Raw genomic sequence first — 57,671 nt, 5'->3', positions numbered from 1 at the left:
TCGGCCACGCCCCAGACGGGTTTCTCATAGGCGATCTTGGCCCACTCGCGCATCATGGGGGCAAACAGAGCGTACTTCTCACGGAACGGCTTTAGGCCCTCCGGGTTGATGTGACGCCCACCCAGCGGATAGTTGGTGTAGCCGGTATAGTCGATGCCAAACGGCGCAAAGCCAATCCCGCCACGCCCGAAGACACTGAAAATATAGCGGGCAAATTCGGTATCCGAACCGGTTTCCGGCACGAACAGCGGATTGTTGTGCTTGGTGTAGTGGCTAAGGGCCGCCTCATAATTGGCCGAGTCGCGCTTATAGATATCGGGGGCGATGATATCTATGGCCGGGGCCGCCGCCTGATAGATGTCGATGACATTATGGGTCGGCCCGCCAGAGGAGTAGGTCTCCGGCCCAACCTCAACCAGCGGCTCACGTAAGGCCGCGTTCACAAACATCGGCAGGTCATAGACCTTGCGTCCGGCCGCCGCGATCTCATTGATGTAGCTGGCGATATGCCAGGCGTGGAAATATTCATCGGCGTGTTTACCAAAGACTTGCGACCAAGTCCCGCCCTTTGCGATGCCCTTCTTTTTCAGAAGCGCCGCCGGAACCTGACCGGCGAACACCTTTTCGGCCTTGGGCGAATAGTCGCGCACCGAACCATAGGTGCCGCTCTCGTTCTGCGGCTGGATCATGATGACCGTGTGCTGATCGCCGTCGATCTTTTTCAGGTGCGTCATCAGGGCAACGAAGGCCTTTTTGTCAGCCTCCAGCGTCGTGCGCTCCATCGGCGACAGACAGTAAGACACCGTGCCATCTTTTTTGGTGATGCGCGGGAAGCGTTTATTGTCCAGCTTCACCCAGTCCGGCGTATAGTTGGGCGAGGTATTTTTCCACGTTCCGAACCACAGCAGCACCAGCCGGACATTGTTCGCGCGGGCTTGCTTAACCAGTTCATCGACATAGGAAAAATCGAACTGACCTTCCATGGGCTCGATCTGCTCCCACGCCACCGGAATCTCCAGCGTATTGGCGTGGATGTCCTTTAACGCGGGCCAGACCTTGGGTAGTTGCGACGGATAGTTTGACGAATTATTGGCCTGCGCCCCCAGGATCAGATAGGGTGCGCCATCGACAAACAACGCCGCCTTGCCGTTCTTTTTCTCAATGCGCGGCAGATCTTTTACGGCTTGCGCCAGTGCTGGCATGGCCGACGACACCACTATCAGGCTGGCACAGGCGCCCATCAGAAAACGACGCGTCAGCTTTGCGTGTGCGGATATCATACTGAATTTCCGGTTGCCCGGCTCCCTCTGAAGTCATCATTTGTTTGCCGGGAGTATACGCCAAGCATGCGCCAACGTCATGCGTTGCGCTCTCGGCCGCAAGTGGGATGTCCCTTAACCATCTCTTCCCGATGTTTGCCCTTGCCGCGGTATTATTTATTTGGCACGCGACGAGCTATTTTATCTTACAAATTTATGTATCATCAAAAATTGAAACAGCAAGCCAAAATTGATAGCGCTATCATTGAAAAGCGTGTCCAATAGGGGATGTTGACAAAATTGAGCGGCGGGGGAAGCCTAAACTGTTTCCTGAAAACCCCACAATTTGGGAAAAATTGTGTATTTGCAGTCATTTAGACTGGACAAAATCATCGTTTTTTGCCGATTAAAGGTAGCCGTCCACAATTTCATATATAATGACTCGCGATAAGCGAGCATAAAAAGGCAAGGTAGAGAAACATGCGTACCCAACGTGGCGCCAGCCTCACATACGGTTTGCTTGAGACCCTGGGGCAATCGATCGTGATCGGCGATTTCGACAAGAACGGCTTTCCGACCGAAGCGGAGTTATGCATACGCTTTGGCGCCAGCCGGACCGTCGCGCGCGAAGCCGTGAAAATGCTGACCGCCAAGGGCCTTTTGAGCGCGCGTCCGCGTCAGGGCACCAAGGTAGAGCCGATCGCCCACTGGAATTTGCTCGACCCGGATGTCACCCGCTGGCTGATGGAGCGGCAATATTCCAACAAGATCTATCGCGAATTCACTGAGGTGCGCCTGGCGATCGAGCCCGTGGCCGCAGCCCTTGCCGCCCAGCGCGCCAATAAGGCTGAAATCCGCGCCATCAGGGACGGCCTGAACGGCATGCGTAACGAACTCCACGACCATGATGCGGCCCTTGCCGCCGACATTGATTTCCATGTCGCCATCCTCAAGGCATCAGGCAATCCGTTCTTTCTGCAACTGAGGGCCCTGATCAATACGGCCCTGCGCATTTCTATCGGTCTGACGAACAAGATTGCGGGCCATACCGCCTCCATCCCCGCCCACGAAGCGGTTCTGTTAGCGATTGAAAACGGCGACGCTGTGGGGGCTGAAAAAGCCATGCGGGCAATTCTTCTGGAATCGCTGGAGCTTCTGGCCTCATTCCAGCCCGAAACGGCGCATTAGGCCGTTGCCGCCCAAAAGGAAGCAACGGCCTTCAGCCGGTCGTTAAACCTTCGGTGTTATCCGCACCATGATGACGCCGTGTGAAGCCACCGTGCCGCCGAATGTGCCTTTGACGCCTTTGGTCACCGTCTTGGACCACAGGTCTTTGACATCGGCGCGCAAACCGGCGGGCAGATCGATCTGATCCCAGCTTACGCTCATGGTTTTGGCCTCAGCCCCACGGTTGAACAGCACCACCGCGCGATCGCCGCCCTTTAATGGCCGGGCCCAGATTTCGAGATCGCCCTCTTTCCAGATGCGCCGTGCCTGCTGGCCGAGCGGGTCCTGATCGACCGCGATGACATCCTTATTGGTCAGGATTTTGAGCGTTTCCTCACTCATGGTCGACAGGTCGTTGCCTGAGATCAGCGGAGCCGCCAGCATGGCCCACAGCGAAAAGTGCGCCTCGTATTCCGTCTTGGTCATGCCACCATTGCCGACTTCGAGCATGTCCGGATCGTTCCATTGGTTCGGCCCGGAATGGCTCCACAGATTGACCTGTTTATCCAGAATATTGGTCATCCCGATGGAATAGCCCGACTTGCCTTCCCAGGCGTCAAAGATATCCCCGGTCGTGCGCCACATATGGCCGGGCACCGCTGCCCATTTCGACGGCTCATTATCGCCCCACTCGCAGATCGACAGCAGTATATCCCGCCCCGAAGCCCGCAGCGCCTTGGCCATGATCGTATAGGCGGCTTCAGCATCCATGGAGCCGGTGTAGCACCAGTCGTATTTCAGATAATCAACGCCCCATTCGGCATATTGGCGGGCATCCTGAAACTCATAGCCCCGGCTGCCCGGACGTCCGCCGCAGGTCAGCACCCCCGCATCGGAATAAAGCCCGAACTTTAACCCCTTGGAGTGGACATAATCAGCCAGAGCCTTGATGCCCGACGGAAAGCGCTCAGGATCGGCCAGAATATTACCGTCGGCATCGCGGCTTTTTTGCCAGCAATCGTCGATGACAATATACTTGTACCCCGCGTCCTTCATGCCGGACGACGCCATGGCGTCAGCCTGACGGCGCACCATCGCCTCGTTGATATCGCACTTATACTTGTTCCACGAATTCCAGCCCATCGGCGGGGTCGCCGCCAGATCGGGCTTGGGGGCCTCAAGCTTTAGGGTTTCATGGGCCAATGCTGTTGACGCGCACGATAATGCCCCCAAAAAGGCCAGAGCCTTAAGGGCTGTAGTCAGAAAAGACATAAATCCTCCCACGCGGCGCACACTTTCAGCGCCGGTTTAGATGATCCCTCGGTTATTCAGTTATGCCGGAAATCCGCCCGAAATCGCCGTCCGTTGACCGGCGGCGGCTGTTTATGGACCTAATAAATATGATCAATGCGGTGATGGCAAGTCATAAACCTTTTCTAAGCCCGTCCGGCATATTGTGCGTGACGTAAGGGTCATTGGCGTTTAAACACGCCGCAGGGACAGGCGAAAAGGGTTCGGTGACATTGGCTAAGACGGCGATACTGGTAACGGGCGTAGCGGGCTTTATCGGCTTTCACGTAGCGAGTGCCCTGTTGGCGCGCGGCGAAACCGTGGTCGGCATTGATATCGTCAATGACTATTACGATCCGGAACTTAAACACGCCCGCCTGAATCAGATTAATGATCACCCGGCCTTTCGCTTTGTGAAGATGGATGTGGCTGAGGCGGAGGCCGTCAAAGATCTGGTGCTTGAGGCCGGTATTACCCGCATCATTCACCTCGCCGCTCAAGCCGGGGTGCGCTATTCGATCGAAAACCCGTTTGCCTATCAGCGCTCGAACCTTCAGGGGCACTTAAGCATCCTTGAGGCTTGCCGCGCGGTCGAAGGCTTTGAGCATCTGGTCTATGCCTCATCGTCATCTGTGTACGGCGACCGTCCTCTGGCCGGTGATGGATTCAGCGAAGACGACCGCGTAAATGAGCCCGTCTCGCTCTATGCCGCCACCAAGCGGTCGGGCGAACTGATGAGCACCACCTACAGCCACCTGTACGGTATTCCACAGTCGGGCCTTCGGTTCTTTACGGTCTATGGCCCGTGGGGCCGCCCCGACATGGCCTATTTCAGCTTCTCCGAAAAGATCATGAAGGGCGAGGCTATCGAGGTTTACGGCGAAGGCCACATGCACCGCGACTTCACCTATATTGATGATATCGTCGAAGGCATTATCGGTGTACTCGACCACCCACCTGCCGGTGGCAAAAACGAAATCTACAATATCGGCGCCCACCAGCCGGTCGGCCTGATGGAGATGATTTCCACGCTGGAAACCGCACTTGGCCGTGAGGCCAACAAGATCATGCGCCCGATGCAGCCCGGTGATGTCACCACCACCTATGCCGATGTATCTAAGCTCAAGGCCGTCACCGGTTATGCGCCCTCCACCCCGCTCAAAGACGGACTGGAACGGTTCGCGACCTGGTTCAAGGGTTATAAGGGCTTGAACTAAGCGCATTCTGAAAAGTGTGCAGCGGTTTTCAGATACAAATGCGCGTAAAAAAATCACCGGCACAGGTGATAAAGCACGATCCCGCTGGTGGTGGCGACGTTCAGGCTGTCAAAGCCACCATGCATGGGTATCTGCACACTAATGGCGGTATCAAGTATCTCACGCCTCAGGCCCGGCCCTTCGGCCCCCAGTAAAAATGCCGAGCGTTCTGCGGGCACGATCTGATCCAGCACCTGATCACCCGCCGGGCTTAGGGCATAGGCGGTCAGGCCGTGGGTGTTAAGTACCTCTAGCAAACTCTGCCCCGCGCCCAACCGATAGTGCGGCACTACCAGAGCCCCGCCGACACTGACGCGGATAGCCTTCCGGTAAAATGGATCGCAGCAGGCACTATCCAGAACCACCGCATCAACCCCAAAGGCCGCCGCATTGCGCATCAGCCCGCCCATATTGTCAGTATTGGCGATGGCGCTTAAGGCCATAACCCGCAACCGGCCTGTTTGCGCCAAAATGTCCTCAAGGCTTTGCGGCGGCGCGTATCGCCCCAAGGCCAGATAACCGCGATGGATCGGAAAGCCCGCCACCGCATCCATTACCGCCTGATCGACGATATAGACTGGCGCATCGTCGGGCACGCTTAAGCCTTCAAGCCGCGCGGGTGTGGTAAGGACGCTCACCGTCTCACACAAAGGCGAGGCAAACAGCCGCTCCAGCACCACCTTGCCCTCGGCCATAAACAGGCCCTGCCGCCCGGTCAGGTCACGGTCTTTGACATGGCGATAGGGTTCAAGACGGCTATCATTTGCGGAATTTAGAGGTATAACGGGCATAAGATATTGTGATCACATTTACGTAGCCGCCGGATACTTACAGACATTTTCAGTTGAAAATATCCGCGACCTCTCCATGATCAAGCCATACACACATAAGCTGCGTCCTAAAAGCCCTCTTCAAAGTCATACCCATGAAGTCCAAATCCAAACGTCCCAAAACCGGCTACAATAAGCGCGGCGCCAAAGACATCCGTGAAGCGGCCGATTGGTGCGCCTCCCAGAATATCGAAGAAATCGAATGCATGGTGCCGGACCTTGCCGGCGTCGCCCGCGGCAAGATCATGCCGGTGCGCAAGTTCATTCAGGTCGGCTCCATGAACCTGCCGCTGTCGATTTTCTACCAGACCATCACCGGCGATTTCCCGGACTTAGAGGGCATTGTCGGCACGGTTCAGTCCGATACCGACGTGTTTTTACGGCCTGATTTCAACACCCTAAGCGTCGTGCCATGGGCCAACGATCCAACCGCCCAGATCATCCATGACGCCTTTTTACCCGATGGCCGCCCCGTTGAGGAAAGCCCGCGTCAGGTGCTCAGGCGCGTGCTCAAACTCTATCACGATAAGGGCTGGAAGCCGGTGATTGCGCCGGAGCTTGAGTTCTATCTGGTCGAAAAAAACATCGATCCCGACTATGCGCTCAAACCCCCGACCGGTCGGTCGGGTCGGCCTGAAACCGGTCGTCAGGGCTATTCGATTTCGGCGGTCAATGAATTTGATGCCCTGTTTGAGGACATGTACGAATATTCGGAAAGCCAGGGATTGGAGATCGACACCCTGATCCACGAATCCGGCGTCGCCCAGATGGAAATCAACCTGCGTCACGGCGATCCGCTCGAACTGGCTGATCAGGTGTTCATGTTCAAGCGCACCATCAAGGAAACGGCGCTGGAGCACGATATCTACGCGACTTTCATGGCCAAGCCGATGGCGCTGGAGCCCGGTTCGGCCATGCACATCCACCAGTCGGTTTTGGATGCGCAAACCGGCAACAACCTGTTTTCCGACCCGAAAACCGGTGAGCCAACCGAAGCCTTTTTCCACTTTATTGCCGGTCAGCAGAAATACATGCCGGCGATCACCTCGCTGCTGGCGCCCTATGTCAATTCGTACCGGCGCCTGTCGCGCGGGTCCGGCGCGCCGGTCAACACCCATTGGGGCTATGATAACCGCACCGCAGGCCTGCGCGTGCCGCCGTCCGATGCCGAAAACCGCAGGCTTGAGAACCGGATTCCGTCATCGGACGCTAATCCGTATCTGGCCATCGCCGGCGTGCTGGCGACCGGCTATCTGGGCATGATGGAGGCCAATAAACCGGCCGCTCCCGTCGACACGGATATGAGCGAAGTGCCGTCCGGCGACATGCCCTACAGTCTCATTCAAGCCCTGATCAAGATGGAGCGCTCTGAGCCTGTGGCCGAGATTCTGGGCCAGCAATTCATCACCGCCTATTCGCGCGTCAAACAGCACGAGTACGAGACCTTCATGCGCACCATCAGCCCGTGGGAACGGGAGTTCTTGCTGTTGAGTGTGTAACACCCTTTTCCTCCCTTGCGCAGCGGGGGAGGTGGCATTGAGCGTAGCGAAAATGACGGAGGGGGCATAGGGCTGTACGCCTTAATTGCCCCTCACCCCAACCCTCTCCCCGCAAGCAGGGAGAGGGAGAAGTGTTGAAAATGAAAAACACCGGCCACCCAATAGACTCCTGGTACACTCAAACCGCCGACATACCGGCGGCATTACCAGCCTTGAACGGCGATGTCAGAACCCATGTCTGTATCATCGGCGGGGGCTACACGGGGCTGGGGGCGGCTATCGAGTTACGACGACGCGGCATAGAGTGCGTGCTGCTGGAAGGGGCGCGCATCGGCTCCGGCGCGTCGGGGCGCAATGGCGGGCAGATGCATGTGGGGCAGCGCCTCGATCCGCAGCATCTGGAAAGCCTCTTTGGGGCCGATGATGCCCGCGCTTTCTGGGATATGTCGCAGGCCGCGCTGGCCAGTCTGCACGGCTTGATCGCTGAGTTCAGCATCGACTGCGACCTGAAACAGGGTTTGATCCACGCTTGGCACCGCCCGAAGTTTGCGACGGACGACATCGCCTATGCCGAGTTTGTGCGCACAAACTATGGCTATGACAAAACCCGTATCCTGACCAAATCCGAGGTCGCGACCGAGCTGGGCACCGATGTCTATCACGGCGGCATACTGGATATGGGCGGCGGACACCTGCACCCGCTCAAACTCGCGCTCGGCATGGCCGAGGCCGCCCGCAGTTTGGGCGCGCAGATTTATGAACACAGCCGCGTGACCGCAATCACGCCCAAGGGCGAAGGCTATGAGGTGATGACCGAAACGGGCCGCGTCCTCTGCGATCATGTCCTGCTGTGCGGTAATGGCTATATGCACGGCCTGAGCGATGAGGCCGACGCGAAAGTTCTACCGATCAACAACTTCATCCTGACGACTGAACCGCTGACTGATGCGGCCATATTGCCCAATGATTACGCCGCCGCCGACTCGCGCTTTGTGGTTAACTACTGGCGCAAAACGCCTGATAACCGCCTGCTGTTTGGCGGAGGCGAAAACTATACGCCGTGGTTCCCCAAGGATATCCGCGCCTTTGTGCGCAAAAACATGCTCAAAATTTATCCGCAGCTTGAGGGCGTCAACATCAGCCACGGCTGGGGCGGGACGCTGGCCATCACCCTGACCCGCGCGCCATTCGTGCTTCAGCTTTCTCACAATTTCCTGTGCGCCGCCGGATATTCCGGCCAAGGGGTGGTGCTGGCCCCCTATTTCGGCAAATTGCTCGCACATGCCGTATCGGGGGATGGTCGCGATATCGACCTGCTGAGCCGCCTGCCGGTGCCGCCATTTCCGGGCGGGCGAGCCTTGCGTACCCCCGCCCTCATCGCGGGCCTGAGCTGGTATTCACTTATGGATAAGCTTTAGGGGTAACGTATTTAGTAAAGCGCAGCAGGAATGGTATACTAAACGCATTAGGCCAAGGATGCCTTTATGGTTAATTAACATTTCAGGAACATGGTTGCATATCTTACCACATCGTCTGGTAGCCGGAGGGGGAACCGTGTCCGTAACCGAAGCCGTCAAACCCGTTAGCGTCAACGATATCATCGCCCATACCGCCAAGGCCAAAGCCGTTACCAACGGTAAGGTGCGCGACATCCGCTCGGTCACCAACATGCTTAAGATTCTGGCGCTTAACGCCCTGATCGAAGCCAATCGCGCCGGGGAACTGGGCCGCGGGTTTTCGGTCGTGGCCGATGAAGTGCGCGGCATTTCCACCGAAGTCGAAGGGTTGTCGTCGGCACTGGCCAAAGAGCTGGGCGGTGAGTTCGATACCTTAGAGAGACTGACGCAGGACATGGCCCTGCAATCTCAAGGCGCGCGCCTGACCGATCTGGCGCTGAATGCCATTGAGCTGATTGACCGCAACCTTTATGAGCGCACCTGCGATGTGCGCTGGTGGGCGACCGATGCGGCCATGGTGGACGCCGCCGCCGATCCCGCGGCCGACAAATGCGCCTATGCCTCAAAGCGGCTGGGGGTGATCCTCGATGCCTATACGGTTTATATCGACCTATGGCTGTGTGACCTGAACGGCCAGATTATCGCCTCAGGCCGGCCGGGGCAGTACGGTGTTTCAGGTCAGAATGTCGCCGGTCGTGACTGGTTCCAGCGCGCCCGCGCCCTCCATAGCGGTAATGATTTCGCGGTCGCCGATATCACCACTGAGCCACTGCTGAACGGGGCGCAGATTGCGACCTATGCCACCGGTGTGCGGGCGGGCGGCGAAGCGGACGGCAAGCTTTTGGGAATTTTAGGGGTGCATTTCGACTGGCAGCCGCAGGCGCAGACGATCATGACCGGCATCCGTCTGGGGGATGAGGAGCGAGCCAAAACCCGCGCCCTGCTGGTCGATGCGTCGGGGCTGATTATCGCCGCGTCGGACGGCAAGGGCATCCTGTCCGAGCGGGTGCAGATCAAATCCGATGGCCGCGAGTCGGGCCATTACCGTGATCCTGACGGCACCATCACCGCCTATCACAAAACGCCAGGCTATGAGACCTATGCTGGCCTCGGCTGGCGCGGGGTATTGGTGCAGCGGCCGTAAAAGAACTCACCCTCTTGGAGGGGGAGCTGATTTGAGCATAGCTCATATCAGAGGGGGTAAACGGCACTGACCTAAAGGTTACCCCTCCGTCATCCCGCCGAAGGCGGTCTGCCACCTCCCCATCGCTAGCGCGATAGGGAGGAGATAATGTTGGTAACCTCTGGTCAATCGGTTCTAGGGGCTTGCCCCTAGTTTACCGTCGGTTTCTGAATCACCAGTTCCTCGCCGTCGTAACCGACACTGATGACATCGCCATCGGCCAGTGCGCCGCTGAGGATCGACTTGGCGATATGATCGACCAGTTCCTTCTGGATGACCCGTTTCAGCGGACGTGCACCATAAGCCGGATCATAGCCACGTTCGGCCAAGTGGCTGAGCGCCGCGTCATCAATCACCAGACTCATACCGCGCTCAGACAGGCGCTTTTCGATGCCTTTGAGCTGAATGCGGACAATGGCCGACATGTTGTCCCGACCCAGACGATGGAACAGGATAGTCTCATCGATCCGGTTTAGGAACTCCGGTCGGAAGTGACGACGGACATCGTCCATGACCAGCGGCCGCACGGTTTCAATATCGGTCTCTTCACTCATGCTGACCAGATATTGTGACCCCAGGTTCGACGTCATGACGATCAGGGTGTTGCGGAAATCGACCACACGCCCCTGCCCGTCAGTTAGCCTGCCGTCATCCAGCACTTGCAGCAGGATATTGAACACATCCGGGTGGGCTTTTTCGACCTCATCGAACAGCACGACCTGATAGGGACGACGGCGCACCGCCTCGGTCAAGGCCCCGCCTTCGTCATAACCGACATAGCCCGGAGGGGCGCCGATCATGCGCGATACGGAATGTTTTTCCATATATTCAGACATATCCAGCCGCGTGATGGCCGCCTCATCATCAAACAGGAACTCAGCTAGGGCCTTGTTCAGTTCGGTCTTACCGACGCCGGTTGGCCCCAGAAACAGGAACGAACCGATCGGGCGGTTCGGGTCTTTCAGGCCCGCCCGCGCCCGGCGCACGGCATCAGACACGGCTTCCAGCGCCTCATCCTGACCCACGACCCGCTTACGCAATTCATCTTCCATGCGCAGCAGCTTATCGCGCTCGCCCTCCAGCATCTTATCGACAGGGATGCCGGTCCAGCGCGACACGACTTGCGCGATCTGGGAGGAATCCACGACTTCCGGCGTCAACGGGGCTTCCTGAGAGGTCGCTTCGGCCCGTTCCAACTGCTTTTCCAGCGCGGGGATTTGCCCGTACAGGATCTCCGACGCCTTTTGCAGATCACCGGCGCGCTGAACATTGGCCAGTTCGATGCGCGCCCGATCGAGCGCTTCACGCGCCGTGGCGGCGGCCCCGACCTTATCCTTTTCGGCCTTCCACTTTTGCGTCAGGTCAGCCGATTGCTTCTCAAGATCCGACAGTTCTTCGCTGAGGCGTTCCAGACGGGTTTTCGATCCGGCGTCGGTTTCCTTATTCAGCGCCTCGCGTTCGATCTTAAGCTGCACGACGCGGCGGTCGATTTCGTCCAGTTCTTCGGGCTTGGAATCGACAGCCATTCTAACTCTGGATGCCGCTTCGTCGATCAAATCAATCGCCTTATCCGGCAGGAAACGGTCGGCAATATAGCGGTTGGACAGGGTCGCCGCCGAGACAATCGCGCTGTCGGAAATGCGCACGCCGTGGTGGACTTCGTACTTTTCTTTCAGGCCGCGCAGGATCGAAATCGTGTCCTCAACCGTCGGTTCCGACACAAACACCGGCTGGAACCGACGAGCGAGCGCGGCGTCTTTTTCAACGTGCTTACGGTATTCATCAAGGGTCGTGGCGCCGACACAGTGCAATTCACCGCGCGCCAGAGCCGGCTTGAGCAGGTTTGACGCATCCATCGCGCCGTCCGATTTCCCGGCGCCCACCAGGGTGTGCATTTCGTCAATAAACAACACGATCTGACCTTCGGCTTGCGTCACCTCGTTGAGGACAGCCTTAAGGCGTTCTTCGAACTCACCGCGGTATTTCGCGCCCGCAATCAGCGAACCCATATCGAGCGAAAACAACTTCTTGTCCTTAAGCGATTCCGGCACATCACCATTGATGATGCGCATGGCCAACCCTTCGACAATGGCGGTCTTACCCACCCCAGGCTCACCGATCAGGACAGGGTTGTTCTTGGTGCGGCGCGCCAGAACCTGAATGGTGCGCCGGATTTCTTCGTCGCGGCCAATGACGGGGTCAATCTTGCCGTCAAGCGCGGCTTGGGTCAGGTCGCGGGCATATTTATTAAGCGCATCAAAGCCTTCGTCGGCGGAGGCGGAATTGGCGGGTTTGCCTTTGCGAAAGTTCACTTGCGCCTCCTGTAATTGTTTGGCGGTGACGCCGGCGGCTTTGAGAAGTGGCGCGCTATCATTAAGCCCCGCGATGGCGATCAGCAAACGGTCAGGCGTGACAAAGCTGTCGCCCGCCTTGGCCGCTTCGGATTCGGCGTCGTTAAAGACCTTAGCCGTGTCGTTGTGCATGTAAAGCTGCTGACCACCGCCGGTGACCGAAGGCAGTTTCGTCAGCGCCTGATCGACTGCACCGACAAAGGCCGTGGCATTGCCGCCCGCCAGCTCAATCAGGTGCTTCGACAGGCTGTCTTTGTCGTCCAGCATGGCCTTAAGCAGGTGGGTTGGCGTGAAATATTGATAGCTGTTCGCCTGCGCCAAACCTTGGGCGGCGCGGATAATAGACTGGGTTTTTTCGGTATATTTTTCGATGTTCATGGCATCCCCTCAGAAGGCGGAAATTATGGGCGGCCCTCTACTGAGCAACCGCCGACATGAACCTGATATGGTGTGATATATGGATCACACAAGGGGCAACGCATGCGGAATTTTGTCGCGGCTCATATTAGAACCTCCCCTCTGGGAGGGGAGGAGGGAGGCCCGATCTTCCGGGCCGGAAGGTGGGGTATTTAAACACACAATTGCGCTAATTTACCCCCTCTTTCATTTGATCAGGATCAAATGAAAGCTCCCCCTGCAACAGGGGGAGTTATTTTACGTCACATCACATGGCCGATATCATCGACGCGCACAGTGCCTGCGCGGATGACACGGCAATAGATGCCACAATCGCGATGGCCGTAGTGCTCAAACAACGCCGCCACCAGATCGACATCGCGCGCGGCCGTCTCCGGGTTCACATGGGTCGCCACACAGCGCACGATCGGTTTCAAGACCTCTAACTCCGGCCCGTGATCACCCAGTTTGATCGTCTTGCCCACCCAATCATGATCAACAAATGGCGGCAGCCCCTTCATCCACACATTGGCCCGCAAGCGCAACGGATCAAGATCATGGCCAATCTTCGCGCCTAAATCCTTCAGCGAATTAAGATTGAGCAGCGACACAAACCCCTTGGCCGAATCGGTAAAGCGGTGATGATCCACCCGCGTTTCCAGCAGCTTTAGCGGAAAGCGCACCGGGTCGTAGTCTTCATGGGCGGCCAGCACGTTTTCCACATGGCGCGCCAGTGAGGTACGGGCAGCGGCTTGCGTTAGGTCAAATACCTCAACCGAGCCGTCCTCATCTTCGATGCGAAAGGTCTCAGCGATCTCATCATAGCGGGTTTTTAACCGCGCCACGGCGGCAAAGCGCGCCAGCACGGCAAACTTCATCTTGGACAAAAACTTAGGGTCTTCGGCGGTAAATCCCGACGGCCCGACCTCCAGCGCATACAGCCGGTCAAACGGAAAAAAGCCTTCCTCGACCAAGCTAGCCACCTGTAACGGCTCTGGCGTAAAGCCTTTGATCGGGTGGCGGTACAGACCGGATATGGTGAACATAAAAACCCTTTCTTAGAACTCCCCCTGTTGCAGGGGGAGCTTTTATTTGATGTTCCGCATCAAATAAAAGAGGGGGTAATGACCCCACCTTCCGGCCTGATAAATCAGGCCTCCCCATGACTGACAAACGATTCACTGGATCGTTTGTTGGCGTCAAACCCCTCCTTGAGGGGAGGTTCTATTTATCCCATCTCGTCCTCAAGCATAGCCAGACGCTCGGCCTGATCTTCGGCGATCAGGGCGTTGATCATGCTGGCCATATCGCCTTCCATAAACTGCGGCAGGTTATAGATGGTCAGGTTGATGCGGTGATCGGTGATGCGCCCTTGCGGGTAGTTATAGGTGCGGATGCGCTCTGAGCGATCCCCCGACCCCACCTGGGACTTACGGGCATCAGAACGGGCGGTATCAAGCGCCTGACGCTGCTGATCGTACAGTCGCGCCTTAAGGTTGCGCATGGCAATCGCGCGGTTCATGTGCTGCGACTTTTCCGAAGAGGTCACCACGATCCCCGACGGCATGTGGGTGATGCGCACGGCGGAATCGGTCTTATTGACGTGCTGACCCCCGGAGCCCGACGCGCGGTAGGTGTCGATGCGGATGTCTTTGTCGAGGATTTCGATCTCAACGTCCTGGGCTTCGGGCAGCACCGCTACCGTCGCCGCCGAGGTATGGATGCGGCCTTGCGTTTCGGTGGCCGGGACGCGCTGCACGCGGTGAACACCGGACTCAAACTTCATCTTGCCGAACACGCCGTCGCCGGTGACCGAGGCGATGATTTCCTTGTAGCCGCCGGCGTCGCCCTCACTGATCGAGTCGATTTCAACGCGCCAGCCTTGGGTTACCGCATAGCGGCTATACATGCGAAACAGGTCGCCCGCGAAGATCGCCGCTTCGTCACCGCCGGTGCCCGCTCGGACTTCGAGAATGGCCGAGGCGTTTTCGTCCTTGTCCTTGGGCGCCAGCAGCAAGGCCACGCCGCGTTCCAGTTCCGGCAGGCTGGCTTTCAGTTCCTGCAACTCGTCTTCGGCCAGCGGCGACAATTCTGGGTCTTTGAGGGCGATCAGTTCCTCAAGCTCCGGCACCTGCGAACGGGCTTTCAGCACGCGCTCGACCGCTTCGGCGACCGGCTTAAGCTCGGCATGTTCTTTCGACAGCTTGACGATTTCGGTACCGTCAGTGACCGCACCCATGCGGGCTTCGATCATTTTGAAACGATCAAGCACCTGATCAAGCTTTTGTTGCGGCAGACGGATCACGGGGAACACCTTACAGAATTTGTGACCGCGCCTTTAACACCTAACGGGGGTATGTGTCGATAAAGCTTTGGCGCTTTTCCAGTGCTTCCGCCAAAGCCACCAGCTTCGGCGATGACGCCTGCCACTCGATATGCGTATAGCGGAACTCCAGATAGGTCGCCGCAATCGCCAGCGTGATCGACCCCATATCAAGACCGTGTTGTTCGACCTCATCCAGAGTCGGACATTCAGCTTCGGCCACAGCAAAGCCGCGCAGGAGATTACGCTCCCAGCGCGTCAGCCACATCGGTGAGCGCTCAGATTCAGGTCTGCGATTTTCAAGAACGATCTTAACCGTCATTTCCATCAGGCCATCAGCCAGGGTTTCCAGACGCCGCACCCGCCAATGGGCTTCACCACCCATCGGATAGAGTTTAAGCCCGCTGTCAAAATGCGCGTCCAGCCACTGACAGATCAGGGCGGAGTCGAAGTAATTTACGCCTTCATCGGTTTGCAGGGCCGGGATCTGGGAGATCGGATTAATAGCCAGAAGTTCCGGCGCGTCATCGGTCGCCGCCGTCATAAATTCTTCGACCTGATTGGTCAGACCTTTTTCACGCACCGCGATGCGACACTTGCGAACGAAGGGTGATCCCGTACCGATGATAAGCTTCATGTGTGCGATCCTGAAAATGCGTGGGTTTGCGGCTTAAAGACATCGCAACACCCTGTTCGTCAAGGGATTTCGTCGGCAAACCTGTGGCATCAAATTACGCAAATCAGTGTGATCACGCGACACACAAATCTTAATAAACCCTTAAATTACAATGATTTCCGTTTGCGTTAATTTAACACCTTTCGTGTATCCGTTACCACAGTAGAATGCTTTCTCCTCAAAACGAGGCCTTTGGTGACCAAAGAACGTAGTGAATTTAAACTGATCGCGCCGATGGCGCTGATCGTGCTTGCCGCAGTATGTGCGCTGGTGGGCAGCCTGTGGGTCTGGGCCGAACAAACCGACCGGGCCGCCCGTGTCCGCGAAGAAAATCTGGTGCGCGCCGGCATTCAAAATCTGGTCAACGAAAGTTCAGTCCTGCTTAACCCCATGGCCATATGGGACGAAGCCGTCAGGAACACCGATCACAGTTATAACCACGGATGGGTGCAAAACGTCTACGGCGACTACATGAAGAATATTCTGGGCTTTGAGCTGGCATATCTGCTTGATGATCAGAACACACCGGTGTTTGCCTCACGTAAGGGCAAAGAAATTCCGGCCCGCAGCTATAACGGATTTTCGACCGAAGCCCGCAGTCTTCTCCTGGACGTACGCAAGAATTTTAATCCGCAAACCCGTAAGCTGATCCAAAAAGACGCCACCCGAACCAAGTACGGCAAACTGATCCGCGTCAACGGCCGTGTCTATGCTTTTGGCGCGGCGCTTATCAGCACTGACCGCCGAAGCCAGATCACCCGCAACCAGCCATTCGTTATTATGGGCGGGCGGGAAATTTCTGCTTCCGAACTGACCACCCTGGCCGACAGCTATGCCCTGAGCCATGTGCGCATGCTGCGTCCGGGTCAGACCGCCCTGCCCGGCAGTGCTAATGTCATTTTCAATGACGACGCCGGGAGTCCGCTGCTGCATCTGTCATGGATGCCTGAAACACCGGGCCGTAAGCTTTTTATTGGCGCGCTTGGGCCTGTACTGCTGGTGTCTTTGGGCCTTGGGGCCGTAGCCGTGCTGATGCTGCACCAGTCACAGCGCGCCGCCCGCAGCCTGATTGCCTCAGAGGCCAAGGCCAAGCACATGGCCCTGCATGATGGCCTGACCGGCCTGCCCAATCGCACCCTGTTTGCCGATCGCCTGACCCAGGCGACCGAGCGCGTGCGCCGTCTGGGCGGCAATGTCGCCGTCTTCTGCATCGGGCTTGACCGCTTCAAGGATGTCAACGACACGCTCGGCCATCAGGCGGGGGATGAGCTAATCCGCAACTGCGCCAGCCGGATCTCCTCGATGATCCGTGCCGGTGATACTCTGGCCCGTCTTGGCGGTGATGAATTTGTGATTATCCAGACCGATACCGACGGCCATTCGGCCTCGGCGCTCGCCAAGCGTATTCAGGAAAACCTGACTGGCACGGTGACGCTGGATTCCGGTCAGGTGTTCTGCTCGTGCTCGATCGGTGTGACCCTGATCAGCGATGCCGATGTCGAACCGGCCGAAGCGCTGCGTCAAGCGGACCTTGCGCTCTACCGCGCCAAGGAACTGGGCCGCGGTCAGTACGCCTTCTTCGAGCTTGAGATGGACGCGACCATCAAGCTGCGCAAGATGCTGGAAACGGGCTTGCGCGAAGCCATTCATTGCGAAGAAATCGACGTGGTCTATCAGCCGCAGGTCGATCATTTCGGCACCATTGTCGGCGTCGAAGCGCTGGCCCGCTGGACTCACCGTGAGCGCGGTCCGATCTCACCCGGCTACTTCATTCCGCTGGCCGAAGAGTGCAACCTGATGATCGATCTTGGGGCCGTTATCATGCGCCGCGCCATGATGGATAGTCATCGCTGGCCGGGGCTTAAGGTCGCGGTCAATGTCTCGGCCACCCAGTTGCGCGGGGGCCAGTTTATCCCGCGCCTTAAGGAAATGATGAATGAGACCGGTGTATCGGCCACGCGCATCGAGATTGAAATCACCGAAGGTGTGCTGCTGAACGACGACCATCAGACCCAGATCATCCTTAAGGACCTGCGCAGTATGGGCTTCACCATCGCCCTTGATGATTTCGGCACGGGCTATTCGAGCTTAAGCTATCTCGGCCGCTATCCGGTCGATAAGATCAAGATCGACCGCTCATTCGTCTCGAACCTTGGGGTTGATGCCGAAGCCGATGCGGTCATCCGCGCCATCGTCAAGCTGGCCAAGGCTCTGCACCTGAACATCGTCGCCGAAGGGGTCGAAACCAAGCAGCAGCGTAGTATCCTGAAACAGGCCGGCTGCCCGATCATTCAGGGCTTCCTGTTCTCAAAGCCGGTCAAGGTCGAAGAGATCGATGCCCTGCTGGCTGTTCAGGTCGCACCACCTGTTAAGACACGCATCCAAACCTCGGCGCGCACGACCACGTCAGTGTCGCAGTCAATGGCGATGATGAAGTAAGCCATATCAAAAGTCCTTCGGCTTACGCCTCAGTGTACTTTTGATATGCATTATACTCCCCTGGCTTGCCGGGCGAGGTGGCATTGAGCGACAGCGAAATGACGGAGGGGGGGCCTTGTTAGAGGAACCTTACCTTTGTTTATGGATGTTGATGCCTCAAAGAACCCCCACCACCACATCTCGTTTACTACGTAAACTCGTGCGGTCCCCGGCACCGGCCGCCCGGCTCCCCATTAAAATGGGGAGGTATGAATTAGAGGTCTACATTAAGCTTTCTCGCTAACGACAGAATTTCGCTGCGCAGCGAACTGTATGAACTCGTCATCATGCGGGTGATGGCCTTTGACGCCGCCTCACGGTCGCAGCTTAGGATCATGCGCTTGACCTGACCAATGCCTGCGGGCGGCATCGACAGACGGTTGAACCCCAGCGCAACCAGCACAAAGGCTTCCAGCGGCTTACCGGCCATTTCACCGCAGACTGACACCGGCGTGCCGCTCTCATCCGCCGCCTGACGGATCGACGACAAGGCCCGCAGCATCGGCGGCGACAGCACGTCATAACGCTCGGCCACACGCGGATTGGTGCGGTCGGCGGCAAACAGATACTGCGTCAGGTCATTGGTGCCGACGCTGGCGAAATCGACCATCGGCAGCAGGGCATCCAGATGCCACAGCAGGGACGGACACTCGATCATCACCCCGACCCGCAACACTGACGGCAAAGCCCGCCCGCGCCGCTTGGCCCAGGCCATTTCGACATCGACCCATTCGCGCGCCTGACGGAACTCATCAATCGAGGCGACCATCGGGAACATGATGCGCAACTCGCGGCCACGCGCGGCGATGATCAGAGCGCGTATCTGCATCCTCAGCAAGGCCGGACGATCAAGGCCCATACGCACGGCGCGCCATCCCAGGGCCGGGTTTTCTTCGCGCTCGGTCTCCATATAGGGCAGAATCTTATCCCCACCCAAATCAAGGGTGCGGAAGGTCACCGGCTTATCGACGGCCTCATCCATCACCCGTTCATAAAGTTCGGTTTGGCGCTTGAGACGCGGTAGATCCTCAGAGACCATGAACTGAAATTCGGTACGAAACAGTCCAATGCCCTCAGCCCCTGTTTCGTGCATGATCTCAAGATCAAACTCCAGACCGGCGTTCATCAGCATGGCGACGCTGTGGCCATCCTTAGTAATGGCCGGGACGTTCTTGATCTTGATGAACTCAGCGCGTTTCTGGGCGCGGACATCCATACGGGCGTGGGTGGCACCAATAATGTCGGGACGCGGCCTCAGATACGCTTCGCCGGTTTCGCCATCAACAATAACGGCATCGTTCTGACTGACCCGGTCGCGCAGACCATTGAGCCTGCCCACACACGGGATTTGCAAGGCGCGCGCCACAATAGCCGCGTGGGCAGCGGCCGAGCCTTCTTCCAGCAAGATGCCTTTCAGCTTCTTGCGGTCATATTCCAGCAGGTCCGCCGGGCCCAGATCACGCGCCACCAGAATGGAATTTTCAGGGATTTCGCGCGCCACGGTGCTCTTGCCCGCCAGCACCCGCAACAGCCGATTGGCCAGATCTTCGAGGTCATGCAGGCGTTCGCGCATATAGGCGTCACGGGCTGAGTTCATCCGGGCGCGCTGCTCATTACGGACGCGCTCAACGGCGGCTTCGGCCGTCAGGCCTGAGCGCACCGCCTCGACCAGATTGCGCGTCCAGCCGCGATCATGGGCAAACATGCGGTAGGTTTCGAGCACGTCAAAGGTCGGCCCGGCCAGACCGTGCTGGCCCTCAAACATCTCATCAATCTGTTCGCGCAGCGACGTAATCGCGGTCAGCAGGCGCACCTCTTCGGCCACCGGATCATCTGACAGCAGGTGCTCAGGCGTGACCGGCACCTCGTGCAGTATAACGACCCCAAGGGCGATGCCGTCTGAGAACGCCGCCCCCTTGAGCCGCTCCGGCTTATGGGGCGCAAGCTCAATGTCCTTCAGTTCGTCAAAGACCTGAAGATCGCCCGCCGCCACCATTTCGGCCAGAACCATGGCGATGATCTGAAGATCCTCAACCTCTTCTTCCTGATAGTGGCGCATGGCGCGGTTTTGCACGACCAGGACGCCAATGGTCCGCCCGCCGCGCAGCAGTGGCACCCCTAAGAACGAGTTATAGGGGTCTTCGCCCGTTTCCGGACGGTAGGCAAAGTTTGGATTAGCCGGTGCGTCCGATAAATTAAGCGGGGCACCGGCGCGGGCAACCTCACCGACCAGACCTTCGGTCAAACGCAGGCGGGTATTGTGGACGGCGGCGCGGTTCAGACCTTCGGTGGCGAACAGTTCCAGTTCTTCGGAAGTACGACGCAGATAGATCGAACAGACCTCGGCCACCATCGAATTGGCAATGATGCGCACCACGGCATCAAGTCTGACCTGTGCGGTGGTACCGTCGGCCATGACCTCACGGATCTGGCGCAGCAGCCCTCTTTGGCCCTTGATGGCGAGACCGGATTTCATAGTGACTCTATTCCCTAATCGAAGCCCTGAACGTAACTATTATATTTTTGGCATACCCACACCATAGAAAAACGCCGCAGGTCAAGCCGTGCGGCGTTTTTACACTCACATATCCGTAATGAGCCGAAACTCATCCGCCCATTAGGCTTTACACGCCTATCTTGTCCAGACCGTATGCCGCATGCAGGGCGCGCACGGCCAGCTCGGTATAGGCTTCGTCAATCAGCACCGAAATCTTGATCTCAGAGGTCGAAATCACCTGAATGTTGATGCCCTTATCGGACAGAGCACGGAACATGGTTTCCGCCACGCCGGTGTGCGAGCGCATACCGACGCCGACGATCGAGACCTTGGCGACGTTTTCATCGACTTTCAGCGTATCATAACCCAGTTCGTCCTTGGCCGCGTTCATGATGTCGGCGGCAGCCTGAGCGTCACGTCTGCCGACGGTGAACAACTGGTTGGCATAGTCACCGGAGCGCTTTTCAGACTGAACGATCATGTCGACATTGATGTTGGCCTGCGCCAGCTTTGAGAACACCGCTGCCGACACGCCGACCTTATTTGGCAGGCCCAGAAGGGTGATTTTGGCTTCATCACGGCTGAAGGCCACGCCGGAAATAATATGCTTTTCCACGATTTCGTCCTCGTCGCACACGATGGTGCCCTGATCAATATTTTCGCCCGGCTCCACAAAAGAAGACAACACGCGCACCGGCATACGCTGCCCCATGGCCAGCTCGACCGAGCGGGTCTGAAGCACCTTGGCCCCAAGGGACGCCATTTCCAGCATCTCTTCAAATGAAATCTTTTTGAGGCGGCGGGCCTTGGCTTCGACGCGCGGATCGGTGGTGTAGACCCCGTCGACATCGGTATAGATATCACAGCGAATCGCCTTTACCGCCGCCGCCACAGCCACAGCCGACGTATCCGAACCACCCCGGCCCAGCGTCGTGATGCGACCGGATTCGGTGACACCCTGAAAGCCCGGCACGACCACGATCTGACCGGCATCAAGCGCGGTCTCAAGCTTTGCGGGGGGGATGTCGAGAATACGGGCCTTACCGTGAATGTCGGAGGTAATAATCGGCACCTGCCAGCCCATCATCGAGATGGCGTCATAGCCCATGTTGCGCAGAACCATCGACAGAAGACCTGCGGTCACCTGTTCACCGGAGGCTACGACAACATCATATTCGTCATCGCCTTCTAAGGCCTTACCTGTGGGCTTACCGGCGCCATCGGTCCAGGCGACCAGTTCGTTGGTCTTGCCCGACATGGCCGAGACCACGACGGCGACATTATGACCGGCATCGACCTCTGCCGCGACCAGACGCGCCGCCCGGCGGATGCGCTCCAGATCGGCCATGGACGTGCCGCCGAATTTCATGACTAAGCGAGTCACTGTGATACAAATCCTGACTGTTTGACGTACAAAAGATGCTATGAAGACCTATTCTTAAAGCTTGCCCGTCGCTCAAGGCGGGCATATTTAGCGACATGACGCGCAGCCTGCAAGAGTTGCGCACCGGTTTCGCCCGCGAAATGGACATAAAAAATGGCGCTTACGCGAAAAAATATTCCCGAAACGCAAGCTTTCACGGCCTCTGGCGGTGAAAATTCCGCAAAAGACGTAACGGATGCGACAAATTCACCGGCGAGTGGATTTTCGATCGACGAAGCCGAAGTGGCGCGTTTTTCAGCGCTGGCCGCCAAATGGTGGGACGTTAAGGGCGAGTTTGCGCCTCTGCATAAGTTCAATCCGACCCGCGTGCGCTTTATCCGCGATACCTGCCTGATGCATTTTTCGCATCTTGACGGTGACGATATTCACCCCTTTGACCATATGCGCCTGCTTGATGTCGGCTGCGGCGGCGGGTTGTTGAGTGAACCCATGCGACGGATGGGCTTTGAGGTCACTGGCCTTGATGCGTCGGAAAAAAACATCGGCACGGCTAAGGCCCACGCGACGCAAGACGGGCTTGATATCCGCTATCTGGCGCAGACCGTGGAACAATTGGCGGCGTCGGGCGAACCCCTGTTCGATGTCGTTCTGTGCATGGAAGTGATCGAACACGTTGCCGATCCGCGTGAGTTCCTGAAAACCTGCGCGTCTTTAGTTAAACCCGGCGGGTTGATGTTTGTGGCCACGCTCAACCGGACGACCAAATCCTTCGCTCTCGGGATCGTGGCGGCGGAATACGTGCTGCGCTGGGTGCCGCAAGGGACCCACGACTGGAACAAGTTCTTAAAACCGTCCGAAATCGAGGACTTTCTGTCGGAAACTGACCTGACGCCTGATCCGGCCGTGGGGGTCAGTTATAACCCGATACTTGACCAATGGGCGTTGTCGAACGATATAGCGGTCAACTATATGATGGTGGCGCGGTACTTCTGATGGGCGGGGCTAACGCTTGTTTTTGCCCTACCGCTTCGCTGTTTGAGGGCTCGCGCCTTGAGCCCACGCCCATAGATTTTTGAGTTCCTCCATGACCGAAACAACAACCACCCTCGTCAACGCCTGGAAATCCGCCCAAGCCCGCCTCAAGGCCGCAGGCCTCGATTCCCCAGCCATTGACGCCCGCCTGTTGCTGGAAGCCGCTACCGGCGCCAGCCGCGCTGATATTATCACCGACCCGTATCGTCCGCTGACGGCGGATCAGGTCGCCACCCTCGAAGATTACCTGTCAAAGCGCCTCAAGCGCATGCCTGTGTCGCGGATCTTAGGCCGCAAGGGTTTCTGGAAACTGATGCTCAATATCAATTCTCACGTCCTGTCGCCGCGTCCGGAGACCGAATGTCTGGTTGATCTGATCCTAAAGCGCACCGAAGAGGGGCAATCGTTTCAGGTCGCCGATCTGGGCGTCGGTTCCGGCGCAATTCTGCTTTCGATTCTGGCGGAGCGTCCAGCCGCGCGCGGCCTCGGCACCGACATTTCCGAAGAAGCCTTGGCGGTCGCGCGCGAAAATGCCGCCAATCTGGGTCTTGCGGGACGTGCGGCATTTTTACGCACCTCCTGGGCGGTCGGCATGGCCGATGACAGCTTTGATTTCGTGGCCTCAAACCCGCCCTATATCCGCTCAGAGGTTATCCCCACCCTTGATCCGGAAGTGAAAGAGCACGACCCGATTCTGGCGCTGGACGGCGGACCGGACGGCCTGCAAGCCTATATCGAGCTTATCCCCGACGTTTTCCGCGTCCTTAAAAAAGACGGCATGGCCTATATCGAAATCGGCTATGATCAATCCGAAGCGGTTGAAAAGATTATGAAAGAGGCGGGATTTATCAACGTCCACACCCTGCTCGACCTGTCGACAAACCCGCGCATCGTGATCGGCCAAAAATTCGTACTTTAAAAAATCGCTTGGCGTTTGATTGATTTGCCGCTAATCAAGGGGTGTCTTCCATCCCTTGTTAACGCCTGCGGTGATACGAATAGTCCGTATCACGTAAATTGGGCGAAGCAGGCTGGTCGGGCGCACGACGGGTATTTCATACGGGGCCACCCCGCGCGCACAAACCGACCCAAAAGACATCACCAAATACTATGGTCGTATCCATCCGAATAACCATAAGCATTTGCTGGATTTACGAAAATTTGCCGCCCCAATGCGGGCGAAGCGTATAGAACGGTCGCACACACATGAAAGATTTCAGGGGTATGAAACGGCAACGTGGCCGGAATCGCAATACCACTAAACCCTCTGGTCAGCAGAACAACAACCCCAACCGCGCCTACGAATCCACCGGCCCCGAAGGGGCCAAGGTTCGCGGCAATGCTCAGACCATCTACGAAAAATATCAGCAGCTTGCCCGCGACGCCAATTCGTCCGGCGACCGGGTTCTGGCCGAAAACTACCTGCAGCACGCCGAGCATTATTTCCGCCTGATCCGTCAGATGCAGCCTACCCGTGCCGTCTCGGAATTTGTGGTGCGTGACCCGTTCTCGAACTTCTATGACGTCGAAGAAGACGGCGATGGCGAAAACGAGGGCGGTGACGTTCAGGCCGAAGCGACTGAAACTGAGTCCTATGACACGAATGAGACTACCGCTGAGGGCGATCAGCGCCCACGCCGCGATGATCGCAACAATCGTGACCGTAATGACCGCAACGACAGAGATCGTAACGACCGCAATCGCGACCGTAATGACCGTGACCGCAACCGTGATCGCCCCTATGAGGCGCGTGAGCCCAGAGAACCGCGTGAACCGCGCCCTGAGCGTGGGCCAGATCGTGCCCCAGAACGCGGGCAAGAACGTGCGCCTGAGCGCGTGGGCGCAGATCGTGGCCCAGATAAGGGCCCTGAACGTGACCAATTTGATGCCGACGGCAATCGCCGCGAAACCCGCCGTGAGCGCTATGAGCGCCGCCGCAGTCAGCGCCTGAACGAACAGGAGCAGATTGTCGCCGACCCGCTGGGTGCGCCGCCGGTCATCGCCTCAACCGAGCCCTTCTCGGTGCCCTTAGCGCCAGTGCCTCTGGCGCCGGTCGCGGAACCGGCCTATACGCCGCCGCCCGCCAATGTCGATGCCGACCATCTGCCGGCCTTCCTGCGCGCGCCCCGTACGCCGCGTGAGGTTGAAGCGGTATCTGCGCCTGAGCCAGATGAAGCCCCGGCTGAGGCGGTCAAAAAGCCGCGTGCGCCCCGCCGTAAAAAGGCTGAGGCCGAGCCCACCTCCGAAGAAGCCTAAATACGAAAAAGCCCGGAGACATCTCCGGGCTTTTTTTAATTCAGTTTTGAACTGCCCGCAGGCTTTGGTGACGGTGACGGCATAACGGGCACATCAGCTTGCGGAACCACCGGCTTCATCACCGGCAAAGGGGCTACCGGCACGCCATCCTCGATCAGGGATTTCACATCTTGCGGTGTCGCTTCGCCGTAAATGGGCCGGTCTTTGGAATAGCCCTCATGGATATCGCGGGCCTCCTTGGCAAAGCCCTCACCCACATAATCAAAATTCTTCTCGACGTGCTGGCGCATCTGATAGGCGGCCTCGGCCATAACCCGGTGCGTTTCCGCAACCGGGTCCTTGCCCTTGGTGGTGCGCACACTGGGGGCCATGATGGCTTTTTCAACCTCAGTTGCGCCGCACATCGGACATTCAATCAGTCCGCGCGTCTGCTGATCCTCAAAACCGGAGGAGGACGAAAACCACGCCTCAAACTCATGGGCGTGCGGGCACTTTAGCGCATACCGGATCATGACAGGACAATATCCCGATCGTGCTTAAGCTGCGGCAGGGCCGCGCGCGCCTTGGCCACTTCAGACAGATCAAGCGTGGCAAACAGCACATCCGGACGGTCGTGATCCAGTGATGCGATCACCTCGCCCCACGGCCCAATGACCAGGGAATGTCCCCAGGTCTTACGGCCATCTTCGTGGGCCCCACCTTGGGCCGGAGCCAGCACAAACGCGCCGGTTTCAATCGCCCGCGCCCGCAGCAGCACTTTCCAGTGGGCCTTGCCCGTCGGCACGGTAAAAGCCGCGGGCGTGGTGATCACCAACGCCCCGGCCTTGGCCAGCACGCGGAACAGATAGGCAAAACGCACATCATAGCAGATGCTCATGCCGAGTTTGACGCCCGCGACCTCCGTCACCACCGCGCGCGCGCCGCCACGGATGCCATTGCTTTCTTTATAGGATTCGCCGTTCGCCAGTTCGACATCGAACAGATGCACTTTGTCGTAGGCGTCGATAAAGTCGCCGTCCGGCCCGATCAGCAGGGTACGGTTGACGGCGCGGGTGTCGCCGTCTTTTTCCAGAACGATCGCCGATCCCATCAGGATCGACACCTTGAGCCGCCGCGCCAGATCGCGGTAGCCCTGAACGCAGATATCGTTCTCCGCCGTCGTGACCTTCAGCGCTTTTTGATCCTTGCGGATTTCCATCAAGTTGGAACATTCCGGCGTCAGGATAAGCTGCGCGCCCTCAGCCGCCGCTCGCTCAATAAGCGGCGTGGCTTGCGCCAACGCTACCGCCTGATCGGCGGGCGTGGTCAACTGAATAAGGGCGATTTTCAAAGTATCGACCACTATCTAGCCTGCCAGCAACGGATCAAGCCCGCCACGCGAATCGAGCGCCAGCAGATCATCGCACCCACCTACATGCAGGCCGTCGATGAAAATCTGCGGATAGGTGCTGCGACCGGAGCGCTGGTTCATTTGGGCGCGCAGTTCCGGGTCATGGGAGGCCACAAACTCCTCGTAGGCCGCCCCTTTTTTGTCAAACAACGCCTTGGCGCGCTCACAATAGGGGCAATAGGGTTTGGTATAGATTTCGATCTTGGCCATAAAACAACTTCCACTGACGGGCTATGTTAAACTGTATATAATCCAGATGCAGAATAATTAAAGTGCCGCATCCACATCTGGCGCGGCGCGGGCAATAACCGCCACATCGACCTGACGCACCCCGGCGGCCATCAAAGCCTCGGCGCAGGCCCGCACGGTCGCCCCGGTCGTGAACACATCATCGACCAGCACTACATGGCGACCGCGTAAGCGTCGCACGCCCGCCGGTGTCACCATAAACGCGCCTTTGACATTTTTAGCCCGTTCGGTTCGGGAGCTTTGCCGCTTGGTCGCCTTAATCCGGCGCAGGCCATCGGCCAGATAATCCTTATCATATTGCCGCGCCAGAGGCCTTGCGATCTCAGCGGCCTGATTGTAGCGCCGGCTCCACAACCGCGTCCAATGCAGCGGCACGGGCACAATCACATCGCAGTCCCTGATCAACTCCGCCGCGGCCCGCCCGATCCATTGCGTAAACATCGGGCCGATATCGGTGCGGTCAGCATGTTTGAACGGCAGGATCAGGCTTTTGGACGCCTCCCCATAAAGACAGGCCGCCCGCGTGCGCGTAAACGGAAACGGCTTTGACGTGCACCCTTCACAGCGCCCGCCGGCCCCCAGATAAATCCCGCCCGCCAGCGGCCGCGCGCACATATCGCAGCCCTCATCGCTTAAGAACCGGATCTGCCCCCAGGTGTCCGCCGACAGCCCCCCCAGCAGCATTGCTTCATTCGGGGCGGCATAGTTGACCGGATCATGGGGATCGCGGTCCAGCACCTGCGCCGGATAGATGGCGTCAATCACACTGCGCACGACGTTACGGCCATTATCTTTGACCAGCCCCTTAACCTTGGCTGGCAATTCGCCTATGAACGCCCATCTGTTATTCATTGTCCCCTATCCCCCGGCCCCATGACCCAGCTTCCCCCGCGCCTGTTTGACCGTTCACTTCTCGCCCGCCGCCTTGACCGCGTGGCGGATGGCTTTGGGGCGGCCAGTTTCCTGAAAATCCGCGCGGTCGAAGATGCCTTAGATACCCTCAGCGCCATCAACCGCACGTTTGATCTGACGCTCGATATTGGGGCCCGAGACGGCACCTTTGGCAAGTGTTTAAAATCGTCCTATGCCGCGACCAAGATCAGCACCCTGATCGAGGCCGATATATCTGAGGTTATGACAAAGGGCCGCACGGGCAATGGTCATCTGCAAATGGTGCTGGACGAAGAAGCCCTGCCGTTCGCGGACGACAGCCTTGATCTGATCGTCGCACCGCTTACCCTTCACAGTGTTAATGATCTGCCCGGCGTGCTGGTGCAAATCCGGCGCGCCCTGAAAGGCGACGGATTGTTTATCGGGTCGTTGTTGGGCGGGGAAACCTTGCGCGAACTGCGCACCGTGCTGATGGAGGCTGAAATGGAGGTGCGCGGCGGCTATGGCCCGCGTATCGCGCCCTTTGCCGAAAGCTATGATCTGGTCGATTTGTTGAAACGCACCGGCTTTGCCATGCCGGTCGTCGATGCCGATAAGGTTAGCGTGACCTATGCGCACCCCTTGCGATTGCTGCAGGATTTGCGGGCGATGGGGGAAACCAACATCCTGTTTGACCGCCCGCGCAAAGGTTTGAATAAGGCGATACTGGCGAAGGCGTTTGCGCTCTATCGGGCACGGTTTGGCACGGATGACGGACGGGTGACCGCGACGTTTGAGATCATTACCCTGTCAGGCTGGAAACCGCATGAGAGCCAGCAAAAGCCCCTACGGCCCGGTTCGGCCAAGATGCGGTTGGCCGATGCTCTGGGGGTAAAAGAGGGCAAGCTCTGATCAGGAATTGGCCACAAACGCGAAGATAAACACGCTCAAGAATATCAGCATGGCCAGGTGATAGTCGCGGCGGGTCAGATGCCCAAAGGCCCGACGCAGAACGATCTGCGGCAATTTCCATATAGTCTCTGCACGACCCACAGCCCTACCCCATCCTCATTTTGAGACGCATGGGAGGATGTCTGCAAAGGGGCTGCCAAAGCTGCTTGTCTAAGCCTTAAAGCGCGCTAAGGCTTCGAGGAAGGCACGGTTTTCATCGTCCTTACCGACCGTGACGCGCAAGGCCTGGGGCAGGCCATAGTTCTTGACCCAGCGGATGAGGATGCCTTCACGCATCAGGTGATCATTGGCATCGGATGCCACCTGCTCGCTGTCGAAATGGATCAACAGGAAGTTCCCCGCCGAGCGCTCCACCCGATACCCCAGAGCGCGGATCTCCTGAATGAGCCGTGGCCGCCAGTTCAGCACCTGCTGGCGCGAGGCATCGATATGGGCCTGATCCTGTAAGGCCGCCGCCGCCGCATATTGCGCGGGCAGGTTGATGTTGAACGGCATACGCATCCGCTCCATCGCCTCAATCATGCCGATTGGCGCATAACCGAACCCGACCCGCAAACCGGCTAGACCGTGAATCTTGGAAAAGGTCCGCGTCACCACAATATTGTCGTGGGCGCGCGCCAGACCAAACGACGTCTCCCAGGTCGGTTCATCGGCAAACTCAGCATAGGCTTCGTCGATCACCAGAATAACCGAGGGATCAAGCTCTGAGCGCAGGTAGGCGATCTCTTCCGGGGTATTCCAGGTGCCGGTCGGGTTAGCGGGGTTGGAGATATAAACGATCCTGGTGCGGTCATCGACCAGTTCCAGAATGCGCGGAATTTCGACCCGCAATTCAGGCTCCGGCGCCAGACGCACCTCCGACTGGCAGGCCTGAGCGCTGATGCGGTAAGCCAGAAAGCCGAACTCACCGGTGACGATATTGTCGCCCGGTTGCAGATAGGTCTGGTTGAGCATGCCGAACACTTCGTCGGAGCCGTTGCCAAAAATCAGCCGCTCCGGCTCAAGGTCGTGATAGGCCGCCACGGCTGATCGCAAAGGCGAGGCCAGCCCGTCGGGATACCGAAACAGCTTGGCACGGGCCTCATCATAGGCCGCCAAAGCCAAAGCTGAACAGCCCAGCGCATTCTCATTAGATGACAGCTTGATCGGTTCGGCAACACCTTCGATCTTTGATTTTCCACCGACATAGGCGTGGATATCCATGATGCCGGGTTTCGGTTGCGGCAAACGGGTCAGGATATCGGTCATGAGCTTAAACTTTCAATAGATCCGGGCTGCCGCCCCGATCACACCGGACAGGCTGCCAAAACCGCTCAGGCGGTCATCATCTTCCTGCACATAGCCGGTCAGAGCCCATAGTTTCAAGCCCGATGCCTGACAAATCGCATCCGCGATCAGACCCCGCTGGGACAGGATATCACTTAGCTTATGATCCGCCCCGGCATAATCAGTTACCCAAAAAGTCACATCATTGCCTGTCGGTTCCGGTTGCAATGACGCCACGCCCAAGGCCTGCGGACGGCCGTTTATGTCTTCCGGCAGTGCGGCCATGACGCGGACATGAGGCTCAGCCAGTAGCCGCGCCCACCATGCCCCGCCCTTGGGATCAAGGCTGATGACCCCGACATGGCGCGGATCGCGCGCCGCTAAAATCGCCGCCACCGGATCGGCCGCCTGACTGAGCGCAGGCGCAGCCCCAAAGCGCTGACGCGCCCACAGCATCACCTCAGCCTTATCGCCGGCCCATAAATTAAGGTGCAGACCGCCGCGATCTGCACCCTGAATACGCAAAGATTCCGAGATCAGTTCACGCCATATGCGGATGATCACCGCATCGGACACCTTACGGCCCGGTGCAGACAACAGCTTACGGATCAGCAAGGCCTCACGGTCCGGACGCAGCAAGGATATATGCTCTGCCGGAACCCGTTCGCGGTGAACCGTTTCAACCGCCGCCTCATGGGCCTTGGCTGTTGCTATCGCCTCGGCCAGACTGGCGCGCGTATCGACCAGACGCAACAAATCGGCATCGATCTGATCAATGCGTTTGCGTAAGGACTCCAGCGACGGAGCCTCAGCCGGTTGAGGGGTTTGCGCGTTCACGGAAAAAGTGGTCACTCTCAAGGTTATGGTCATACTTCATAGCCATTTCAAAGGCGGCCCGCAAGCGGGCTTTTGTGACAGATTACCGCCTATCACATTGATGCAATTGAAACTTTTGCGGCCATTCAACTGTGCATAAAAATCCACAGCCGGACAGATTTCTATATTTCCAAATCGCTTTGAGTAAATCCGGTTTGGCAGGCGACAGCTTTCATATTACAAATTTATTTAATCGCCGAAAAAGGCGACATAAAAATCAGGGAAGATAATATGACATCAGCCATCACACGCCGCCACCTTGTGGCCGGAACGACCGCTCTTACGCTGCTACCTCTGCGCACACAGGCACAAACCCCGACAGCGGTGCTTATATATGCCGATGGCCTGAAAAACGGCTGGTGGATCGGTGGCTGGGCCAAACATCAGGCGCAATTTGCCTTTGCCGACGGTTCAAAACCTGTGGCCGTGACCATGGCGGGCTGGAACGTCATGACCTTTCAGACCAGCGCGCCGTTCGATCCGGCAGGTTTTAGCACGATCACCCTGCTGGTCCATGGTGGCCCCAAGGGCAAGCAGGAATTCAAACTGTCGGCCAAGCTGGGCGACAAGGTCGTCTCGGGCGCTGAACTGAGCGTCAAGGTGCCCAAGGGTGACTGGGCGCGCATCGATGTGCGCCTGAAAGACCTTAAGCTTAAGGACGCCAAGTTCGACACTCTGGTGCTCAACAATGCCTCAGCCGAGGCGATGGATGAGTTTTATATCAACTATGTGCTGATCCAGTAGGTGTCCAAGACGCGCATCGGCAGCCAAAGCGCTTATCACTTAAAACACCTTGGGGGCGTCGGAAACCTTGAGCGGGCCGGTATAGGTGCCGCCGTCCCTGAACTCGAAATTCATCACCACTGCCTTTTCGGCGACCATGCGCACCCCGACCAGCGGCCGCGCCAGAGGTTCGTACTGGGCATCAATCAGGCCAGTCGACAGCAAAAACCCGAACGGATCGCCTGAGCCTGAGATTTCGAGCTTGAGCTGGCCATTCAGGCGGCGGTTTGAATCGACGCTCATCAGGTCGCTTTCCAGAAACAGATTAAGCTCCTCGATCTTGAGCGATGATTTCATAGCGCTCAACGCCCCGCCGCCCTTTTGCCAGGCCTCAACACTTTGGCCCCAGTCAACGCCCTTAAACTGCGACAGGTGATTGACGCTGGCTTCCCAGTGCAGGGTGAACGGCTTGGTCTGGCCGATCTTGCCCGCCAGACTCAACGGATCGCCCTTAGCGCCGGTGATGCGCACCAGAATATCAGCCATATCTGCGGTCTTGGCGTTGGGCCGCAGATAAGCCTCGAACCGCTCAGCCCCATTCAGCGCAAAGGGCCGCGCCGGATCGGACGACACAAACACCGGATTAAGACCTTCGATGGCCACATCATAAACCGGCTTATTGAGTCCCGACACACTGGCGCGCAGGGCATCGCCGGTCACCGTCACCTGCCCCAGATCAAGGCCTTCATGACGCCCGCGCAACAGGGTGAGGCCTTTTTCCGCCACCATCACCCATTTATCAAGCGCATAGGCATTGGCCTCAGCGGCGATCACCGGTGCGGCAAAACCCTTACCGGACGGGGCAACGACCTCAACCTTTTTGAATTCCATGAACATGCGAAAAGGGTAGCCGCGCACGCTGACCGGATCGTACTGGACATGATACCCCGCCCGGATCAGAGCCTCACGATGAGCGGTCAGGTTGGTTTCAACCTGGCGGGCCATATAGATCCAGTAGGCGCTCCATAGCCCAAGGGCGATCAGCACGATCAGGAACGGCCAGGCCAGCCCCCATTTGGTCGGCGCTTTTTTGGGTGTCTCGGCGGCAATTAGTGTGTCGTCGGTCACGGAAGGTATCCCCTCTCAGTACAGAACCTCCCCTCTTGGAGGGGAGGATACCCCGAAGGGGGTGGTGGGGTAACTGGCGCATCAGACAACCGGATCGTCCGATATTACCCCCTCTGTCTTTGAGGTTAACTCAAAGACAGCTCCCCCTGCAACAGGGGGCGTTCTTAAGCCGGATATAAAAACGCCTCTATCGCCGTCAGGGCCTCCGCCAAGGTGCAGCGCTGCAACACCACACCGTCGGGCAGGCTCTCAAACAAACGTGTCGGGGCGGCGGAATCGAGCATGACAAACACGCCCTTATCGTCTTTGCGCCGGATCAGCCGCCCGAAGGCCTGAGCGAGTTTGGCCCGCACCAGCGCATCGTCATAAAGCCGTCCCCCGAAATGCTCACGGCGCGCACGGTGCAGGGCATCCGGCCGCGGCCACGGCACCCGGTCAAAGGCGATAAGACGCAGCGCACCACCCGGCACGTCGATACCGTCGCGCACCGCATCGGTGCCCAGCAGGCAGGAATTGTGCTCTGAGCGAAACACGCTGACCAGATCCGATACATCGAGCGGATCAACGTGTTGCGCGTACAGCGATATCCCGGCCTCGGCCAGCGGACGGTGCAGGTGCTCATAAACGGCCTTGAGCCGGCGAATAGCGGTAAACAGCCCCAGTCCCCCGCCGCGCGACGCCAGAAACAGCGCGCGCATGGCGGCCGTCAGCGCACGGGCATCGTCGCGGGCGACATCGGTGACCACAAACAGCCGCGCCTGCTCGCCATAATCAAACGGCGAAGTAATGCGCACATCCTTGGCCCCCATGACCAGATGGTTGGCGCCCGTCCGTTGCCGCGCCAGCGCAAACCGATCCTCATGGGTTCCATCACTCAAAGTCGCTGAGGCCATCAGCACGCCGTGAGCGGGTTTGAGCACATATTCGGCCAGCGGGATCGATGGGTCGACATAGTGGCGGTTCAGACTGACATCGACCACCCGGCCACCCACCGCTTCAGCCGCAAACCAGTCGACAAAGGCCGGTTGATTGGATGGCGGCCCCGCATCGTCCTCGTCATTGGCCATATGCTGCAACAAAGCGCGCCAGGCCGGAAGCGTGATCCGCGCCCGCCGCTCCAGCCCGCGCAGGGCCCCATCCAGCCTGATGCGTTCTTGCGGTTCCAGTTCGGTATTTTCAGCGTCAAGAACATCTTCGATTGCCCGCACCAGCGCCAGCAGTGGCGCTTCGATCCCGCGCAAAGCCACCGCCGCCGCCTTTGACGCTTCAGCCACTTCGGGCAGGCACGGATGGGCTTCACATTCACCACCCGCCTCGGTCTCCGAACGATAGCGCGACCGCGAGGTGGTGTCGGCCTGACGGACCTCGACCTGCTTCATGACCGTGGCCAGCAGGGCCTCAATCGGCCCCAGCGGTTCCATCATATTGCCGGACTGGGTGCGCGTCGTCAGGCGCTGGGACCAGCCTTCCTGCGGCAGAACATGGGCGGCGCGGATCAGATCCTTGAGCGCATCCTGCGCCGTCTCACGCGTCGCCAAAAGATCGCCTAAGCGCTGCTCCAGACCGCGTGAGCGCCGCCGGTGGCCTTCGTTGCCACGTATCCAGCGCCGCAGTTCCGCCGCCTCAAACCCCGACAAAGCGGTCGAAAACGCCGAATCTGCGGCCTCGAACACATGGTGGCCTTCGTCGAAGATCAGGCGCGACAGCACCGGCACTTCGGACGGTTCTTCGCTGCGGTCATCGGTCGCTTTCAAATTGGCTTTTTGGGCCGCGTGCAACTCATAGGCCGCCTGCGCCATCACGAGGGCATGGTTGGCGATCACGATTTGGGCCGATTTCGCCTTACGGATAGACTTTTCGACAAAGCACACCCGGTAATGGGCGCAGGCCGAATGGATGCACTCCCCCCGCCGGTCAACCAGTGCCGCCGGATTAAGCGACTGAAACAAATGCGCTCCCGACCCAACCGGCAACAGCGATGGCAGCCAGGTCGGGAAATCCCCGCCCATGATATCGCCGTCACGGCTATAGACGACCCAACGCGCCATCAGGCCCGCAATGATCGCCTCCCCCGGCGTCTGACTGACTGCGGTTAGCCGCTCCTGATAATTAAGCAGGCACAGATAGTTTTCGCGGCCCTTGCGTACCGCCACCTTCATCTGGCGCTCAGCGTCGGTATCAAACAGGGCGCGGGTATCATTGAAAATCTGTTTTTGCAGCGCGCGGGTATAGGTCGACACCCACACCTTGCCTTGCGCTTTTTGCGCCCAGGCTTGGGCCGGAGCCAAATACCCCAGCGTCTTACCGACGCCAGTACCCGCCTCAGCCAACACCATGTGTGGCTGATCCATCACCCATTTCGGCTGAAAAATGGTGCGCGCCGACTGGGCAAAGGCCAGTTGTTCAGGGCGGCGTTCATCAAGACCGGCCCGAACCAGATGGCGCGACAGGGCGTCAGCGATTTCGCCCTCAGTTACCGATACCGATTTAGGCGGTACGTCGGGGGCCTGATCCTCCCATTCGTCGAGCAGCGTCCAGACCTCAAGCGCAGGCGGGATCACAAAATCGGCCGGCAGCGGATTGCGCGCCAGCGCCGCCTCAACCGCGCCCGCCCACACCCAGCCGTTTTTGGCCATAAAATTGAGGCTGGCCCGCGCCATCAGCCTGAAGGCCACGGACGCTGCGGCCAGTTCAGACAGCAAATCTTCGGCCACCCGGAACAGAACCCACGCGCCTTCTTCCGGCCCGTCCGGCTCGCCGTAGCCCATAATCTGCGCCACACCCGCGACTGACGGGGCGCAAAACTGCGCCGGACGCACAAAGGCAAACAGTTCCAGCACATCGAAATGCTGCACTTCGCGGTGGCCACGGCCTGCAAACAGGCGCTGCCGGATAAACGGCGCATTGGCGACCAGCACAGCTTCGCGGCCCCACAGTTCGCGCAAATGCACGATCTCGATCCGGCGGGTCTGGTGGCCATTGCTCAGGCCCGCTTTGGACGGCAGGAAGGCCAGAGACTGTCCCGGTAAGACCTCACGGAAACTCAAAGGCGGCGCGTCCGGCAGGACGGCAGGCTTGATCTCATCAGTTACAGGGGTTGGGGGCGCATCGCGAGTCACCCGAATAACTTAAACATTCGCGCGAACAAAACCAATACACAAAACCCGCGCAGTTTAACGCCGCTGGAAAATGCGTGACGCCCCAAGGCCCAGCCCGATACAGATCAGGGCGCTGACGATGCCATACATCCACGGGCGGCGATGGGCGGTGTCATAGATGAAGCGCTCAAACCCGACCTTTTCAACCCGCAGCAGTTTGGCACTGTAACTGACCGGCTCCCCATCGCGAAACAGCCAGACCTCGGCCTTATAGGTGCCGATCGGCGCATCCGAGGGCAAGTCGATTTCGGCACGGAACAGGTTGCGGTCGACAAAGCGCACCCCGAACGGATTATCGCTATAGAGGCTCGATTTCTGTTTCAGGCGCGTTACCGCCTGCCGCCACTCCAGATAATCGTCTTCAAGACTGTTGACCACCACATCGCGCACGCCATAACGCGTCACGACCTTGGTGTCGCGCGGCGTATCCATGGCGATATAATCGACCCCCAGCCCCAGACGGCGGCGGTTGGAAAAGCCGGTGATCCGATCCAGCGGCTGGGATGAGGCGGCCATGTAAAAACCTGGCGCGCCTTCGAATACCACCGGGCGGCTGTTGAGCCACAGGCCTGCCACCTGCACCTTGCGGATCAGGCGCATTGACGCCTTGGGGCCGGAGACGACGACCACGACATCGGACGGCTGATCACGGCTTTCGACGACCGCACCGTAAACAACAACCTTGGCCCCCTGAAACGAAGACGATACCTCGATGCGGTTCTGGGTCAGGTCAGTCGACAGAATGTTCGAGGACGGGGCCGCTTCGGGCAGGGCCTGAACGATTGCCGGTGGTATGGCGGGGGGAAGGACAGCGACCATTATTGCTGCCCCGTGGGCACGAGGACAAACGGGTCCTGCGGCGGTACAAACAGCGACAGCCCCATCTGCAACCCGGCCATCAGAATGATTACCGCCATGATCGCGCGCAGTTCATCGGCGCGGAAACGACTGGCCATGCGGATACCGGCCTGACCGCCGACGACCCCGCCCGCCAGCAGGATCAGCGCCAGAATCATATCGACGCTGTGGTTGCGCACCGCCTGAAGGATCATGGTCACCAGCGTCGTTATGATAATCTGAAACAGGCTGGTGCCAACCACGACCGAGGCCTTCATGCGCAGGATGTAGATCATGGCGGGCACTATTAAAAACCCGCCACCGACCCCCATCATGGCCGACAATATCCCGACCAGAAGCCCGATCGCCGCCGGAGGGATAAAGCTGATGTAAAGGCCAGAACGCGGAAAGCGCATCTTGAACGGCAGGCCATATATCCACACCGGGCGCTTGACCTTGGGCCGGGGTGGCGATTCGCCCTTTCGTCGGCGCAGCATGGCCGACAGGGATTCATTCAGCATCATACCGCCGATGGAGCCCAGCACCAAAAGATAGGCGACCGACACCACCAGATCGATCTGCCCCAGTAGACGTAAAATCCGGAAAATTTCAACGCCGATAATGGCACCGACCACGCCGCCTGCGGCCATGACCGCGCCCATGCGGTAATCGACGCTGTCGCTCTGGCTATAGCTCATGACGGAAGAGGTCGAGGTCGCCAGCACATGCCCGGCCTGAGAGGCCACGGCCACGGACGGCGGAATACCGAGTGAGACCAGAACTGGCGCCATCAGAAACCCGCCGCCGACACCGAACAGGCCCGACACAAACCCCACCAGTACCCCAAGCCCGACCATAGTCAGGACATTGACCGACATTTCGGCAATGGGCAGGTAGATATCCACGTTCACAGGCTCAGGTTCAAAGGCCCTAATCGGCCGCGATGCCCACACAGATGCAGGCCGTTAACCAAGCTTAGCGCGATTAACTGAACAGAGTCTGAACAGGCGCTCAGGGTTGTGGCGCAGACGGGGCAGATGCCAGCGTCGCCGCATCATCGGCCTTGGCCTGGAATCCGTTGGCCTGAGACTCAGCGATACGGCGCTGTGGCGCTGACAGTTCGGTCTTTAGATCAGCTACCGCCTGAGCGGCTTCCTTATCGCCGCCTGCCTCAGCAATCAGCAGCCACTTATAGGCCTCGGTCGGGTTGAGCGTGACGCCAATACCTTCGCGGTACATGATACCCAGATTATACTGGCTGTCGACAATGCCGCGCTCGGCTGCACGCCGGAACCATGTGGCAGCCTGACCGCGATCAGGCTGGCCGCCGTCACCGGCATAATACATCAGCCCCAGATTATGCATGGCGCGCGACACACCGCCTTCGGCTGCACGCTGCGTCCACAAACGGGCCTGTACCTTGTCCGGTGCAATGCCGCCAAAACCTTCTTCACCGTCATAGATCCGCCCCAGACGGAACTGCGCCGGGGCATAGCCCTGATTAGCCACGGCCTTGAGCTTATCAATACCGACCGGATCATTGGCGGTCAGGGCCTGAACGGCGTCCTGAAACTGCCGCTCAAGTGCGGCGCGATCCTCAACCGGCGGGGTGATCGCTGCGGCGGCAATGGGGGTTGCCACATCGGTTTTACGGGCGGCATCAGGTTTGATCGGCGCCTGGCCGGAGTTACCCTCATCGCGCAGAACAGCATAGCCGCCCGCGCCGACCGCCGTCAAGGCCACGGCCACGGACGATGCCTTAAAGGCCTTTTTCAGGGTTTCGCCTAAGCCTGACTTTTGTGCGCCTTTTGACTCAGTGGCTTTTACAGTCTTAACAGGCTTATCCGCCACCGCACCGCGGGTACGCGACGCCCCAAGCTTGAGCCCGCCCAGACCCGGACGGCGATCATCGCTGTCTTCGAGGCTGGCTCGCACCGCCGCCCGCGCGGCCGCCAGGGCATCGCGCGTGGAGACGGAGACGGGGGCTTCTTGCGGGGCTTCTTCGTCACGGCGCGCCCCAAAACCTTTTAGGGGCTCATCATCAAAAATATCAGCCGCCCCTTCACCATCCGCTTCATCCGCAAACGGATCGCGGTCGTGACGCAGACGAGGCGCGGTCTTACGCGACAGAGCGACATTGGCGAACGGATCGGCCTCATCGTCCTCGCGGAAAGACTCCGCCTCAACCGAGGCTGCCGGAGCATCCAGATCATCCTCAAACGGATCGTAATCGGGCTTGAATCGCGCGTCCTGCAGGCCATCGTCGGCGCGCTCTTCACCAAAGCCGGTCACATTTTTCAGCAGATGCCCGGTCAAGTCGAGGTCGTCAGCGTCTGTATCTGCCTCAACCGTCTCAGCCACGGGCGGCGTAAAGTCAAAGCGGGTGACCGCCGCCGCGTCCAACTCGGCGTCGACCTCTGCGTCATCAACCACATCCAGAACGTCTTCGACGACAGGCTCCGATGGCGGCGCATAGCGGGACCGCGACGCAAAGGCGCTAGGCAGGACATCCGGTGCGGGTGTGGCGCGCGTCATCCGCTCCGCCAGGTGCTGGCTCTCGGCCTTGCTCAGACGCTGCTCAATGCGGGCACGGGCGTCTTCAAGGATTTGGGCGGTGCGGGCTTCGCTTTGGCGGATACGCTCGCCCAGCTCCGTGTGGGTATGTTCATGGGTCTGACGCAAGTGCGCCTGCACCCCGTCCAGAACCTGCGCCGTGCGGCGTTCGCTCTCGGAAATACGGCTCGACAGGCGCTCTGAAATGCGGGCGATCTCGCCCCCCAGACGCTCCAGCGCCTGAGAATGCTGACCGTCCTGACGCGCAAAGCGAACCTCCACTGAATCCGCCACGCGGCGAAGCTCAGCGTTCAAACGATCTGCCGCGTCATGGCCTTGGCGCTCCACGCCCGTCATTCTCCGGTTAAGGTTATCAGCCACCTTTAGGACATTATGGCCCATCTGTTCAATGGCCTTGGCCGAACGCTGATCGACCTGCGCCAATTGTTCGTGCACGCCGCTTAAGGCCTGCTCGATATTGTGATGGGTGGTGTCTTCGAGTGAGCGGGCGATTTCAACGCGGGCCTCATCGATACGGCGGGTCAGATCATCGGCCAGACGACGCAGAGACTGCACCGATTCCGGGTCCGACACATCACCGCGCTCTTCGGTCCGCAGCAGGCGCGAATCGAGTGCTGCAAAGCTTTGCTCTAGGGTTTTCAGCGCCGTCGAGGTCTGGGCCTCGGCACTGTCCAGACGATGGGACACTTGCGCCACGACCTTATCGATCAGGTTTTGGGCCGCCGCATCGGGGTCGCGCAATTCCATCTGGGTCAGACGATGCGACAGACCCAGCATATCTGAGCGCACATCCTTGAAATTTTCACGGTTGCGGACATCGGTTTCATAGAGCTGATTGGAAATCTTGCCCAGGGCCCCTTCAAGGGCGCGGATATTTTCCTGCTGCTGCGGGGCACGCAACTCGGCCTCAAGCCTGGCCACCCGTTCGCGTTCTTCGCGCAGATGACCGGACAGACCCTCAAGCCGTTCCGCCTGCGCATCGACCAGACGTTCCGCCGCCTCAAGACGCTCAGCCAATACGGCCTGATCTTCCTCAGTGCGCATCAGACGCTCGCGCGAGGTGAACACGTCGTCGGCATGGCTTTCCAGCTTTTCCGCCAGATGTTCCGTGCGCGCCGTAACCCCGGCTTCGGTACGTTCCAGCCGGGTCAGCAAGCCCTCAACCGCCTGAGACACCCCACGCACCGCCGAAGCCGAACGGGTCTCAGAGGTTTCAATGCGCGAGCCCAGGGATTCCAGAGCGCGGGCCACACGCGACAGGTCTTCGGAGCCGGAACTGTGACGCTCAGCCGGGTGACGCTCATCGCCTCCCCGCTCATAGCGGTCATAATCATCTTCATAACGGGCCGCACGTTCACGCGCCGCGACTGAGGAAAAGGCTGGCGCCGAGCGGCGCGGACGGTTGATAAACTCTTCATCATGACGTGATGACGTGTAGGTGCGCTTCATACGCCCGCCCCCCGAAGGATAGTCTTCACCGCTTTCCGGCTGATAATCGTTTTGTGGCACATAGGGACGGCGACCGCGATTTTCGCGTGGATCGGCTTCGGGCTCATCGCCCTCCAGAATCACCTGATTAAGCCATTCCCCAAGGGTCATGCCAGACCGGCGCGCCAGATCCTTGGCGACTTCGCGCGCCTTTGAATCTATACCCTTAACACTCCATGGCGTGCCCGCAGACATGCGAATCCCCTACTTATGCAAACTTAAGGCTAACCACCATCATCTTGCGTGTAAACCTTTTGTTAACCACCATCTATTGGGATAACGCCATTCTCCTGTGGAGAACCACGGCATTATATAAACGCCTGATAAGGGAAAATGGCGTGGGAGCCTTGCGCCGCGCCACATTCCTACCATATTCGCAAACATGGAATTTGATCTTGGCACCACGCTCATTATGTTTTTTGCCGCCGTGTTAGCCTGCATTCTCAGCGGTTATCTGGGGGCGCGGCCACCCAATCTCAAAACCGATGCCGTCAGACTAGTCCCTTACCGGCTGATCATGCTGCTGTCCGGCACCGCAGCGATCATCCTGCTGGTCCACATCTTCGCTCTCGTCGGCGGCAACCCCCAGCCCGCGTTCCAGCCCTACTAAATCCCCGCCTTTAAATCGTAAGATTTGAGGTCAGTACTAGGCGTCAAGCGCCGCAGGTACACTAAGTACCTGGCAGCGACGACAACGACGTAATAGCCCAAAGACTACGATTTAAAACACCAGGCGAGGATGGATTTTTGGGCATGTATCCGGTTTTCAGCCTCGTCCCAGATGACAGATTGCGGACCGTCGATAACGGCTGAGGTGACTTCCTCGCCGCGATGGGCAGGCAGACAGTGCAGGAACAGGGCATCAGGCTTGGCCCGCGCCATCAGGGCCTCATTGACCTGATAGGGGCCAAGGGCGGCCATGCGCTCATCGTAATCGGTATCGCCCATGCTGACCCAGGTATCGGCCATGACGGCATCGGCACCGGCAACCGCCGCTTTTGGGTCGTGGGTGACGGTGATTTTCGCCCCCGCGCCGTGAGCCAGATCGGCGTCTGAGGGACTATATTGCGGGGGGCAGGCGATGGTGAGCGAAAACCCAAGCTTAGGCGCCGCATGGATGAACGACGCGCAGACATTGTTGCCGTCGCCAATCCACGCCAAGGTCTTACCAGCCACAGGCCCGCGGTGCTCTTCGATAGTCTGAAGATCAGCGATGATCTGACACGGATGGCTCTTGTCGGTCAGGCCGTTGATGACCGGCACCGTTGATGCGGCCGCCAGTTGCTCAACATCCTCATGGCGGTTGGCGCGGATCATGATGGCATCGACCATGCGCGACAGAACCTTGGCGGTGTCCTCAATGGTCTCGCCACGCCCAAGCTGCATGTCGTTGGCGGTCGAGATAAGGCCGTCACCGCCAAGCTGACGGATGGCCGCGTCGAACGAAAAGCGCGTGCGGGTCGAGTTTTTCTGGAAAATCATGGCCAATACGCGGTCTTTGGCCGGGGCATCGGCATCGACGCGCCCTTTCGGCCAGCCCAGACGGGCTTTTTTGCGCACATGGGCGTCATCGAGAATAGAGCGGAGATCCTCCGGGCTTAAGGCCCAGAGGTCGAGAAAGTGACGGGTCATCTGTACCCCCTTTTATTTTGGATGTCCGGCCCCTGTTATGCCGTCTCTTTGGCCTTTTCACGGGCGGCGATGAAGGTTTTTTCCAGCAGGCCAATGGCTTCGCGGGCTTCATCAAGCGTGACGTTCAGCGGCGGCAACAGACGCACACAGTTATCCGATCCGCCCGCAATTAGTATGCCGGCATCACGCGCCATAGCCATGACCTCACGGTTGACCGGCTTGACCTTGATCCCAACCAGAAGTCCCTTGCCGCGCACTTCTTCGACCACATCGCCGTAGGTAGAAATCAGGCTCTGAAGCTGCTGACGCAGATAGTTGGACACATCATTAACGTGCTCAAGGGTCTCAGGCTTCGACAACTCATTATAGGCCGCAAGTCCCACCGCCATCGCCAGCGGATTACCGCCAAAGGTCGAACCATGGGCGCCGACGACCATGCCGGAGGCCGCATCGCGGGTGGCCAGACAGGCTCCGATCGGGAAGCCGCCGCCCAGCGCCTTGGCAGTCATCAGCACGTCGGGCTCAATGTCCGACCACTGATAGGACCACAGCTTACCTGTCCGGCCCATGCCGCACTGGATTTCATCAAACATCAACAGCAGGCCGTACTGGTCGCACAGGTCACGCAGACCTTGCAGGCACTGGTTCGGCACGGCGCGGGTGCCGCCTTCGCCCTGTACCGGCTCGACCAGAATGGCGGCGGCGGTCGGTGCCGACGCCGCCGCTTTCAAGGCTTCGTGATCGCCAAACGGCAGATGCACAAATCCCGGCAGCTTAGGCCCGAAACCGGTCAGGTAAGCGTCGTTGCCGCCAGCGTTGACCGCGGCATAGGTACGGCCATGAAAGGCGCCTTCAAACGTGATGATGTCGATACGTTCCGGGTTGCCCTTGGCGGCATGATATTTACGCGCCAGTTTCAGCGCGCACTCGACCGCTTCGGTGCCGGAATTGGTGAAAAAGACCTGATCGGCAAAGCTGTCGTCACACAGGCGCTCGGCCAGAGCTTCCTGATCCGGAATCCGGAAAATATTCGACACATGCCACAGTTTCCCGGCCTGTTTCGTCATGGCATCAATCAGGATCGGGTTGGCGTGCCCCAGACCATTGGTGGCGATACCCTGCACAAAGTCCAGAAAACGTCGGCCATCCTTGGTGTAAAGGTTCGCACCTTCGCCGCGCTCAACCTCAATGGGGGCACGATTGTAAACACCGAAAAGATGATCTGGCTGGCTCATGGCAACATCCCAAAAGATAAAATCCTCTCCGAACAAACGGAGAGGAAATTAAAGAACCTAAGTAGGACTTAGAGCGGCCTTTTGGGGAAATTTATCCCCAATGTCAATAAAAAGCGCGTCCTGAACCCATGATTATTGGTCATGAGTTACTTGACGGCATCGACCTTAACACCCTTAGCTTTCAATAGGGTCGGCACACCGTCTGGCCCGACCAGATGGGCCGTACCCACCACGATCAGGGACGTACCGGAACCGGCCAGAATCTGCTCGATCTGCGGCACCCAATCCTGATTGCGGCCTTTGAGTAGCACGTCATAAAGCTTAGGTGTCTTGACCTTCATTTCGTCGTTAAACAACTTTCCAAGCGCCGCCTCATCGCCGGTTTGCCAGGCGGTCAGCATGGAGTCCATCAACGCCTTGCCCTCTTCCTCCTGATTGAGCACATCGATCAGGAACTGGCGTGAGGTTTCCTCGTCAAAATTACCAAAGAAGCCCATCTGCTGTTCGATAGTTTCAAAGCCCTTGACCGGCTTACCCGCCGCTTTGGCCTGATCGAGCAGGGTTTTGTCGACGCCTGAATTAGGATCAAAACCTGACGCCATCATCGATTTCACCGTGATCAGGAGCCCGACGGCCCACGGTTTGAGGTTGCGCGCCTGCGCCATCGGCAGACCATGACGATCCAACGCGGCATTAAGCTTGGCAATATCAGCCTCGCTCATGCCTTCGGTCAGATTACCTTTGGCGTTGATGGCGTGTTTCAGAAAGGCCGAACCGGCGGCGGCCTGATCATCCAGATTAGCGATCTCCAGCCACAGTTCTGACGACTGCGTCATCGCGGTTTTGATGCGGTCATCCTGCCACTGCATGTCGGGCTTCAACAGGTGAATTGACCCCAGCAGATAGACGGTCGAATCCGCATCCTTGACGACCCACATCAAGGGTGCGCCGGTTTTGGCACTTTCAGCCTGAGCGGCGACCGGTAAAAGCGCCACCCCGGCCAGCATAAGCGCTTTGAAAACAGATTTAAAAGATTTCGGCATAATGTTTCCTGTGATTTTCATAACTTAAGCCTTGTGATCCGGCAGAAATATGTCAGCGATCCTGAACGCCAGCGGCAATCTTGTCAAAAAGACGCGCGAACTTTACACATACGTAATTGTCACGCGTTTAAAGAATAATATTTCTGAACCAACCGAATATTTACAGGTCTGTGCGAGTATGGCCTCGCTTGAGGGTCTGAGCCCTGTATGTGAGTTGCCCGACCCTATGACGACCTGTGACCTTATCCGCCCCCATGACCTGAGCCCGGCCGATGCGCAGTCATGGCGCGATATGGCCGTTGCCACGCCTGATTTTCGCTCCCCCTTGCTGTCGCCGGAATTTGCGCAAGCCATCGCCCAGGTGCGTGACGATGTATGGGTCGCCATCTATCGCCGCAACGGTCAGACCATAGGGTTTCTGCCCCACCATCGCCGCCCCGGCAGACTGGCCAGACCCGTCGGCGCCCCGTTTTCGGACTATACCGCCCTGATCACCGCGCCCGATCCGGTCATTACGATTGCTGAGGCGCTCAGATTGGCCCGCATCGACCGCTTTCAGGTCATCGGCCTGATTGATCCCTACGGTGTGTTTGGCGATATCGGCGGCGACAGCGATGATGCCTGTGGGATCGATCTGACGCAGCCGCTCGATCACATTCCGCATAAGCATGCCAAGAATATCAACCGCCTGCGCCGCCGCCTTGAAGAGCAGCACGGCGAGGTGCGCTTTATCACCCCGGATCGCAATCCCGCCCATTTCGATATGATGCTGCGCCTGAAACGGGAACAGGCGCGCACCACCGGCCTGCATGATTTTCTGGGCCCGACGTGGGTCGATGCCCTGATGCATCAACTGTTTGCCGCGCCGTCTGAAGGCTTACGCGGGCAGATGCTGACCCTGACGGCGGGCGGTAAAGGGATTATTTTCCATTATGGTGTAAGACTGGGCGATGTCATGCACCCGTGGATATCCAGTTTCGATCCGGCGTTCAGCGCCTTTTCGCCCGGTCAGTTATTTCTGGCCGGGTGCGCAGACGTACTCAAGGCCGATGGCGTGAATTACTACGACCTGTCGACGGGTGAGCAGCATTACAAAAACGCCTTTGGCAACACCCATCGCGTCGTGACCCACGGTCGGGTCTATGGAGACACCACGGGGGGGCGGTTTAGCGCCCGCACGACCGCATGGGCCCGTGAAGCTGGTCAGTCCCTGCCGCCGCGCATTGTGGAAATCACGAGCCGCCTTAACCGGCGTGTCGATCAGATCTGTGCGCTGGAACTGAACGCACCGGATCGCCTCAAGGGCCTGTGGCGGGCCGCGCAGGCCATGCCGCAGCGCCTGAAATCACCGGAGGGCCGCGGATGAAACCGGCCCCGCCCCATAGCTTTACCGCCGTGCGCCTCAGTGTGATCATCCCGACCTTTCGCCGTGCCGACGGGTTGAGGCTGGCGGTGGGGTCCGTGCTGGCGCAAACAGGCCTTGAAGCCGTCACCGTCCGCATTATCGTGTGCGACAATTCCCCCGAAGCGTCAGCGCGCGCGATCGTGGCCGCCATCAACAGCGACATAGACATCACCTATCTGCATGAACCGGCAACCGGCGTGGCCAATGCCCGCAACACGGCTCTGGCGGCGACCGATGATGACTTTATCGCCTTTCTGGATGATGACGAAGAAGCGCCCGCTGACTGGCTGTCGAAATTGCTAGCCACCCAAAACGCACTGGACGCCGATGTGGTGTTCGGCCCGGTCAGCGCCCGGCTGATAGCCGCCGAAGTGCCATATCCGTCCTATTTTGAGGCTTTCTTTTCGCGCTTTGGGCCAGACACTACGCAACTGATCGACCACTATTATGGCTGCGGCAACAGCCTGCTGCGCCGCGCCGCCCTGCCCCGCGTCCATGAGGTTTTCTCGGTCGATCGCAATGACTGCGGAGGTGAAGACGATAAACTGTTTTACGGTATGCGCGAACAGGGCAAGCGCATGGCCTGGGCCGCAGACGCGGTCGTGTGGGAAGATGTCCCGCAAAGCCGCTCCACTTTGAAATACACCCTGCCGCGTGCCTTCGCCTATGGTCAGGGGCCGTCAACTTCGGCCATGGCCCATAATCCGTCCAAACCGTTCGCTTGCGCCTACTGGATGATAAACGGCGCGGTTCAGGCCGTGGTGTTTGGGATTTGGGGCGGACTGCTGACGCTGACGCGTGCCAAAGGGGCCGCAAGCGCCCTCGATAAATGCGCGCGGGGCCTCGGCAAACTGATCTGGTTTCCACCGTTTAAGCTTGGCTTTTACGGCACCGCCCTGCTCAAAACCAACGCTCCCGGAAGATGACCCCATGACCGGACTGCTGACATGGTCGGACGACCACCGCCACAATTTCACGAAAAAGACCCTGCTGTTTTCACACGAACTGGCGGGCTCTGATTTGTTCACAGACGAAGCCCTGATAGACCTGATTGACCGTTACCCGCCTGACAAACTCGAAGTCTTCAGCATGGGTTACGATCCATCCAACTGGGGCCAGTGGTATCTGGGCCGCCGCTCCGGCCTTGATGGCCGCGCCCTGATGGACGGGGTCAAGGCCGGTCGTTTGTGGCTTAATCTGCGTAAGGTCAATCACGCCGATCCGGCCTTTAATGAGCTGTGCGGGCGGATGTTTGCCGAACTGGAGCGCGAGAGCGGCCAAAAGACCCTGAAACCCGATCTGGGCCTGCTGATTTCGTCACCCAAGGCCCATGTCTTTTATCACCTCGACATCCCGCTGGTGATGCTGTGGCAGGTGCGCGGCGTCAAGAAGCTGTTTGTCTATCCGCCGACCGCGCCGTTTGTGTCTAATCCCGATCTCGAAGGCATTGCCCTGCGCGAAAGTGACGAGCAACTGCCCTATGATCCGTCGTGGGATAAGGACGCGATGGTCCATGACCTTAAGCCCGGTGAGATGATCACCTGGCCGCAAAACGCCCCCCACCGCATCGTCAATCACGACATGGTCAATGTGTCGATGTCGATTGAATTCATGACACCGGCGGCCATTTGGCGCGCCAATGTGCTCTATGCCAATGGCTGCCTGCGTCGCTGGTTTGGGTGTAAGCCACAGATTGATAAGCGCGTATTGCCATTTGAAGCGGCCAAGGTCATCTATGCCCGCGCCATCAAAGCCTTTGGCGGCTTCAATGGCGCCAAAAGCCCGCTCACCCCGCGCTTTTCGCTGGATGCGACGCAACCCGGCGTGCCGCAGTTTGATGACGGCGTTGATGTGCCTAAAAAAGCCGCCTAACCTATGGCCGCGCGGTAAGCCTCAAGCGCCTGTTCGATATCAGCCTTGAGGTCGGTAGGGTCTTCGAGGCCAATATAAAACCGGATCAGCGAGCCTTCATAGGCTTGGCCGAGTTTGGCACGGCCCATAAGCTGCGGCTCAAAATGGATAGCCAGACTCTCGAACCCGCCCCAGCTAAAGCCCAGCCCGAACAGCTTAAGCGCATTCAAAAACGCGCAGGATGCAGCGATATTGCCGCCTTTCAGCACCACCGAAAACAAGCCATTAGGGGCCGTGAAATCGCGCTTAAATAACTCATGGCCCGGAAAAGACTCCAGCCCCGGATGCAGTACACGATCGACCAGATCATGGCCTTCCAACCAGCGCGCCAGTTCTAACCCGGACTTGCCGCTTTGCTCCAGCCGCAGATGAAGCGTACGCAAACCGCGGATGGCCAGATAGCTTTCATCGGCTGAGGCGAAAAACGAAAACGCCCGCGACGTGTCATCCAGACGCTTAGCCAGAGCCTTATCCTTGACCGCCACCGTGCCGATCAGGATATCGGAATGGCCGCCAACATACTTGGTCAGGGCCTGCATCGACATATCAATGCCGTGCTCCAGCGGTTTGAAAAGCACACCGGCGCCGTAGGTATTATCGCAAAGCGTGAGGATACCGCGCGCTTTGGCGGCTCTGGCAATGGCCGGGATATCCTGAATCTCAAAGGTCAACGAACCCGGCGATTCGACAATGATCAGGGCGGTTTTATCCGTGGTCAGGGCCATAACCTCATCCACGCTGGCACCGGCCTCATAATAGCGGCTGGTCACGCCAAAACGCGCCATCTGCGACTGTAAGAACCGGCGGATCGGGCCGTAGCAGCTATTGACGCACACCACTTCATCCCCGGCCTTAAGGCAGGCGGTGATCGCAAGCGTTAGCGCCGACAACCCCGTCGGCAGAAGGAATACGTCCGTTGCCCCTTCAAGGTCGCACATCAGGCGCATCAGTTCGCGTTGGGTGCTAAGCCCCTCAATGCCGTAGCCGGGCTTGATGTCTTCGTTATAAAGATCCTCAGCGCGGGCATACAACACGGTCGAGCCGCGCTCGACGCCAACATTGACCGCCCGGTGAGACGGCGCCCGCTCATAGGTGGCGCTCGTCAATCGGGTGCGTTCAGACGGCAATGAAGGCATATCGGATATCCAAAGTATACGAAAACGGGTGGTGCTTTTACAATCACCTCCGCTATGAGATATCAAGCCATAATCCGGTTTTTGTTGATTTAGCCCTGCTAACCTGATCTCTGAAAAATCGTCGTATGACCTTATGGTGGCTTTTGTTTAAAACAGCTTCAGAAAAGTAGGAATTATGTAAACGCCGCGCTGCTGCCCGCGATCACGGGGCAGTTTACCGTTTTCTGATTTGCTCGCGTCTATTTCGATTGATAGTCTTTCAGGCAACCAAGGCCCCAAAGACACCCCAAAGACACAAGGGATAGGGATTTTACTATGACCCATGCACGCGCCAACCGCCGCCTGTTTCTGAAAACCCTAACCGGCGCAGGCATTGCCGCGGGTGCGGGCCTGAGTTTAAGCGCCTGCGGTAAGCCGGCTGCCCAATCCTTACTGAATGTATCGTTTGACCCGACCCGCGAATTTTACGCCGCCTACAATTCCCTGTTTGCCAAGAAATACGCCACCGGCGGCAAACCGGCTCCGACCTTCAACCAGAGCCACGGCGGGTCGGGCAAGCAGGCGCGCGCGGTTGTTGATGGCCTGAAAGCCGATGTCCTGTCACTGGCGCTGGCTCACGATATCGACGCAGTGGCCGCCACCGGCCTGCTGGCCGCCGACTGGGCCTCGCGACTGCCCAACAATTCCGTCGCCTATAATTCGACCATCCTGCTGCTGGTGCGCAAAGGTAACCCCAAGGGCATTAAGGACTGGGGCGATCTGGTCAAACCGGGCGTTCAGGTCATTACACCCAACCCGAAGACATCAGGTGCGGCGCGCTGGAATTACCTCGTGGCCTATGGCTGGGCGCTGCGGGCTAACAACGGCGATGAAGCCAAGGCGCAAGCCTACCTTGAGGCCCTGTTTAAAAATGTGCCGGTGCTGGATACCGGCGCGCGCGGGGCGACCACGACCTTCATCCAGCGCGGTCAGGGTGATGTGCTGATCAACTGGGAATCCGAGGCCCTGATGAGCGCGGCCAAGGATGGCGCTCAGTTCGACATCGTTTATCCGTCACTGTCTATTGCTGCAGATACGCCGGTGGCGTGGGTTGACAAAAACGTCGCGGCCAATGGCACCGAAGCGCTGGCCAAGGCCTATCTGGAAGGCCTCTATGACGAAGACGCCCAGACCCTGGCGGCGCAGCATTTTTACCGCCCGACCAACGCGGATGTGCTAAAATCGTTTGCTGACCGCTTCCCGGCCATTGAGCAACTGAATATCGACAAGGATTTTGGCGGCTGGACCACGGCCAATGCCCGCCACTTCGAGCAGGGCGCCCTGTTTGATCAAATATCCGCCAAAGTCTTCAAAGCCTAAACGGCACCCGTTTTCGTGAGCGTTGTAATCCATGACGACAGACAGCCCTATATCTGCCGGAGACGCCCGCTTGGAGACAAACGGGCGTTCTGCGCATCAGATAAAACCCGAAGGCTTTAAGCCGCCCAAGGCCACCCACCGAACCCAGCACGTCCTGCCGGGCTTTCATGCGTCATTAGGCATCACGCTGACCTATCTATCGCTGATCGTGTTGCTGCCGCTGGTAGCGCTGGTGCTCAGGCCTTGGGAAGCGGGGCTTGACGGATTTATCCGCACGGTCACCGATGAGCGGGTGCTCAAGGCGTTGCAATTGAGCTTTACCACCGCATTTTGGGCGGCCGTGGTCAATCTGTTTGCAGGCCTTATCGTAGCGTGGGTGCTGACGCGTTATGAGTTTCCGGGCAAGAAGATTATCGACGCCATTGTCGATTTGCCGTTTGCCCTGCCGACCGCCGTAGCCGGTGTGTCGCTGTCGAGCCTTTACGCCCCCAATGGTTGGGTAGGCTCATTGTTCGACCCGATGGGCATCAAGATTGCCTATACGCCGATCGGGATTTTTATCGCGCTGGTCTTTATCGGCCTGCCGTTTGTGGTGCGCTCAGTTCAGCCGGTTCTGGCTGAGTTTGATGCCGAGGTCGAAGAAGCCGCCCTGACCCTGGGGGCCACGCCTATGCAGACCGCCATCAGAGTGATTTTACCGTCATTGGCCCCGGCCCTGATCACCGGCTTTTCGCTGGCGTTCGCGCGGGCCGTGGGCGAATATGGCTCGGTCATCTTTATTGCGGGTAATATGCCCTATATTTCCGAGATTTCGCCGCTGTTGATCGTCATCAAGCTCGAAGAATTTGATTATGCCGGGGCCGCCTCCGTGGCTATCGCCATGCTGGCGCTGTCGTTCACCATCCTGCTGGTCACCAACTTTGTTCAGGTGCTCCTGTCCCGCCGAGGCCGCGCATGAAAGTCAAAGCTCCCGAAGCGCCCAAATCACCGGCCGCCATCGCCCTTCTGGCCTTTGCCCTGTTCTGGATCGCGCTGGTTATCGTACTGCCGTTGGTCAACGTCCTGTTTGAAGCGTTCAGAACTGGCGTCGCGCCCTATCTTGCGGCCATACTGGAACCGGACGCCATCAGCGCCATCAAACTCACCCTTCTGGTGGCGGCCATCGCTGTGCCATTGAACGCTGTATTCGGCATTGCGGCCGCCTGGTGCATCACGCGCTTTGAGTTCAGGGGCAAGGGCTTGCTGTTGTCAGTCCTTGATCTGCCGTTTACCCTGTCGCCGGTGATTTCGGGTCTGGTGTGGATTCTGCTGTTTGGCGCGCATGGATGGTTCGGCGCATGGCTGGATGCCCATAATATCCGCATCGTCTTTGCCTTGCCCGGTCTTGTCATCGCCACCGTGCTGGTCACCCTGCCGTTCGTGGCGCGTGAACTGATACCGCTGATGCTGGATCAGGGCACGGATGAAGAAATCGCCGCCGTTACGCTTGGCGCGCGCGGCTGGGATGTGTTCTTCCGCATTACCCTGCCCAACATCAAATGGGCCCTGACCTACGGCGTTTTGCTCTGTACCGCCCGCGCCATGGGTGAGTTCGGGGCGGTGTCGATCGTCTCCGGCCATATTCGCGGCCTGACCAACACCCTGCCGCTGCATATCGAAGTGTTATATAACGAATATAATACGGTCGCGGCCTTTGCCACGGCGTCGATTCTGGCAGGGCTGGCCATCGTGACCCTGATCCTTAAAACCCTGCTTGAGTGGCGCTTTGCCGACGAGCTTGCCGCCCATAGACGCCACTAGAGAAGTTTCAATCTGTATGTCCCTGACCGTTCAAAACATCACCAAAAGCTTCTCGGATTTCGCGGCCCTCGACAATGTGTCTTTTGAGGCCCATTCGGGTGAGTTCCTCGCTTTGCTCGGCCCGTCGGGGTCCGGTAAGACCACGCTGCTGCGTCTGCTGGCCGGTCTTGATCAGCCCGATTCCGGCAGCGTGACCTTTGAAGGCGAAGACTATCTGGCGCTGAACGCGCGCGAACGCCGCATCGGCATGGTGTTTCAATCCTACGCCCTGTTCCGCCACATGACCGTTGAGCAGAACATCGCCTTTGGCCTCAATGTCCGCCCGTCGAAAGACCGCCCATCAAAGGCCGAGATCAAGGCCAAGGTTCAGAGCTTATTGAAGCTGATTCAGCTTGAGGATCTGGGCAAGCGTTTCCCGTCACAACTGTCCGGTGGTCAGCGTCAACGGGTCGCTCTGGCGCGCGCGCTGGCCATTTCGCCGCGTATTCTTTTACTGGATGAACCGTTTGGGGCGCTGGATGCCTTGGTGCGTAAGGATCTGCGCCGCTGGCTGCGCCGCATCCATGATGAAACCGGCGTGACCACGATCTTCGTCACCCATGATCAGGAAGAGGCCCTTGACCTCGCCGACCGCGTGGTGGTGCTGAAAGACGGTCAGATCGAGCAAATCGGCAAACCGCTTGAGCTTTACCGCAAACCGGCCTCCAGCTTCGTGTTCGATTTCCTCGGCACCAACAATCAGGTCACAGCGACGGTCAGTGGCGCCGAGGCCAAATTCGATGGCTTTACCGCCCCGGCGGTGGTCTCAGGTGAATTGACAGGCCCACAAGTGGTTCGTTTCCGGCCGTTCGATGCTCACCTGTCCAAGGACGGGCCGGGTTTCAAGGGTAAGGTGCTTTCGATCCTGCCGGCGGGTGCCAATCTGCGCCTTGAGTTGCAAAGCGAGGACGGCACGGTGTTCGAGACCCAGCACGCCCACGATTCCGACGCCAGCGACCTTGCACTTAACGACACGGTCTATGTCAAGCCGATCAAGGTCTATGTGTTCGGGAATTAATCCCTGCGTCCAAACCCGTAGCTATAGCCGCACAACACACTGTCGAACGCCGCGCACAGGCTGGCGCGGATAGCGTCAGATTGCGCATCGGCGGCCTTAAGCCGGGCCGGGCTGTCATGCAAATCCACGTTACGCGGCCAGATTTTCTCATAGCGGAAAACGTGGAACGTGATCTTCGACGTGGTGGTCGCGGCGCGCACCACATCATCGATATTGCGGCGGCTGTCGTCAACAAACACGATATCGGTGAAAGGCTTTCGGCTGATGGACGCGGCCATAAGCTGAACCATCACGCCCTTGTCCTGACCGGCGGCCAGCATGATCCCGTCAGATACGGTGATGTCGCGGTGCGGCCCCTCTGGCAAAGCGACCTTGAGCTTTTGAGCGGCCTTGCGGATTTCGTCATCTCCCAAACGTCCGCGTCGGGTACACAGCGGTTTGACACATTCAGGTGCTGCGCTAAAATCATAGCCAACGGCCATCAGCGCCCGCTCGGTCGCCCCGCGTAACTCGGACCCGCGCGCGCTTAAGGTATAGACCGGAATCCCTGCCGATTGCAGGTCGCGGACCCGCTGCGGGCCGTCATCCTGCGTGGGTTTCAGACCCGCCAAGGTCAGCCACAGGGCCTGCTCATAAAGGATCACGTTGCGCTGTTCACCCTGTGCCCCGTCAAGCTTGCCGCCCAGCCAGCCTTCGGAGCCCAGATCGCCCGGCACGGTCAGCAGGGTGTCATCAATATCAAACACCACCAGCACGCGCTTTGATTTATCGGCCTTGAGACTGTGGGCCAGATCGGTGGCGACTTTCAGGTCAGTGATGGAGGTAAACCCCGCAGCCTGAGCAACCACAGTTGAGGCCATGATCCACGCCGCCGTCCATATTCCTGCCCAAATTTTCATCACGCCCTCGTTTCATAAGATACCTCTGGCAAACCCGAAAATGCCCGCAGGGTCAAGACTTAAGCGCGCAAAATCGCACCTAAACCCTTGACCCCCGCCCGCAAACGGCCTAATGGCCCCGCCGTGCAAGAGGTGCCGCGAAAGCGGCTTAATAGGGAACCGGGTGAAATCCCCGGACTGTCCCCGCAACTGTAAGCGCTGAGTTTTCGGCCATATGCCACTGAGGGTGACTTCGGGAAGGCGGCCGCAAATGTCTGAGGCGCAAGTCAGGAGACCTGCCCTTTGCTGTCGTCCTTTGCGTGATCGGGGTGTGTCACAAGAGCGGGAGCCTTTCCTGAGCGGCGATATGTTTGACAGCGCGGATCGATGATCCGTGGCTGTTGTTTCGTCTGCGAAAGACTATACGACCCATGCGAACCTACCTTATTGCCGCGATGACCACCGCGTCGGCCCTGGCGCTGATGACCGTTGCCGGCCACGCACACTCTGAAGACATTACCGAAGTTGTCGTCACCGTGACCCGTGAGCCCGTCGCCCTGTCCAAGGTCGGCCAGAGCGTCACTGTGTTTGATGCCGCCACTATCGAGACCCGTCAGGAACTTTTCCTCAGCGACCTGATCGCCCAGTCGCCGTCAGTTTCCATCGCCCAGACCGGCGGCCCCGGTCAGGTCGACACCGCCCGTTTTCGCGGCGCGGAAAGCGATCGGAGCCTGTTCCTGATCGACGGGGTGAAACTCGGCGATCCATCGCAAATCGGCGGCGGGCTAAACCTTGGCTTGCTGGCCCTGAATGATGCCGAACGCGTCGAAGTCCTGCGCGGGCCGCTCTCGACCCTGTGGGGCTCTCAGGCCATTGGCGGCGTGGTCGCCATCACTACCCGCACCCCGAAAAAGCCATTCGAAGCGCGTGTATCGGTTGAGGGACTGGACGACTATGTCACCGCGCGCGCCTCAATCGGCGGCAAGGCGGATCGCCTGACCTGGGGCCTGTCCGGGGCCTATATCGACGATGAAGGCGTATCATCGCTGCGTACCGGCTCAGAAAAAGATGGTTTTGAACAAAAGCACCTCAACGGCTACCTGAACTACGCCCTGACTGAGACATCGGGCTTGCGGGCGCGCCTGAGCCACACCGAAAGCGACTATGATTTCGATGGCTATGATGCGTCGTTTTCTCTGGCCGATACCCGCGACTTTGGCACGCAGGATGAAAGTGTGGCAAGCGTCGGTTACTACAACCAGATGCTGGAGGGCCGCCTGAAAAACAGCGTCACCATAAGCCAGACCAAGACCGAGCGTGAGACCTCGGATTTAGCCAATGCGACCTCATATCCGTTTGAGGGTCGCCAGACCAGCTATGACTATACCGGCACCTTCTCACTGTCGGAAGCCACCCAGTTCGTGTTCGGGGCATCGTCTGAGCGCTCTAAAATCATCACCACCGGCCTGGTCAAATCGGTAACGCTCAACGGCCTGTTCGCGCAGGTCCGTCAGGATATCAACGCCCTGACCCTGAACGCCAGCGTCCGCCGCGACGATCACTCTACCTTTGGTGACAACACCATCGGCCAGATCGCCGCTGCCTATGCGCTTAGTGATGCCGTGGTTTTGCACGCCAGTCTGGGGCAGGGCTTTAAGGCCCCCAGCCTCTATCAGCTTTATGACGGCTGGTCGGGCAATGTCGCGTTGAAGCCCGAAGAGGCCACTAATATCGACTTCGGCGTAGATGTCTACGGCGCCAACAATGGCCGCTATGGCGTGTCTCTCTTTGGCCGCAAAACCGAAAACCAGATCGACTATGACATGTCGACCTTCACCTATGGCAATATCGCCCGGACCAAGGCCTACGGCATCGAACTGGAAGCCGCGCGCGACCTGAGTGACGCGGTGTCGATATCCGGCAACTACAGCCACATCATCGCCCGCGACGATGCCAAGGACAGCTTCACCTATAAGAACGATCTGGGTCGCGCCCCTAAGCATCTGGCCAATGCCCATATTGACTGGCAGGCAACCGATGCCTTGTCGCTCGGTGCATCCGCGCGCTATGCCGGCAAGTCGTTTGAGAATATCTATAACACCCGCGAACTGGACGCCTACACTCTGGTCGATCTGCGGGCCGCATACCGCGTGAACGATACGGTCAGCGTCTTTGGACGCATTGAGAACGCCACTGACGAAGACTATGAAACGGCAGCCAACTACGGCTCAACCGGGCGTCGTTTGTGGCTCGGCATTCGCGCCAGCCTGTAGTCATAGTGTCATAAGAAAAGGCTAAAGCTTAACGGTGGTTAAGCCTGTTGGGAGCGCTTTCCCTATGGCTTTTTTATTTGGCTCCGGTCTACCCATTAGGCGTCCCGTCAACTTTATAATGGCGGAATTTTTAGCTTAAGCCTTTCTTTTAATTATTTTTTCCTCCTCCCATTAAAAAGGCCTCATGGTTCCCGTGAGGCCTTTTTATTGTTTGGAAATCGTAATTTTATACCGGTTCAGACCGTCCAGTCGCCGGACTTCCCACCCGACTTGGACGTGACTTCGATCGCTTCCAGGCGCATGGTCTTATCGACGGCTTTGAGCATGTCATAAAGCGTCAGCCCTGCCACACTGACCGCTGTCAGCGCTTCCATCTCAACCCCGGTGGGGCCGGTGGTTTTCACGATGGCTTCGATATCAAAACCGGCCCCATCATCCGTAGGCGTGATTTTCACCTCGACCTTGGACAAAGCCAGAGGGTGACACAGCGGAATAAGATCGGCGGTACGCTTGGCGCCCATGATCCCGGCCAGTTCAGCCGTAGTGATCACGGCCCCTTTCGGTGCCTTACCGTCACGGACAATCGCCACAGTCTGCGCCGCACAGATCAGCCGCCCGCGCGCCGTAGCGACCCGCGCCGTTGCGGCTTTTTCGGACACATCGACCATGTGCGCGCGGCCATCGCCGCCGATATGAGATAAGCTATTCATCTTCCCACCTTTTCCTGTCGGCCTGATCGGCGGCGGTCGGTTCGATCCAGCGTTCCACCCCCGCCCCCTGCTCGCGCTTCCAGAACGCGGCTTCTGATTTCAGCCGGTCCATCATGTAATCCGCCGCCTCAAACGCGGCTCGCCTGTGAGCCGCGGCAGCGGCCACAAAGACAATATCTTCGCCCGCGTGAACCTGCCCGCAGCGATGCAGCACCATGACCCGCGCCACATCAAAACGCGCGCAGGCCGAATGTGCAATCGCTTCCATACTGGCCTCCGTCATGCCGGGATACCAGTCGAGGTACAGATGATCGACCGCTTCGCCCGTTTTGTCGGCTGGCCGCACCTTGCCGGTGAAGGTGACGAT

At 58.6% G+C, this 57,671-nt stretch carries 48 protein-coding genes and 1 riboswitch (2 of these 49 only partly in view); of the genes, 20 read left to right on the top strand and 28 right to left on the bottom strand.

Annotation, left to right across the window (positions count from 1 at the left end; genetic code table 11):
* Positions 1 to 1,280, bottom strand: the 5' portion of a protein-coding gene (locus IE102_RS05975; protein ID WP_229807584.1) for a GH35 family beta-galactosidase. 388 nt of this gene lie to the left of the window's left edge; only the first 1,280 of its 1,668 coding nucleotides appear in the window; it begins with the start codon at positions 1,278 to 1,280; its stop codon lies off the left edge, out of view.
* 459 nt (positions 1,281 to 1,739) lie between these two features.
* Between IE102_RS05975 and IE102_RS05970 the strand changes: the two genes are divergently transcribed.
* Positions 1,740 to 2,447: a FadR/GntR family transcriptional regulator gene (locus IE102_RS05970; protein ID WP_189485497.1), complete on the top strand. Its 708-nt coding sequence runs from the start codon at positions 1,740 to 1,742 to the stop codon at positions 2,445 to 2,447.
* A 42-nt stretch (positions 2,448 to 2,489) separates the two neighbouring features.
* Here IE102_RS05970 and IE102_RS05965 read toward each other — a convergent pair whose 3' ends face one another.
* Positions 2,490 to 3,698 carry a glycoside hydrolase family 27 protein gene (locus tag IE102_RS05965; protein ID WP_189485496.1) on the bottom strand — a complete coding sequence of 403 codons (1,209 nt, stop codon included), beginning with the start codon at positions 3,696 to 3,698 and terminating at the stop codon, positions 2,490 to 2,492.
* Between the two features lie 251 nt (positions 3,699 to 3,949).
* Between IE102_RS05965 and IE102_RS05960 the strand changes: the two genes are divergently transcribed.
* Positions 3,950 to 4,933 carry an NAD-dependent epimerase/dehydratase family protein gene (locus tag IE102_RS05960; RefSeq protein WP_189486024.1) on the top strand — a complete coding sequence of 328 codons (984 nt, stop codon included), beginning with the start codon at positions 3,950 to 3,952 and terminating at the stop codon, positions 4,931 to 4,933.
* Between the two features lie 53 nt (positions 4,934 to 4,986).
* Here IE102_RS05960 and IE102_RS05955 read toward each other — a convergent pair whose 3' ends face one another.
* Complete coding sequence (locus IE102_RS05955; protein WP_189485495.1) at positions 4,987 to 5,763, bottom strand: TrmH family RNA methyltransferase; 777 nt, start codon at positions 5,761 to 5,763, stop codon at positions 4,987 to 4,989.
* A gap of 134 nt (positions 5,764 to 5,897) precedes the next feature.
* On the opposite strand from IE102_RS05955, the gene IE102_RS05950 reads away from it, so the two are divergent.
* The 3 genes from IE102_RS05950 to IE102_RS18020 all read left to right on the top strand — a co-directional run bounded on the left by IE102_RS05950 (position 5,898) and on the right by IE102_RS18020 (position 9,902).
* Positions 5,898 to 7,301: a glutamine synthetase family protein gene (locus tag IE102_RS05950; RefSeq protein WP_189485494.1), complete on the top strand. Its 1,404-nt coding sequence runs from the start codon at positions 5,898 to 5,900 to the stop codon at positions 7,299 to 7,301.
* 140 nt (positions 7,302 to 7,441) lie between these two features.
* The gene (locus IE102_RS05945) at positions 7,442 to 8,719 is read left to right on the top strand and encodes an NAD(P)/FAD-dependent oxidoreductase (RefSeq protein WP_189485493.1); all 1,278 of its coding nucleotides are present in this window, start codon (positions 7,442 to 7,444) and stop codon (positions 8,717 to 8,719) included.
* Positions 8,720 to 8,855: 136 nt separating this feature from the next.
* Complete coding sequence (locus IE102_RS18020) at positions 8,856 to 9,902, top strand: methyl-accepting chemotaxis protein (RefSeq protein WP_308429903.1); 1,047 nt, start codon at positions 8,856 to 8,858, stop codon at positions 9,900 to 9,902.
* A 188-nt stretch (positions 9,903 to 10,090) separates the two neighbouring features.
* Here IE102_RS18020 and clpB read toward each other — a convergent pair whose 3' ends face one another.
* The 4 genes from clpB to IE102_RS05920 all read right to left on the bottom strand — a co-directional run bounded on the left by clpB (position 10,091) and on the right by IE102_RS05920 (position 15,648).
* Positions 10,091 to 12,670 carry an ATP-dependent chaperone ClpB gene (clpB, locus tag IE102_RS05935; RefSeq protein WP_189485491.1) on the bottom strand — a complete coding sequence of 860 codons (2,580 nt, stop codon included), beginning with the start codon at positions 12,668 to 12,670 and terminating at the stop codon, positions 10,091 to 10,093.
* A gap of 281 nt (positions 12,671 to 12,951) precedes the next feature.
* Positions 12,952 to 13,734 carry an MOSC domain-containing protein gene (locus IE102_RS05930; protein ID WP_189485490.1) on the bottom strand — a complete coding sequence of 261 codons (783 nt, stop codon included), beginning with the start codon at positions 13,732 to 13,734 and terminating at the stop codon, positions 12,952 to 12,954.
* Between the two features lie 182 nt (positions 13,735 to 13,916).
* Positions 13,917 to 14,990 (bottom strand): peptide chain release factor 1, encoded by a 1,074-nt coding sequence (prfA, locus tag IE102_RS05925; protein WP_189486023.1) that lies wholly within the window; start codon positions 14,988 to 14,990, stop codon positions 13,917 to 13,919.
* Positions 14,991 to 15,033: 43 nt separating this feature from the next.
* Positions 15,034 to 15,648: a glutathione S-transferase N-terminal domain-containing protein gene (locus tag IE102_RS05920; protein ID WP_189485489.1), complete on the bottom strand. Its 615-nt coding sequence runs from the start codon at positions 15,646 to 15,648 to the stop codon at positions 15,034 to 15,036.
* A 234-nt stretch (positions 15,649 to 15,882) separates the two neighbouring features.
* On the opposite strand from IE102_RS05920, the gene IE102_RS05915 reads away from it, so the two are divergent.
* On the top strand, positions 15,883 to 18,126 hold the full coding sequence (locus IE102_RS05915; protein WP_229807583.1) for a bifunctional diguanylate cyclase/phosphodiesterase: 2,244 nt from the start codon (positions 15,883 to 15,885) through the stop codon (positions 18,124 to 18,126).
* A gap of 253 nt (positions 18,127 to 18,379) precedes the next feature.
* Here IE102_RS05915 and ptsP read toward each other — a convergent pair whose 3' ends face one another.
* Positions 18,380 to 20,641 (bottom strand): phosphoenolpyruvate--protein phosphotransferase, encoded by a 2,262-nt coding sequence (gene ptsP / locus IE102_RS05910; RefSeq protein WP_229807582.1) that lies wholly within the window; start codon positions 20,639 to 20,641, stop codon positions 18,380 to 18,382.
* Positions 20,642 to 20,789: 148 nt separating this feature from the next.
* Positions 20,790 to 22,046 (bottom strand): aspartate kinase, encoded by a 1,257-nt coding sequence (locus IE102_RS05905; RefSeq protein WP_189485488.1) that lies wholly within the window; start codon positions 22,044 to 22,046, stop codon positions 20,790 to 20,792.
* A gap of 153 nt (positions 22,047 to 22,199) precedes the next feature.
* On the opposite strand from IE102_RS05905, the gene ubiG reads away from it, so the two are divergent.
* The 3 genes from ubiG (at position 22,200) to IE102_RS05890 (ending at position 25,334) form a co-directional block, all read left to right on the top strand.
* Positions 22,200 to 23,039 (top strand): bifunctional 2-polyprenyl-6-hydroxyphenol methylase/3-demethylubiquinol 3-O-methyltransferase UbiG, encoded by an 840-nt coding sequence (ubiG, locus tag IE102_RS05900; protein ID WP_189485487.1) that lies wholly within the window; start codon positions 22,200 to 22,202, stop codon positions 23,037 to 23,039.
* Between the two features lie 91 nt (positions 23,040 to 23,130).
* Entirely contained in the window at positions 23,131 to 23,997 is an 867-nt protein-coding gene (prmC, locus tag IE102_RS05895; protein WP_189485486.1) for a peptide chain release factor N(5)-glutamine methyltransferase, read from the top strand.
* Between the two features lie 305 nt (positions 23,998 to 24,302).
* Positions 24,303 to 25,334 carry a DUF4167 domain-containing protein gene (locus IE102_RS05890; RefSeq protein ID WP_189485485.1) on the top strand — a complete coding sequence of 344 codons (1,032 nt, stop codon included), beginning with the start codon at positions 24,303 to 24,305 and terminating at the stop codon, positions 25,332 to 25,334.
* A 35-nt stretch (positions 25,335 to 25,369) separates the two neighbouring features.
* On the opposite strand, the gene IE102_RS05885 is transcribed toward IE102_RS05890, so the two are convergent.
* The 4 genes from IE102_RS05885 to IE102_RS05870 are packed head-to-tail and all read right to left on the bottom strand — an operon-like array spanning position 25,370 to position 27,825.
* Positions 25,370 to 25,846, bottom strand: coding sequence for a DUF1178 family protein (locus IE102_RS05885; protein WP_189485484.1), 477 nt, complete (start codon positions 25,844 to 25,846; stop codon positions 25,370 to 25,372).
* Positions 25,843 to 26,676, bottom strand: a complete 834-nt coding sequence (locus IE102_RS05880; RefSeq protein WP_189485483.1) for a carbon-nitrogen hydrolase family protein — start codon at positions 26,674 to 26,676, stop codon at positions 25,843 to 25,845. The genes IE102_RS05885 and IE102_RS05880 overlap by 4 nt, the downstream gene beginning before the upstream one ends.
* A 3-nt stretch (positions 26,677 to 26,679) precedes the next feature.
* On the bottom strand, positions 26,680 to 26,934 hold the full coding sequence (gene grxC / locus IE102_RS05875; protein ID WP_189485482.1) for a glutaredoxin 3: 255 nt from the start codon (positions 26,932 to 26,934) through the stop codon (positions 26,680 to 26,682).
* A gap of 57 nt (positions 26,935 to 26,991) precedes the next feature.
* Complete coding sequence (locus tag IE102_RS05870) at positions 26,992 to 27,825, bottom strand: ComF family protein (RefSeq protein WP_229807581.1); 834 nt, start codon at positions 27,823 to 27,825, stop codon at positions 26,992 to 26,994.
* Between the two features lie 21 nt (positions 27,826 to 27,846).
* On the opposite strand from IE102_RS05870, the gene IE102_RS05865 reads away from it, so the two are divergent.
* Positions 27,847 to 28,755, top strand: coding sequence for a class I SAM-dependent methyltransferase (locus IE102_RS05865; protein ID WP_189485481.1), 909 nt, complete (start codon positions 27,847 to 27,849; stop codon positions 28,753 to 28,755).
* Here the strand turns inward: IE102_RS05865 and IE102_RS05860 are convergent, their stop codons facing one another.
* The 3 genes from IE102_RS05860 to IE102_RS05850 form a co-directional block, all read right to left on the bottom strand.
* Positions 28,756 to 28,896 (bottom strand): hypothetical protein, encoded by a 141-nt coding sequence (locus IE102_RS05860; protein ID WP_189485480.1) that lies wholly within the window; start codon positions 28,894 to 28,896, stop codon positions 28,756 to 28,758.
* A 69-nt stretch (positions 28,897 to 28,965) separates the two neighbouring features.
* The gene (hisC, locus tag IE102_RS05855; RefSeq protein ID WP_189485479.1) at positions 28,966 to 30,063 is read right to left on the bottom strand and encodes a histidinol-phosphate transaminase; all 1,098 of its coding nucleotides are present in this window, start codon (positions 30,061 to 30,063) and stop codon (positions 28,966 to 28,968) included.
* A gap of 12 nt (positions 30,064 to 30,075) precedes the next feature.
* A complete protein-coding gene (locus IE102_RS05850) occupies positions 30,076 to 30,951 on the bottom strand; it encodes a chorismate mutase (RefSeq protein ID WP_189485478.1) in 876 nt (291 codons plus the stop codon).
* 237 nt (positions 30,952 to 31,188) lie between these two features.
* Here IE102_RS05850 and IE102_RS05845 point away from each other — a divergent pair, with 237 nt between their 5' ends.
* Positions 31,189 to 31,701 (top strand): hypothetical protein, encoded by a 513-nt coding sequence (locus tag IE102_RS05845; protein WP_189485477.1) that lies wholly within the window; start codon positions 31,189 to 31,191, stop codon positions 31,699 to 31,701.
* Between the two features lie 39 nt (positions 31,702 to 31,740).
* On the opposite strand, the gene IE102_RS05840 is transcribed toward IE102_RS05845, so the two are convergent.
* The 5 genes from IE102_RS05840 to IE102_RS05820 form a co-directional block, all read right to left on the bottom strand.
* Positions 31,741 to 32,808: a DUF2125 domain-containing protein gene (locus IE102_RS05840; RefSeq protein WP_189485476.1), complete on the bottom strand. Its 1,068-nt coding sequence runs from the start codon at positions 32,806 to 32,808 to the stop codon at positions 31,741 to 31,743.
* A 164-nt stretch (positions 32,809 to 32,972) separates the two neighbouring features.
* Positions 32,973 to 35,927 carry an ATP-dependent DNA helicase gene (locus IE102_RS05835; protein ID WP_229807580.1) on the bottom strand — a complete coding sequence of 985 codons (2,955 nt, stop codon included), beginning with the start codon at positions 35,925 to 35,927 and terminating at the stop codon, positions 32,973 to 32,975.
* Between the two features lie 54 nt (positions 35,928 to 35,981).
* The gene (locus IE102_RS05830; protein ID WP_189485475.1) at positions 35,982 to 36,785 is read right to left on the bottom strand and encodes a TIGR02186 family protein; all 804 of its coding nucleotides are present in this window, start codon (positions 36,783 to 36,785) and stop codon (positions 35,982 to 35,984) included.
* Positions 36,785 to 37,708, bottom strand: a complete 924-nt coding sequence (locus tag IE102_RS05825) for a sulfite exporter TauE/SafE family protein (RefSeq protein WP_189485474.1) — start codon at positions 37,706 to 37,708, stop codon at positions 36,785 to 36,787. The genes IE102_RS05830 and IE102_RS05825 overlap by 1 nt, the downstream gene beginning before the upstream one ends.
* 106 nt (positions 37,709 to 37,814) lie before the next feature.
* Positions 37,815 to 41,060 (bottom strand): SEL1-like repeat protein, encoded by a 3,246-nt coding sequence (locus IE102_RS05820; protein ID WP_189485473.1) that lies wholly within the window; start codon positions 41,058 to 41,060, stop codon positions 37,815 to 37,817.
* Positions 41,061 to 41,247: 187 nt separating this feature from the next.
* Between IE102_RS05820 and IE102_RS05815 the strand changes: the two genes are divergently transcribed.
* Complete coding sequence (locus IE102_RS05815) at positions 41,248 to 41,475, top strand: hypothetical protein (protein WP_189485472.1); 228 nt, start codon at positions 41,248 to 41,250, stop codon at positions 41,473 to 41,475.
* 104 nt (positions 41,476 to 41,579) lie between these two features.
* On the opposite strand, the gene argF is transcribed toward IE102_RS05815, so the two are convergent.
* The 3 genes from argF to IE102_RS05800 all read right to left on the bottom strand — a co-directional run bounded on the left by argF (position 41,580) and on the right by IE102_RS05800 (position 44,775).
* The gene (gene argF / locus IE102_RS05810; RefSeq protein WP_189485471.1) at positions 41,580 to 42,497 is read right to left on the bottom strand and encodes an ornithine carbamoyltransferase; all 918 of its coding nucleotides are present in this window, start codon (positions 42,495 to 42,497) and stop codon (positions 41,580 to 41,582) included.
* Positions 42,498 to 42,532: 35 nt separating this feature from the next.
* Positions 42,533 to 43,732, bottom strand: a complete 1,200-nt coding sequence (locus tag IE102_RS05805) for an aspartate aminotransferase family protein (protein WP_189485470.1) — start codon at positions 43,730 to 43,732, stop codon at positions 42,533 to 42,535.
* Positions 43,733 to 43,878: 146 nt separating this feature from the next.
* The gene (locus IE102_RS05800) at positions 43,879 to 44,775 is read right to left on the bottom strand and encodes a TraB/GumN family protein (RefSeq protein ID WP_189485469.1); all 897 of its coding nucleotides are present in this window, start codon (positions 44,773 to 44,775) and stop codon (positions 43,879 to 43,881) included.
* A gap of 178 nt (positions 44,776 to 44,953) precedes the next feature.
* On the opposite strand from IE102_RS05800, the gene IE102_RS05795 reads away from it, so the two are divergent.
* The 3 genes from IE102_RS05795 to IE102_RS05785 are packed head-to-tail and all read left to right on the top strand — an operon-like array spanning position 44,954 to position 48,052.
* Entirely contained in the window at positions 44,954 to 46,141 is a 1,188-nt protein-coding gene (locus IE102_RS05795) for a GNAT family N-acetyltransferase (RefSeq protein WP_229807579.1), read from the top strand.
* The gene (locus IE102_RS05790) at positions 46,138 to 47,106 is read left to right on the top strand and encodes a glycosyltransferase family 2 protein (RefSeq protein ID WP_189485468.1); all 969 of its coding nucleotides are present in this window, start codon (positions 46,138 to 46,140) and stop codon (positions 47,104 to 47,106) included. Before IE102_RS05795 ends, IE102_RS05790 begins: the two co-directional genes overlap by 4 nt.
* 4 nt (positions 47,107 to 47,110) lie before the next feature.
* Positions 47,111 to 48,052 carry a hypothetical protein gene (locus IE102_RS05785; protein ID WP_189485467.1) on the top strand — a complete coding sequence of 314 codons (942 nt, stop codon included), beginning with the start codon at positions 47,111 to 47,113 and terminating at the stop codon, positions 48,050 to 48,052.
* Here the strand turns inward: IE102_RS05785 and metC are convergent.
* Entirely contained in the window at positions 48,049 to 49,227 is a 1,179-nt protein-coding gene (gene metC / locus IE102_RS05780) for a cystathionine beta-lyase (RefSeq protein ID WP_189485466.1), read from the bottom strand. The two genes, IE102_RS05785 and metC, sit on opposite strands and share 4 nt — an antisense overlap.
* Before the next feature lie 315 nt (positions 49,228 to 49,542).
* Here metC and IE102_RS05775 point away from each other — a divergent pair, with 315 nt between their 5' ends.
* Genes IE102_RS05775 through IE102_RS05760 form a run of 4 tightly spaced genes read left to right on the top strand, consistent with a single transcriptional unit; the run spans position 49,543 to position 53,443 of the window.
* Positions 49,543 to 50,586, top strand: coding sequence for a sulfate ABC transporter substrate-binding protein (locus tag IE102_RS05775; RefSeq protein ID WP_189485465.1), 1,044 nt, complete (start codon positions 49,543 to 49,545; stop codon positions 50,584 to 50,586).
* A gap of 31 nt (positions 50,587 to 50,617) precedes the next feature.
* On the top strand, positions 50,618 to 51,544 hold the full coding sequence (gene cysT / locus IE102_RS05770; RefSeq protein ID WP_189485464.1) for a sulfate ABC transporter permease subunit CysT: 927 nt from the start codon (positions 50,618 to 50,620) through the stop codon (positions 51,542 to 51,544).
* Positions 51,541 to 52,386, top strand: a complete 846-nt coding sequence (gene cysW / locus IE102_RS05765; RefSeq protein ID WP_189485463.1) for a sulfate ABC transporter permease subunit CysW — start codon at positions 51,541 to 51,543, stop codon at positions 52,384 to 52,386. The genes cysT and cysW overlap by 4 nt, the downstream gene beginning before the upstream one ends.
* Before the next feature lie 16 nt (positions 52,387 to 52,402).
* A complete protein-coding gene (locus IE102_RS05760) occupies positions 52,403 to 53,443 on the top strand; it encodes a sulfate/molybdate ABC transporter ATP-binding protein (RefSeq protein ID WP_189485462.1) in 1,041 nt (346 codons plus the stop codon).
* On the opposite strand, the gene IE102_RS05755 is transcribed toward IE102_RS05760, so the two are convergent.
* Complete coding sequence (locus IE102_RS05755) at positions 53,440 to 54,342, bottom strand: DUF2608 domain-containing protein (RefSeq protein ID WP_189485461.1); 903 nt, start codon at positions 54,340 to 54,342, stop codon at positions 53,440 to 53,442. The two genes, IE102_RS05760 and IE102_RS05755, sit on opposite strands and share 4 nt — an antisense overlap.
* A gap of 113 nt (positions 54,343 to 54,455) precedes the next feature.
* Positions 54,456 to 54,639: riboswitch (cobalamin riboswitch) on the top strand.
* 113 nt (positions 54,640 to 54,752) lie between these two features.
* Here IE102_RS05755 and IE102_RS05750 point away from each other — a divergent pair.
* Positions 54,753 to 56,594 (top strand): TonB-dependent receptor plug domain-containing protein, encoded by a 1,842-nt coding sequence (locus tag IE102_RS05750; protein WP_189485460.1) that lies wholly within the window; start codon positions 54,753 to 54,755, stop codon positions 56,592 to 56,594.
* A 236-nt stretch (positions 56,595 to 56,830) separates the two neighbouring features.
* Here IE102_RS05750 and moaC read toward each other — a convergent pair whose 3' ends face one another.
* Both moaC and IE102_RS05740 read right to left on the bottom strand, forming a co-directional pair.
* The gene (gene moaC / locus IE102_RS05745) at positions 56,831 to 57,304 is read right to left on the bottom strand and encodes a cyclic pyranopterin monophosphate synthase MoaC (RefSeq protein ID WP_189485459.1); all 474 of its coding nucleotides are present in this window, start codon (positions 57,302 to 57,304) and stop codon (positions 56,831 to 56,833) included.
* Positions 57,297 to 57,671: the 3' portion of a molybdenum cofactor biosynthesis protein MoaE gene (locus IE102_RS05740; RefSeq protein ID WP_229807578.1), read on the bottom strand. It continues 90 nt past the right edge of the window; the window shows 375 of its 465 coding nt (coding positions 91-465); its start codon lies beyond the right edge, outside the window; it ends in the stop codon at positions 57,297 to 57,299. Before IE102_RS05740 ends, moaC begins: the two co-directional genes overlap by 8 nt.

This window comes from Asticcacaulis endophyticus (assembly GCF_014652575.1).
GTDB lineage: Bacteria > Pseudomonadota > Alphaproteobacteria > Caulobacterales > Caulobacteraceae > Asticcacaulis > Asticcacaulis endophyticus.
This window is presented reverse-complemented; position numbering and strand designations above follow the sequence as displayed.

Excerpts from the sequence above, each read along its gene's own strand:
- IE102_RS05970 (WP_189485497.1), top strand. The coding sequence starts at position 1,740 with ATGCGTACCCAACGTGGCGCCAGCCTCACATACGGTTTGCTTGAGACC.
- IE102_RS05965 (WP_189485496.1), bottom strand. The coding sequence starts at position 3,698 with ATGTCTTTTCTGACTACAGCCCTTAAGGCTCTGGCCTTTTTGGGGGCA.
- IE102_RS05955 (WP_189485495.1), bottom strand. The coding sequence starts at position 5,763 with ATGCCCGTTATACCTCTAAATTCCGCAAATGATAGCCGTCTTGAACCC.
- IE102_RS05950 (WP_189485494.1), top strand. The coding sequence starts at position 5,898 with ATGAAGTCCAAATCCAAACGTCCCAAAACCGGCTACAATAAGCGCGGC.
- IE102_RS05945 (WP_189485493.1), top strand. The coding sequence starts at position 7,442 with ATGAAAAACACCGGCCACCCAATAGACTCCTGGTACACTCAAACCGCC.
- clpB (WP_189485491.1), bottom strand. The coding sequence starts at position 12,670 with ATGAACATCGAAAAATATACCGAAAAAACCCAGTCTATTATCCGCGCC.
- IE102_RS05930 (WP_189485490.1), bottom strand. The coding sequence starts at position 13,734 with ATGTTCACCATATCCGGTCTGTACCGCCACCCGATCAAAGGCTTTACG.
- IE102_RS05920 (WP_189485489.1), bottom strand. The coding sequence starts at position 15,648 with ATGAAGCTTATCATCGGTACGGGATCACCCTTCGTTCGCAAGTGTCGC.
- ptsP (WP_229807582.1), bottom strand. The coding sequence starts at position 20,641 with ATGAAATCCGGTCTCGCCATCAAGGGCCAAAGAGGGCTGCTGCGCCAG.
- ubiG (WP_189485487.1), top strand. The coding sequence starts at position 22,200 with ATGGCGCTTACGCGAAAAAATATTCCCGAAACGCAAGCTTTCACGGCC.
- prmC (WP_189485486.1), top strand. The coding sequence starts at position 23,131 with ATGACCGAAACAACAACCACCCTCGTCAACGCCTGGAAATCCGCCCAA.
- IE102_RS05890 (WP_189485485.1), top strand. The coding sequence starts at position 24,303 with ATGAAACGGCAACGTGGCCGGAATCGCAATACCACTAAACCCTCTGGT.
- IE102_RS05885 (WP_189485484.1), bottom strand. The coding sequence starts at position 25,846 with ATGATCCGGTATGCGCTAAAGTGCCCGCACGCCCATGAGTTTGAGGCG.
- grxC (WP_189485482.1), bottom strand. The coding sequence starts at position 26,934 with ATGGCCAAGATCGAAATCTATACCAAACCCTATTGCCCCTATTGTGAG.
- IE102_RS05870 (WP_229807581.1), bottom strand. The coding sequence starts at position 27,825 with ATGAATAACAGATGGGCGTTCATAGGCGAATTGCCAGCCAAGGTTAAG.
- IE102_RS05865 (WP_189485481.1), top strand. The coding sequence starts at position 27,847 with ATGACCCAGCTTCCCCCGCGCCTGTTTGACCGTTCACTTCTCGCCCGC.
- hisC (WP_189485479.1), bottom strand. The coding sequence starts at position 30,063 with ATGACCGATATCCTGACCCGTTTGCCGCAACCGAAACCCGGCATCATG.
- IE102_RS05850 (WP_189485478.1), bottom strand. The coding sequence starts at position 30,951 with ATGACCATAACCTTGAGAGTGACCACTTTTTCCGTGAACGCGCAAACC.
- IE102_RS05845 (WP_189485477.1), top strand. The coding sequence starts at position 31,189 with ATGACATCAGCCATCACACGCCGCCACCTTGTGGCCGGAACGACCGCT.
- IE102_RS05830 (WP_189485475.1), bottom strand. The coding sequence starts at position 36,785 with ATGGTCGCTGTCCTTCCCCCCGCCATACCACCGGCAATCGTTCAGGCC.
- IE102_RS05820 (WP_189485473.1), bottom strand. The coding sequence starts at position 41,060 with ATGTCTGCGGGCACGCCATGGAGTGTTAAGGGTATAGATTCAAAGGCG.
- IE102_RS05815 (WP_189485472.1), top strand. The coding sequence starts at position 41,248 with ATGGAATTTGATCTTGGCACCACGCTCATTATGTTTTTTGCCGCCGTG.
- argF (WP_189485471.1), bottom strand. The coding sequence starts at position 42,497 with ATGACCCGTCACTTTCTCGACCTCTGGGCCTTAAGCCCGGAGGATCTC.
- IE102_RS05805 (WP_189485470.1), bottom strand. The coding sequence starts at position 43,732 with ATGAGCCAGCCAGATCATCTTTTCGGTGTTTACAATCGTGCCCCCATT.
- IE102_RS05800 (WP_189485469.1), bottom strand. The coding sequence starts at position 44,775 with ATGCCGAAATCTTTTAAATCTGTTTTCAAAGCGCTTATGCTGGCCGGG.
- IE102_RS05795 (WP_229807579.1), top strand. The coding sequence starts at position 44,954 with ATGGCCTCGCTTGAGGGTCTGAGCCCTGTATGTGAGTTGCCCGACCCT.
- IE102_RS05790 (WP_189485468.1), top strand. The coding sequence starts at position 46,138 with ATGAAACCGGCCCCGCCCCATAGCTTTACCGCCGTGCGCCTCAGTGTG.
- IE102_RS05785 (WP_189485467.1), top strand. The coding sequence starts at position 47,111 with ATGACCGGACTGCTGACATGGTCGGACGACCACCGCCACAATTTCACG.
- metC (WP_189485466.1), bottom strand. The coding sequence starts at position 49,227 with ATGCCTTCATTGCCGTCTGAACGCACCCGATTGACGAGCGCCACCTAT.
- IE102_RS05775 (WP_189485465.1), top strand. The coding sequence starts at position 49,543 with ATGACCCATGCACGCGCCAACCGCCGCCTGTTTCTGAAAACCCTAACC.
- cysT (WP_189485464.1), top strand. The coding sequence starts at position 50,618 with ATGACGACAGACAGCCCTATATCTGCCGGAGACGCCCGCTTGGAGACA.
- cysW (WP_189485463.1), top strand. The coding sequence starts at position 51,541 with ATGAAAGTCAAAGCTCCCGAAGCGCCCAAATCACCGGCCGCCATCGCC.
- IE102_RS05760 (WP_189485462.1), top strand. The coding sequence starts at position 52,403 with ATGTCCCTGACCGTTCAAAACATCACCAAAAGCTTCTCGGATTTCGCG.
- IE102_RS05755 (WP_189485461.1), bottom strand. The coding sequence starts at position 54,342 with ATGAAAATTTGGGCAGGAATATGGACGGCGGCGTGGATCATGGCCTCA.
- IE102_RS05750 (WP_189485460.1), top strand. The coding sequence starts at position 54,753 with ATGCGAACCTACCTTATTGCCGCGATGACCACCGCGTCGGCCCTGGCG.
- moaC (WP_189485459.1), bottom strand. The coding sequence starts at position 57,304 with ATGAATAGCTTATCTCATATCGGCGGCGATGGCCGCGCGCACATGGTC.